Genomic DNA, 57671 nt, shown 5'->3' on the forward strand with positions numbered 1-57671 from the left:
GCATAACCTTATTGAAGGAATTATTCTGGTAACGGTGATCGTTCTTATCTTTATGGCAGACTGGAGAACTACGCTGATTGTTTCCATTATTATTCCCTTATCTCTGCTGTTTGCATTTTTATGTTTAAAATTAGCCGGGATGAGTGCCAATCTACTTTCATTGGGAGCTGTTGACTTTGGAATTATCATTGACGGAGCCGTCGTCATGGTGGAAGGACTCTTTGTAATGCTCGACCATAAAGCCCATAAATATGGAACAGAAAAATTCAATAAACTGGCAAAAGGAGGCTGGATCAAGCAAACCGGAACCGGGTTGGGAAAAGCTATCTTTTTCTCAAAGTTAATTATCATCACTTCTCTGATTCCTATTTTCTCATTCCAGAAAGTGGAAGGAAAGATGTTTTCACCTCTGGCTTTTACTTTAGGATTTGCATTGATAGGTGCATTGATATTTACATTAACCCTTGTTCCCGTTCTTTCTCATATCCTTTTAAATAAGAATGTAAAAGAAAAAAACAATCCTTTTGTCAATTTCTGGGACAGAATTGTGTTAAAGGGCTTTAATATGACCTTCAGGCATAAAAAGACCAGTATGATCGTTGCCATCTCCTTCCTGGCGCTGACCCTGTTCTCAGGTAAGTTTCTTGGAACGGAATTCTTACCTCAATTGAATGAAGGTTCTTTGTGGATTACGGCAGAAATGCCGATGAGCTCATCATTAAAAGAATCCCTTAAAACAGCAGACCTTTTAAAGAAAGATATTATGAGCTTTTCCGAAGTGACTGATGTGCTGGCTCAGACAGGTAGAAGTAATGATGGTACCGATCCCAATGGATTTGGATTTGTACAGTTTGCTGTAAACCTTAAACCCAGAGAAGAATGGAAACGTAAGATCACTTATGAAGAATTAATTAATGAAATTGATAAAAAGCTTCGGAGCTACCAGGGAATTACATTCAACTATTCTCAGCCGATTTCAGATAACGTGGCTGAAGCAGTAGCCGGTTTTAAAGCTGAAAACGGGATTAAAATCTATGGGGACAACTTAGAGACTCTGGATAAGCTGGGAGAAGAAGTTTTATTAAAAATTAAAGATGTAAAAGGGGTAAAAGATCCGGGAATCATTAAAAATATAGGTCAACCGGAAGTAAGTGTTGTTTTAGACCGGGATAAAATGGCTGCGTACGGAGTAATGCCCGCTGATGCACAGGCAGTTCTGGAAATGGCTTTTGGAGGAAAAACAGCTTCCGAAATGTTTGATGGGGAAAGGAAATTTCCGATTCGTCTTCGTTATTCCCAGGAATACAGAAAAGATGAAAATGATATTGCCTCCCTGATGGTACCTACCCAAGATGGGGCAAAAATTCCATTGAAGGAAATCAGTACCATTGTAAAAGATAATGGGGCTGCATTTATTTACAGAGATAATATAAAAAGGTATATAGGTGTGAAGTTTTCAATCAGAGACAGGGATCTGGGGAGTACCATTGCCGATGCTCAGAAAAAAGTGGAAAAAATTGAGCTTCCGGATGGATATTCTATAGGATGGACAGGCCAGTTTGAAAACCAGCAGCGTGCCTCACACAGATTGGCTCAGGTAGTACCCGTGAGTATTTTGATGATCTTCTTTCTGTTATTTATCCTGTTTGGAAATATAAAAGATTCACTTCTTGTATTGGCTAATGTACCTTTTGCACTGATAGGAGGAATTATTGCCTTGCATGTGACGGGAATAAACTTTGGTATTTCTGCAGGAGTAGGGATGATTGCCCTTTTGGGAATCTGTATTCAGAATGGGGTCATTCTTATTACAGAGTTTCATCAGAATGTAAAAGAAGGAATGGATATAGATACGGCTATATTAAGTGGTGTTAAATCCAGAACAAGACCGGTGATTATGACAGCACTTATGGCGTCTATCGGATTAATGCCCGCTGCTTTATCTACGGGAATCGGCTCAGAATCTCAAAAACCCCTGGCAATTGTAATCATTGGGGGGTTAATTACGGCCACTGTCCTTACCCTACTTATTTTCCCTATTATTTTCTGGATTTTCAACAGAACCAAAAAATTACGGTCAATTTAACATTGTTTTTATATAATTTCGCCTCAGGTTTTCCTGAGGCGAAGTCTTTTTTTAGCTTTCTCTTGTATGATTTCAATTAAAATAATTAAATTGGCAAATTAATTATAAACAAATGATAGCTGCAAAAATAATGGGTTCCCCATCTTTACGACATTTGTAGAAAAGTTCTCCTTATTCTCAAAACTTAGGCTTATAAAAGCTTATAATATGTCTTAATTTACAAATGTTAAAACACAATATGAAACACTACAAGAAATCGGTTCTCTTTCTATTTGGATTTTTAATCATCCTGCTGCCTTTGCAGCTGATTTTTAAAATAAATATTGAAGAAACTTATCCATCCTTTAATTTTCCGGGATTTTCTTCATATCCTATAAAAGATGGAAAGTATATTAAATTTACGAAAACAACTTCCCATGTCTTTTTTAAAGACGGGGCTGATAGTATTTTAACCAAAAATGATTATTTGGGAGACCGAATACCAAGAACGATACAGATCACCCTGATCCAAAATTTACTTTTTCCTAAGAAATATCCGGTTTTGGATAGCCGGATAAACAGCTTGCCTCTCTATAAAAAGGAACTTTACCTGTTGAAAAAATCTATTCTTAACCGGAATATTAAAAAAGTAGATTTAAACGAAAGCAAAAAATTCATCGTAGAAAAATTAAGAGAAAGGTTTCCGGATAAAGAAGTAACTGGAATAGAAGTGGTCAATGAAACTAAAGATTTCGATATCACAACAAGAAAAATGAATGATACAGCGATCCGGGATACTGTACTGAGTTTCCGATTTTAAATTAACGATGATGAATAAACTAAAAGAACTTCCCTTTACCAGTTACCATCCAAGCTATGAGTTTCTGGCTTTTTACCGAATATTTTTCTCTATGTTCCTATTATGGACAGGAGTGTCAGATAACAGCTGGATTCATTCTATTCCTAACAGTGCAATGCATCCGCCGATCAGCATACTGTCTTTTATAGATTTCATTCCCTCAGGAACCTTTTTTGTGCTATGCAGATATATAATGTATCTCGGATTGTTGTTGATCATGATAGGCTACAAGCCGAGGATATTTGCCATACTTTATATGGTGATCTATGTATTGACCAGTAATTATGCCTATTCTTTTGGAAAAGTAAATCATGATTTCGTTTATACCCTGCCAATTTTAATCATGGCATTTTCTCCATGGAACAGAACCTACAGTTTTTTTCCGGAACCTGTAAAAGAAACTGATGGACCGGCCAAGTCGTGGCCTCTATTTATGATAAGCCTTATTTTTAGTTTCGGAATGTTTACCGCCGGATTTTCTAAAATTTTAGGAGGATGGCTAAGTATGGATACCCAATATACACAGATCTTTTTTAGCCAGTACAGATATATTATAGGTTGGAATGATTTTCTTTCAGATTTCTATGACGGAATAAATTCTAAGATATTTTGGGAATTTCTGGATTATTTTACTGTCTTTTTTGAAACAGTTTTTATAATAGCCTTTCTTTATCCGAAGTTTTTCAGGTTTATGCTTTTGATAACCGTCTTTTTTCATCTGAATGTACTTCTGATGCTGAATATCTCATTTATGTATTCAATAGGTTTGTATACTCTTTTCATTCCTGCTTATTTGCTTCCTGTAGGTTTTAGAAGTAAAGTGAAAAAAATACTTACCCATATATTTAACCCGAATTATCGATTGATTGCACTTGCACTGATCGTTCTGTATTTATTAATTCTTGGCTTCTTCGATATCAATACCATCGGCTTTATTTGTAATGAATTTTTCTCTTTTATTGCTTTTGGCCAGAATTCTACATCGCTGATCATGATGGGAGGAGCTTTTCTGCTGGCTTTATACTTATTTATACGGTCGTTGAGGAAATTGGATGTCAAATGATAAATACACAGGGATTTAATGATGATTATAGAACAATACTAAAGATTGAAATAACAAATTTTATTCTTTTATATATTGGGTTTCAGGGTTTTTCGGAAAAGGTTTCTTAAAGTTTTTTTCAATTCAGAAAATTGTGTAAATTTGCAGTCTCAATACATTGAAATATAAGGTTTGTACTTCATTGGATTTGAATATTGAAACTTTTTTCAATAAAAAGGTTTTGGTATTTAAAAATTCATTATATTTGCACACCGAAAATTTGAAAAACAATAAATAAATAATTTTACAATCATGGCAAAGGAAACGTTTAATCGTAACAAACCACACTTGAACATTGGTACTATTGGTCACGTTGACCATGGTAAAACAACTCTTACAGCTGCTATTTCTGCTGTATTAGCTAGCAAAGGTCTTGCTGAGAAAAAAGACTTCTCTGCAATTGACTCTGCTCCAGAAGAAAAAGAAAGAGGTATTACTATCAATACTGCTCACATCGAATACGAAACTGAAAAAAGACACTATGCTCACGTTGACTGTCCAGGTCACGCCGACTATGTTAAGAACATGGTAACTGGTGCTGCTCAAATGGATGGGGCTATCGTAGTATGTGCTGCAACTGACGGTCCAATGCCTCAGACTAGAGAACATATCCTACTTTGCCGTCAGGTAAACGTACCAAGAATCGTTGTTTTCATGAACAAAGTTGACATGGTAGATGACCCTGAGTTATTAGAGCTTGTTGAAATGGAACTTAGAGACTTATTGTCTACTTACGAATTCGACGGAGATAACTCTCCAGTAATTCAAGGTTCTGCATTAGGAGCTCTTACAGCAGCTACTGCATCTCCTGCTAACACAGAAGATAAGTGGTTCAAGAGCGTTGAAGAATTGATGGATGCTGTTGATACTTGGATCGAGCAACCACCAAGAGATACTGAAAAGCCATTCTTGATGCCAATCGAAGACGTATTCTCTATTACAGGTAGAGGTACTGTAGCAACTGGTAGAATCGAGGCTGGTGTTATCAACACTGGAGATCCAGTTGATATCGTTGGTATGGGTGATGAGAAATTAACTTCTACTATTACAGGAGTTGAGATGTTCAGAAAGATCCTAGATAGAGGTGAAGCTGGAGATAACGTAGGTCTATTGTTGAGAGGTATTGAAAAAACTGACATCAAGAGAGGTATGGTTATCGCTAAGAAAGATTCAGTTAAGCCACACAAAAAATTCAAGGCTTCTGTTTATATCCTTTCTAAAGAAGAAGGTGGACGTCACACTCCATTCCACAACAAGTACCGTCCTCAGTTCTACGTAAGAACTACTGACGTTACAGGTGAAATCTTCTTACCAGAAGGTGTAGAAATGGTAATGCCAGGAGATAACTTAGAGATCACTGTAGAATTGTTACAGCCAATCGCTCTTAACGTAGGTCTTAGATTTGCGATCAGAGAAGGAGGTAGAACAGTTGGATCTGGTCAGGTTACTGAAATCTTAGATTAATATCTTAAAATAAATAAAGCTTCCGCAAGGAATCTCTTGCGGAGCTTTTTATCTACGGGCATCGTCCAATGGTAGGATACCGGTCTCCAAAACCGTTGATCAGGGTTCGAATCCTTGTGCCCGTGCAAATATAAATTATGAGTTCATTTGTCGATTTTTTAAAAGGTTCTTATAACGAATTCAGACATAAAGTTGAATGGCCAAAATGGGCTGACCTTCAGTCTTCTACTATTGTAGTGACTATTGCGACAGTTATTCTGGCATTGTTTACCTTTGGAGTTGATGAATTGTTTTCAAAAGCAATCAGCAACATCATCGGAATACTAATCAACTTGTTCAATTAATTAAAAGTATTTTCCATAATGAGCGAATTGAAATGGTATGTGCTGAAAGCAATCAGCGGACAGGAAAATAAAGTGAAAAACTATATTGAGACAGAAATCAAACGTTTAGGGTTTGAGCAGTACGTTACTCAAGTGGTTATTCCTATGGAAAAGGTTATTCAAATTAGAAACGGTAAAAAAGTTCCTAAAGAAAGACCTTACTATCCTGGTTACTTAATGATTGAAGCTGAGTTAATGGGAGAGATTCCCCATGTTATCAAAAACATTCCCGGAGTAATATCTTTCTTGAGTTTAACAAAAGGAGGAGATCCAGTTCCAATGAGAAAGTCTGAAGTAAACAGAATGCTTGGAAGAATGGATGAGCTATCAGAATTTGCCAGCGATGTGGAAATTCCATATATCGTAGGAGAGAATGTAAAAGTAATCGATGGCCCTTTCAATGGATTCAACGGTACTGTTGAAAAAATTCTTGAAGATAAAAAGAAAATTGAAGTTTCTGTACTGATCTTCGGTAGAAAAACTCCAATGGAGCTTAGCTATATGCAAGTAGAAAAAGTATAATAATTACTTATATAATATAAAAAAGGCTGCTGTAAAGCGGTCTTTTTTTTGTTTACTCTTGTATCAAGAAATAAATTTCTATTCTGTACTGCTTCCTGGATTTTCTGATTACTTATGTGTACTTAAGTTCGTATTAATATATCCCTATATTATCATTCTTTTGTCAATGTTTCTATAGAGAGCTTTGCCATTATTGGAATGATCACCTTCATACGATAAAGATTACTTTGATTGATGTTATCAATGATTTCATATTCATTATTTTCCCTTATATGGCATACTTATTGTAACCAATCAACCAACTAATCCATAAAACTTTATATTTTTCTTATTTGATACACTGTTCAGCAGAAGTATTAAACTTTTGTGTCTATATCGGAGATCAAAAATTGGGAATTTCAACATGAAGAGGCGACTTCTACAATAAACACACATAATTCAATGATTAAATTAACTTCGATGCTCCTTTTAACGGGTGCTGTCGCGTTTGCAAACGCGCAGGTTGGTATCAATACTGCAACACCGGAAAAGGAACTTACCGTTAACGGGACCATGAAAACATCAGGGATGGTCTTCAAAAAACCAATGGAAAAGCTGGGTGCAGACGAAAACTATACTTTTGTCATCAAATCTCCAGCTCCGGAAAACAAAATTACAGCCTATAATGATTCTTTTGTTCCCAATTCCCCGGCACCCATTAATATTATCCAGTTTAAAATCACATGTGACCCTTCAGATAAAGACTGGGTTAATCAATTTGATACTAAGATCAATTCTAAGAAATTCCTTGTTGTCATTTCTTCTTTTGGATTTACCCAACCTACCAGAACTTATTCTGCAGATTGGTTGACTCCGGTACCTCAGATTTTTGCATATTCTTCGGGAGGAACCTGGAAACTGAAAGCAGATTATCAGGGATTTTCTCCTGATTCATCATTGTCTACAGGAGAATGGACTCTCAATTTATTGGTGTATGACAGATCATATGCTAAGGAATTCAATACTACCCAAGATCTTAAAGCTTCTACTACCGGTGCAGCAGCAGCACCATTAATTCAATAAAAACATAGATAATGAAAAAAATTACCACAATAATCTTTGTAGCTTTTGCCGCTTTGAGTATGAATGCTCAGGTTGGTATCAATACTGCTAATCCTAAAGGAACTTTAGATGTAGAAGGTGAAACATTAGTTGAATCTTATTTGGTAGATACTGAAAATGCAACGGCAAGAGGAAATTATCTTCTTCTTACCCGTTCAAAAGACACTTCACCTGTAGGTAAAGTAAAACTGCTGGATATTACGCTGCGTAACGTAGCACCTGTTAATATGTATAATGTTGTTCTGAAAAATGTGAAACAGGATGAAGTCGTTAACCTGAATACAGGTTTAGATGCCGATAAATATGTTGTTGCCATTACAGGAGCTGTTTTTACGGGTGCCGTATCAGCAGCCAACACTTCTACTAATCCGAAATCTTACGGCTCTTATTCTACAGAAGTAAGCCAGATTGTAAAAGCCGGAAAGAAATTTCACGCAATAAATTTAAGTTTTAAAGGTGCCAGTACTGTTTCTTCGGTTAACGGAACATGGTCTCTTACTCTTAATGTTTTTGAGAAATCATTGGTTAAAGACTGGGGAACTTTCAACGGTTCAGTTTCAGCTTCATCATCACCAGCTTATTCGGGAGTTTCAACTAATACGCCTTTAGGGCTTCAATAAAAGATATGATAAGAAAAATTTATATTACGATTATAATGGGTCTGGGAATATTTTTAAATGCACAGACTGGTAAAGTAGGTATCAAAACAGATAAACCCACGGAAACCCTTGATGTCAACGGGAAAACATATACCAACTCTTTATACCTTAGAAATCCGGGAGAACCTACAATGACAGGAGGTAGTTTTTTGGCGACTTCTGAAAATGCTCTTCAGCTGTATGATCCGAATCTGGAAAGCAGCGGATTATTCAATTATCTAAAACTTACCCTTACAGGAGTATCTGGTACCGGAATTGCAGATTATGACACAAAAATAGATGCTAATAATTTTCTGGTTATCCTTCATAACTATTCATTTAAGCTTAATGATGGAACTACCAATGTAATGCTTGATTATGGTGATAACGGGATCAATGATAATAAGCAGGGCTCACCGGATGTGACAGCATTCAAAAGTAATGGGACATGGCATATAAAAGCGAAGTTTTCAGATAGCAGAATTATTGCAACCAATACTTCCACTCCGTCAAGAACCTACAATAATTTTACGGTAGACCTTTATCTGATGGCTTATAGAAGATTGATCACAAAACAGAATATCACTGATGTGAATGCCAATCTTGGAGGAACAGACGGCTCTACACAAACAATCAGTAAACCATCCGGTTTCTAATTGATAATATTATAGATAAAAAAGACTGCTTATAGCGGTCTTTTTTATTAATACCAGAGCCTAACCTTATACCATCTGAAACAGACTTAAAGAACCTCCTGTGGTTGGGATATAAGACAAGATGGAATAGAGGTGAGATTTTGAAGAGCAATGTAAATGATAAAGATAAAATAAAGAAACAGGTATAAAATTGATCAGAAAATAAAATTTCTTAGCATAACAGATAAGAAAAATGGGTGCCCCATTTTTATTTTAAAATGAATGAATTTGTTTTTGGTTTCCCCAATACAAATTATATCCTGAAGATAGCCTTAAAAAAGTGGAATGAACTGATAATCTGAACTTCTATATATCAATTAATTTCTGAAAACTTTTTAAAAATAGGCAATATCCGTTTGTAGTTTCAAAAATATTTTATACTTTTGCAATCCGAAAAGTAGGTTTATTGTTATGTGAGTGCATAACCTACTGAATAATAAATGCTTCCAAACTCATTAATTATTCAAACTAAAAAAAATTAAAATGGCTAAGAAAGTCTTTAAAATGGTAAAGCTTCAGGTGAAAGGTGGCGCAGCTAACCCTTCTCCACCAGTAGGTCCAGCATTGGGTTCTGCAGGTGTGAACATCATGGAGTTTTGTAAGCAATTTAACGGAAGAACCCAAGACAAGCCAGGGCAAGTTTTACCTGTAGTAATTACAGTATACGAAGACAAATCTTTTGAATTCGTAATTAAAACTCCACCTGCAGCGATCCAGTTAATGGATGCAGCTAAGATCAAAGGAGGTTCCGGTGAACCAAACAGAAACAAAGTAGGTTCTGTATCTTGGGATCAGGTAAAGAAAATCGCTGAAGATAAAATGGCAGATCTTAACTGCTTTACAATGGACTCTGCACTTTCTATGGTAGCTGGTACTGCTAGATCTATGGGATTAAAAGTAACAGGAACTAAACCAGCTAACGCTTAAAACTTATTGAAATGGCAAAATTAACAAAAAAGCAAAAAGAGGCTTTAAGCAAAGTAGAGAAAGGTAGAATCTATAACCTTGAAGAAGGTTCGGCTCTTGTAAAGGAAGTAAACACTACAAAGTTTGATGCTTCTGTAGATATCGCTGTAAGATTGGGTGTAGATCCAAGAAAAGCAAACCAAATGGTAAGAGGTGTAGTATCTCTTCCTCACGGAACTGGTAAAGATGTTAAAGTATTAGCTCTTGTAACACCAGATAAAGAAGCTGAAGCTAAAGAAGCTGGAGCTGATTATGTAGGTCTTGACGAATATTTACAAAAAATAAAAGATGGTTGGACTGATGTTGACGTTATCGTTACTATGCCAGCTGTTATGGGTAAATTAGGTCCATTAGGTAGAGTATTAGGTCCAAGAGGTTTGATGCCTAACCCTAAATCAGGAACTGTAACTATGGAAATTGGTAAAGCAGTAACTGAAGTGAAAGCTGGTAAAATTGATTTCAAAGTAGATAAGTATGGTATTATCCATGCTGGTATTGGTAAAGTATCTTTTGATGCTGCTAAGATCAAAGAAAATGCTCAGGAACTAATCCAAACATTAGTTAAAATGAAGCCTACGGCTGCTAAAGGAACTTATGTGAAAAGCATCTACTTGTCTTCTACAATGAGCCCAGGTATTGCAATTGATACAAAATCTGTTAACTAATATTAAATCCTTAAGACGATGACAAAAGACCAAAAAGTTGTAGCAATACAAGAGATCAAAGACTTGCTTCAGGATGCAAAAGTAGTATACGTAGCAGATCTAGAAGGATTGAACGCTGCTAAGTCTTCAGACTTCAGAAGACAGGCTTTCAAACAAAATATCAAAGTAAAAGTAGTAAAAAATACACTTTTACAAAAAGCAATGGAGCAAATTGACGGGGTAGATTTCTCTGAAATGTTCCCAACATTCAAAGGTAACTCTGCAATCATGATTGCTGATACTGCGAATGCTCCTGCAAAATTAATCCAAGGGTTCAGAAAAAAAGAAGATAAGCCTGCTTTAAAGTCTGCTTACCTTCAGGAAACTTTCTATGTTGGAGACGAAAACTTAACTTCACTTGCTAACATCAAGTCTAGAGAAGAAATGATCGGAGAAATCATCGGATTACTTCAATCTCCAATTCAAAGAGTTGTTTCTGCTCTTCAAAACAAATCTGAAACAGTAGAAGCTAAAGCTGAAGAAGCTGCTCCGGCTGTAGAAGAAACTCCTGCTGAAGCTCCAGATGCTGCTGCAGAAAGCACTGAAGAAACAAGTGCTGAATAATTATACTCAAAAAATTAAATAAATAATCAACAAAAACATTACAACAATGTCAGATTTAAAAAATTTAGCTGAAACGCTAGTAAACTTAACAGTAAAAGACGTAAATGAATTAGCTACTATCCTTAAGGATGAGTACGGAATTGAGCCAGCTGCTGCTGCTGTAGTAGTTGCTGCAGGTGGTGGAGAAGCTGCTGAAGAAAAAACTGAATTCGACGTAATTCTTAAGTCTGCAGGTGCTTCTAAATTAGCTATCGTTAAATTGGTAAAAGATTTAACTGGTGCTGGTCTTAAAGAAGCTAAAGATATCGTAGACGGTGCTCCAGCTGCAATTAAGCAAGGAGTTTCTAAAGACGAAGCTGAAGCTCTTAAGAAGCAATTAGAAGAAGCTGGTGCTGAAGTAGAATTGAAATAATTTCAATTATATTCTAAATATAGAAGCCCGGGCATTTGCCCGGGCTTTTTTTGTTATCTGATAATCATCAGTTTGTCACTTTGTTTACAAGCGTATGGAGGTTTTGTTGACTTAAATTTCATAATATTAATTTATTATTATTAATTTCACATTAATTAACATAATGTATTAATATTATTCTTTAATTATTGTTATTTTTTGTATAATTTTATCATTAAAACATTGTTTTTATTGAAAAAATACTATATTTGCATCAGAAAAAAAACACAACACTATTGGATCGAAATTATTTTCTTTCGTATAGTCATATAGCATTTCTTTTGTTATTATCGACTATCGGAAAACTGAACGCAGGGTTTATTATATCTACCGCGGTAGACAAATCTGAATTGCTGCATTGTACAGGTGTAAATAATACGGATTTACACTCGCATATAATCAATAAAATTTCACAGGAACCGATAAGGGTTACTAATATCCTGCAAGCTGAGAATTGTAAGGGCAATCATCATACTTTACGACATTATCTTCGCCTTCCTAAGGATAACGATTTTATATCTTGTGCCATAAAAGGGTTTGAGATTGTTTCCGTCTGGAAGACAAGGATACAAGAGGTAGAATATTATGGAAGTACGGTGACTGTATTTGAAAAGATTAAAAGGTTTTACATCAACTCTTTTAAGCTGGTCGACGGTTTTAAGTTTATTATTAAGATCCCCGATAAACTGATCCTTCCTTCTCTACGATAATATTTCATAACAATTTTTACGATCCCCATGGGAATTATAAAGCTGTTTCATTTACAATTTTAAATGAGAGAGCTGAAGAAATGCCTTTATATAAAAACGAACACAAAAAAACAACAAAGATCAACAAAGAATGAAAAGCAAATTATTAACACTAGCACTCTTATCGGCAGGATTTTATTTATCTGCCCAAGTAGGGATTAATACAGGTGGGCCTCAAGCTACACTTGATGTGGTGGGTTTTCCATCCAATACCAATAAACTAGATGGTGTCATTGCTCCAAGGCTTACAGGAGCGCAGCTAAGTGCCAAAAATTATACGGCAGCCCAAACCGGGGCTATTGTATATGTCACAGTTGTTGAAGCTGTACCTGCCGGACAGACCGCGGCCGTTGTATCACCTGGTTATTATTATTTCGATGGGACAAAATGGGGGAACTTAGGTGCAGATTGGCGTACCGTTGGAAATGCAGGAACGACGCCTACTACGGCTGGTTTGGGAACAGATATTTCTACAGGAAACTATTTAGGGACAAGTGATGGACAGAATTTGGTATTGGCAACTCAAAAAAATGTCAAAGGAATTCTGGACTTGAATGGAACATTACGTGGTGGAAACTCCAATACTACCACAGGGCCATTTGCCTCTTTTACATGGGGATCCAATAATACGCTGACAAACAGTACTTCGTCCAATATCGCTTTAGGTAAAGATAATACCGTTTCTGCACAAGGGAATTTTCCTGCGGTAGCTATCGGATTAGCGAACACTGCTAATAATGGTGCCAAAATAATAGGGAATACCAATAATGCATCCGGAGCCAATAATTTAGTCTTTGGAAACGGAAATACAGTAACAGGAATTACAGGATTAACACTTGGAAATAATAACACCAATGATGGAGGGATTATTATAGGAGGCGGAAATACAGCAGCAACCAACACTGTTACCATAGGATCAGCAAATAATGCTTCAGGAGGCCAATCGATGGCTATAGGATTTACAGGAAAGGCATTGGCAGGACAATCTGTATATGCTAATAAAGCGCATGCCTTTTTTAATATCGGAAATGCCACCAATGCTATCGTTGGGATTAACATGATTCCTACTGCTGATACAGCTTCCGGTGCGGCTATCCAGTTAAAAGGAATTACCGGTGCTGCTTCATCCTGTACCGCGGCTGAAGAAGGAGCCATCCGCTATAATTCCACAGCAAAAGTACACGAAGGCTGCAATGGAACTGCATGGAAAGCTTTCTATTAATTGAAAAATAAACACAAAATCTTTAAAAAATTAAAAAATGACCAAAAAATTATTAGAGAAATTAGCTGTAATGCTTATGACGCTGGTGCTGTCTGTAGCAGCATTGGCACAGCAAGGCTATGAACCTATCCGAGGGATGGGAGTTGAAGCAAAACCTGTAAACAACTCAGGGATTTGCTTGGCATGTTATAATGGAAGCATGAATCCAGTGGTGGATGCCAGTTTGGATAACAGTGTAAGTATGGGAAATTTCGCTTCTTTACTGAGTGGAAACGGTATATCTGTTAAAAACAAGAATACATCATATCCGGCAGGATATATTACTGGTTTTAATGTAGACCTTGGAACAAGCTTTATTACGATTGATCTTTTAAGCTCGTTAAGAATCAGTACCTATAAAAATGGTGTTGTTCAGGAAACTACTACAAACAGTACACTTTTATCAGTACCTGCATTTGGGGGTAGCAAGAACAGAATATTCTTACACTTTAAAACTTCAAAAGAATTTGATGAAGTAAGATTGTATCAGACAAATGTTCTTTCCGTATTCAGTGCAATGAATGTGTATTATGCATTTGCATTTGATCCGGCTAAGGTACCGACAGATAACAATGGTATTTGTGATGATATTATTGCGGGAAGTGGTGTTGACGGAAATATATCCGGAAGCAGCAGTTTCCTTGCTCCACTTTCTTACGTTCAGAATAAAGAAAATATTGGGGACGGAAATAAAAACTCTTTCGGGAAAATAGTCCTTCCAATAGGATTGTTAGGGTCTTATTCAGTAGGGGTTTTGGATAAAAACCAGGTATACCCTGCGGGAAACAGAACCGGATTTGTAATAGAGCCTGATGATCAGGGTAAGCTGCTGAGTGCTGAGTTTTTGAAAAATATTACTGTAGAAACCTATTTATTTGGCCAGCTTCAGGATTCAAGACAATTATCCGATGGAGGAGGATTGATCAATATCAAAGTATTGGGGTATGGTTCCGGGAAGCAAAAAGTAACACTTACGACCACCAAACCTTTCAATGAGGTTCGACTGAAAATTACTCAGACTGTCGGGTTTAACCTGGGAGCTCTTAAGGTATATTATGCATTCGAAGAACCAATTTCTTGTGAATGTGATGATAAAATTCAAACTAGTGGCTCCGCAATACCTGGAAATCTGGTAACAGGAGGAAGCTGGACATCCGGACCTGGGTTTTTAGGTCTTATTCTGGCTAAAATGACAAGCCCGGAAGCAATTGTAGATACCAATCCTAATAATTATGCAACAGCAACAGTGCCTGCAGCATCTATTTTAAGTATTTTCTCAGCATTTGCAACGGTAAGCAGTAATGCAATGCTTCCTGCTAATACAATGGCCGGATTTACGGTAGAAAAAGCAGGAAATCTTTTGGGGGTAAGTGTACTTGAAAATATTACAGTAACCCTATATAACGGAAATACAGTAACCAATACTTTTACAAGTTCAGGAAGTCTTATCAGTGGAAACTTCTTCACGACAAACTCCAATAAGTTCTATGTAGGAGGTAAGGCTACAAAACCTTTCAACCGTATGAAGATTACCTTTAATAGCGGAACGGCTGTCCGTATTCCTCAGAGCTATTATATCTATAATGCTTTTGCGAGTAAAGATGATGATAATGACGGAGTTCCAAACTGCTTTGATAGATGTCCGGGAGGAGATGACAGTATAGATAATAACGGTAATGGTATTCCTGATTGTGCAGAAGGATGTACAGTGGTTAATGATAAGTCTCCAACATTGGATACGGATGGTGACGGTATTGTTGATGCATGTGATTTTGATTCTGACAATGATGGTATTCCTGACTCAATGGAAGATTTTGATGCTAACGGTAAGTTTGAAGACGATGATATGGAAGGTGATATTTTAATTACTTCTATATTGGGAGACAGTGTTCCGAATTATCGTGATTTGGATTCTGACAATGACGGCGTGTTGGATTTATTTGAATCAGGTATTCCAACATCAGTAATCAATCAGATTGATGCAGATCATAATGGGGTTATTGATAGTGGTGTTGCAGTAGGAAACAATGGTCTGGCAGATGTATTGGAAACGTATCCAGATTCAGGAACTTTAAAATATCCTATTCAGAATACGGATGGAGATGGTTTACCTGACTTCCTGGACCTGACTTCCAATGGTTCGGATCTTGACCTGTATAAGATTGGAAAAGGAAATCTTGATACTATGGGTGGTGGATTCATTTCTACAATTGATGACAAAGACAGAGATGGTATCCAGGCTGTTGTAGATACAGACCTTGTGAAGAGAGGAGCTCCAGATTCTCCACTTTCGCCATATGCTTCACTGTTGAAAAATGCATCGATGAAGACTGCAAAAATTACCGGGGCTTCAGATGTAACAGAAGTTGCCAATGATGTTAAAATATACCCTAACCCGGTAAAAGCTGGAGAAAATCTTTCGATCACAACTGCAGAAGACGGCGTTTATACTTTATACTCTGCACAAGGGCAGGTAGTTAAGTCAGATAAATTGAATCTTCGTACAGGTATTGATACCTCTTCATTACCTATGGGAATTTATATTATTAAGATAGAAACTAAATCAACGGTAAAATCTTATAAGGTTATTGTGAAATAATTATAAGAAATCTTAGTGTTTATGGAGGCTGCTCAGAAATGGGCAGCTTTTTTATTTTAATGTCCTCAAAATGAGGCGTATTATTTGTAATTGTGGATAACTTTTTGTATCTTTGCCCCTCTTTTGGCGCTAAAAATTGTTTGTAAATTTATAAAATACTAAAAATCAACTCTTTCAATGTAAATCATGAAAGGGATTTCGTATTTGTAGATACTGCGGTAATACTGCCTCAAAAGTAATAAAAATATTTTGCATTACGCTGTGAAAAGATATACCAGCGTTGCAGTTAGGAATAAGACTGTAAGAATAAAGAAAAAAGAATAAAGACTATTTCTAATAGCGCCAAACATTTGAAGTCTTTGATCTTTTCTCTGTTTCTCCCTTCTATTCCTGATATTTTTTAATAAATCAAAATATTTTTTAACCCTTTCTTAAAAGTTTTATGAGTAAAACAAAATCAACAACTCAAGGAAATCCGAGAATTAATTTCTCATCAGCGAAAGGAAAAATCATCACTCCAGACTTCTTGGACATCCAAATCGAGTCTTTCAGAGAATTTTTCCAGCTTGATACACTTCCTGAAGCCAGAAAGACAGAAGCTCTTTACAAGACCTTCCAAGAGAATTTTCCAATTACCGATTCTAGAAATCAATTCGTATTGGAATTCCTTGACTATCTGGTAGATTCTCCACGTTATTCAATTGATGAGTGTGTGGAAAGAGGTCTGACGTATTCAGTGCCTCTAAAAGCAAGACTTAAATTATATTGTACTGACCCGGAACACGAAGATTTCCAAACGGTGGTTCAGGATGTATATTTAGGTCCGGTTCCTTATATGACGCCTAGTGGATCTTTCATCATCAATGGTGCTGAGAGAGTTATTGTTACGCAGCTTCACCGTTCACCTGGTGTATTCTTCGGACAGACTTACCACGCGAATGGAACCAAACTATACTATTCAAGAATTATTCCTTTCAAAGGATCTTGGATGGAATTTACAACAGATATCAACAGCGTAATGTACGCGTATATCGACCGTAAGAAAAAGTTACCATTAACAACTTTATTAAGAGCTATCGGTTACGAATCTGATAAGGATATCCTTCAGATCTTCGACCTTGCTGAAGAAGTGAAAGTTTCTAAAGCTGCCCTTAAAAAAGTGGAAGGGAGAACATTGGCTGCGAGAGTATTGAACACTTGGTTCGAAGATTTCGTAGACGAAGATACAGGTGAGGTAGTTTCTATTGAAAGAAACGAAATCATCTTGGATAGAGAAACGATTCTTGAAAAAGAACATTTAGATCTTATCCTGGATGCTGGTGTGAAATCTATTTTGATCCACAAAGAAAACAGCAATGAATTCTCTATCATCCAGAATACATTACAGAAAGACCCTACTAACTCTGAGAAAGAAGCAGTAGAGTACATCTATCGTCAGTTAAGAAATGCAGATCCACCAGATGAGGAAACAGCAAGAGGAATTATTGAAAAATTATTCTTCTCTGAGCAGAGATACTCTCTTGGTGAAGTAGGACGTTACAGATTGAATAAAAAATTAAGTCTAAACATCCCAACTACAACTGAAGTTCTTACAAAAGAAGATATCATTGCGATTGTAAGACACTTAATTGAGTTAGTAAACTCAAAAACGGATGTTGATGATATTGACCACTTATCAAACAGAAGAATTAAAACTGTTGGTGAGCAGTTAGCAGGACAGTTCGGTGTAGGTCTTTCAAGAATTGCAAGAACAATTAAGGAAAGAATGAACGTTAGAGATAACGAAATCTTTACTCCACTTGATCTTGTAAATGCTAAGACATTAACATCAGTAATCAACTCGTTCTTTGGTACCAACCAGCTTTCTCAGTTCATGGACCAAACCAACCCTCTATCAGAGATCACTCACAAGAGAAGATTATCTGCACTAGGGCCTGGTGGTTTATCAAGAGAAAGAGCAGGTTTCGAGGTTCGTGACGTTCACCATACACACTACGGAAGAATTTGTCCGATTGAAACTCCGGAAGGACCAAACATCGGTTTGATTTCATCTTTAGGTATTTATGCGAAAATCAACAGACTAGGTTTCATCGAAACTCCATATAGAAAAGTAGAAGACAGTAAGATTAATCTTAATGCAGATCCTATTTATCTTAATGCTGAGGACGAAGAAGATAAAGTAATTGCTCAGGCAAACGTTGAATTGAACGATAGCGGAGAATTCTTAACAGACAGAATTATTGCCAGACTGGATGGTGACTACCCTGTAGTTGAGCCAGCTCAGGTAAATCTTATCGACGTTGCACCAAACCAGATCTCTGGTATTTCCGCTTCATTGATTCCATTCCTGGAGCATGATGATGCGAACCGTGCGTTGATGGGATCCAACATGATGCGTCAGGCAGTTCCTCTATTGAAGCCACAAGCTCCAATCGTAGGTACAGGTCTGGAACAACAAGTTGCGAAAGATTCAAGAATTTTGATCAATGCAGAAGGTACAGGTACTGTAGAGTATGTGGATGCTGACAAGATCACTATTAAATACGAAAGAAGTGAAGACGAAGATTTAGTACAATTTGAGTCTGCTACTAAAACATACAACCTTACTAAGTTTAGAAAAACTAACCAGAGTACAACTATTACCCTAAGACCAAACGTAAGAGTAGGTGATGTAGTGGAAAAAGGACAGGTACTTTGTGACGGTTATGCTACTGAAAAAGGAGAATTAGCTCTTGGTAGAAACTTAGTGGTAGCGTTCATGCCTTGGAAAGGATACAACTTTGAGGATGCAATTGTAATCAACGAAAAAGTTGTACGTGAAGACTGGTTTACTTCAATCCACGTAGATGAATATTCTCTTGAAGTTCGTGATACCAAATTAGGTATGGAAGAGCTTACAGCAGATATTCCAAACGTTTCTGAAGAAGCTACTAAAGATCTTGACGAGAACGGTATGATCAGAATCGGTGCTGAAGTGAAGCCTGGAGATATCATGATTGGTAAAATTACTCCAAAAGGTGAATCTGATCCGACTCCTGAAGAAAAACTTCTTAGAGCAATCTTTGGTGATAAAGCTGGTGATGTAAAAGATGCATCATTAAAAGCTGACTCTTCATTAAGAGGGGTGGTGATCAACAAGAAATTGTTCTCAAGAAACATTAAAGACAAAAAGAAAAGAACTGAAGAAAAACTTAAACTTGAAGAGATTGAAAACACTTACAAGGCTAAGTTTGACGAGTTGAGAAATACTTTAATTGAAAAATTAAATACACTGGTAAGCGGTAAAACTTCTCAAGGGGTACAAAATGACCTTGACGAAGAAATCATCGGTAAAGGTGTGAAATTCACTCACAAATTATTGACTTCAGTTGAAGATTATGTAAACGTTAGCGGTTCAGACTGGACAGTAGACGCTGATAAAAATGAATTGATCAAACAATTGATTCACAATTACAAAATCAAATTTAACGACATTCAGGGAGTTAAAAACCGTGAGAAATTTGCTATTTCAATCGGAGATGAGCTTCCAGCAGGGATCATGAAATTGGCTAAAGTTTACATCGCTAAGAAACGTAAACTGAATGTAGGGGATAAAATGGCAGGACGTCACGGTAACAAAGGTATCGTTTCAAGAATCGTTCGTGAAGAAGATATGCCATTCCTTGAAGACGGAACACCAGTAGATATCGTATTGAATCCACTAGGGGTACCTTCTCGTATGAACATCGGTCAGATCTATGAAACAGTTCTTGGATGGGCAGGTCAGAAATTAGGAATGAAGTTCGCTACACCAATCTTTGATGGAGCAACTCTTGACCAGATTACTGAATATACAGAAAAGGCAGGTCTTCCTAAATTTGGTAACACTCACCTTTATGATGGTGGTACCGGAGAAAGATTTACTCAGCCGGCTACTGTAGGTATTATCTACATGCTGAAACTAGGACACATGGTTGATGATAAGATGCACGCACGTTCTATTGGTCCTTACTCATTGATTACTCAGCAGCCGTTAGGAGGTAAAGCTCAGTTCGGTGGACAGAGATTTGGAGAGATGGAGGTTTGGGCTCTTGAAGCATTCGGAGCATCAAATATTCTAAGAGAAATCTTAACTGTGAAGTCGGATGACGTGATTGGTAGAGCAAAAACTTATGAAGCAATTGCAAAAGGTGAATCTATGCCTGAACCAGGTATCCCGGAATCATTTAACGTATTACTTCACGAGTTACAAGGTCTTGGATTAGACGTAAGATTGGAAGAGTAAGATATCAGATATCAGACACTGGTTGTCAGATTATGCGACTCTAAAAATTTTATAATCCTTGAATTTGGAATGATGATTTCGTCTGAAATCTGAACTCTGAAATCTAAAATCTAAAAAAATTATGTCAAATAAAAATAAAACAAGTAGATTTAATAAAATAACCATTGGTTTAGCTTCACCAGAGTCTATTTTACAGGACTCAAGAGGAGAGGTTTTAAAACCAGAAACTATTAACTACAGAACTCACAAACCTGAAAGAGACGGATTATTCTGTGAGAAAATCTTTGGTCCTGTAAAGGATTACGAATGTGCTTGTGGTAAATATAAGAGAATTCGTTACAAAGGGATCGTTTGTGACCGTTGTGGTGTAGAAGTTACCGAGAAAAAAGTAAGAAGAGAAAGAATCGGACATATCGGTTTGGTTGTTCCTATTGCTCACATCTGGTACTTCCGTTCATTACCAAACAAAATCGGATACCTTCTTGGAATCCCTTCTAAGAAATTAGATATGATCATCTACTACGAAAGATATGTAGTGATCCAACAGGGTATTGCCAAAAAATTAGATGGTTCTGATTTTGAAAATATGGAATTCTTAACAGAAGAAGAGTACCTTGACATTATGGAAACTCTTCCTGTAGAAAACCAGTATCTTGATGATTCTGATCCGAACAAATTCATCGCCAGAATGGGTGCTGAAGCTGTGGAAGATCTATTAAAGAGAATTGATCTTGATGCATTATCTTTTGACTTAAGACACAAAGCTCATAACGAAGGTTCTAAGCAAAGAAGAACTGAAGCACTGAAAAGATTGAACGTTGTAGAAGCATTGAGAGGTGCCAATACAAGAATGATCAACAGACCAGAGTGGATGATTATGCGTGTGCTGCCTGTTATACCACCAGAACTAAGACCATTAGTTCCATTGGATGGAGGACGTTTCGCTACTTCTGACCTTAATGACCTTTATAGAAGAGTTATTATCAGAAATAACCGTTTGAAGAGATTATTGGAGATTAAAGCTCCTGAAGTAATCTTGAGAAACGAGAAGCGTATGCTTCAGGAATCTGTAGATTCATTATTCGATAACACAAGAAAATCTTCTGCAGTAAAATCTGAATCAAACAGACCATTGAAATCACTTTCTGATTCATTGAAAGGTAAGCAAGGTCGTTTCCGTCAGAACTTACTAGGGAAAAGGGTTGACTACTCTGCGCGTTCGGTAATTGTTGTAGGTCCAAACTTACAGCTTCACGAATGTGGTATTCCTAAAGATATGGCAGCTGAACTTTACAAACCGTTTATCATCAGAAAACTGATCGAGAGAGGAATTGTAAAAACTGTGAAATCTGCAAAGAGAATTATCGACAGAAAAGAGCCTGTAGTATATGATATCCTTGAAAACGTGATGAAAGGTCACCCTGTTCTACTGAACAGAGCACCTACGCTTCACAGACTGGGGATTCAGGCTTTCCAACCTAAGATGATCGAAGGTAAGGCAATCCAGCTACACCCGTTAGTAACAACAGCATTCAACGCCGATTTCGATGGTGACCAGATGGCGGTACACTTACCGTTAGGACCAGAAGCGATCCTTGAAGCGCAGTTATTAATGTTAGGTTCTCAGAATATCTTGAACCCTGCAAACGGTTCTCCAATTACAGTACCTTCTCAGGACATGGTTCTTGGTCTTTATTTCATGACTAAAGAATTGAGTTCTACAGAAGATATGAAAGTAAAAGGTGAAGGTCTTGCATTCTATTCTCCTGAGGAAGCAGAAATTGCTTATGCTGAAGGTAGAGTTTCTTTAAATGCTAAGGTAAGATGTAGACTACCTGTTAAAGAAGACGGAGTAATAGTAACAAGATTGATCGAAACTTCTGTAGGTAGAATTTTATTCAACCAGATTGTACCTAAACAATCAGGATATATCAATGAACTTCTTACTAAGAAATCATTGAGAAACGTTATTGGTAAGATCCTTGCCGATACGGATTTCCCTACTACTGTGAAGTTCCTTGATGCAATGAAAGACTTAGGGTATTCAAATGCATTCAAAGGAGGTCTATCGTTCTCTCTTGGAGATATCGTAGTACCTGTAGAGAAAAAGCAGATGATTGCTACTTCAATTGAAACTGTAGACGAAATTAGAGCTAACTATAACATGGGTCTAATTACCGATACAGAACGTTATAACCAGGTAATTGACGTTTGGACTAACACCAACGCTGGATTAACTGAAATGATCATGAGCAGAATGAAAACCGACCAAGGTGGTTTCAACTCTGTGTATATGATGCTTGACTCTGGGGCGAGGGGTTCTAAAGAACAGATCCGTCAGTTATCAGGGATGAGAGGTTTGATGGCGAAACCGCAAAAAGCTGGTTCTACCGGTGCGGAGATCATCGAAAACCCGATCCTTGCAAACTTTAAGGAAGGTCTTTCGATCTTAGAGTACTTTATCTCTACTCACGGTGCTCGTAAGGGTCTTGCGGATACCGCTCTTAAGACAGCCGATGCTGGTTACCTAACGAGAAGATTGGTAGACGTTGCACAGGACGTTATCGTTACAGAAGATGACTGTGGAACACTTAGAGGAACAGAAGTTACTGCACTTAAGAAAAATGACGAGATCGTTGAAAGAATCTCTGAAAGAATCTTAGGTAGAGTATCTCTTCATAATATCTATGACCCTGAAACTGACGAGCTTATTGCTAGTGCAGATCAGGTAATCATTGAAGAATTGGCAAAAAGAATTGAAGAAGCTGGATTAGAAGCTGTTGAGGTTCGTTCGCCATTAACTTGTGAAGCTAAGAAAGGGATCTGTGCGAAATGTTACGGTAGAAACTTAGCAACAGGTAAAGTGATCCATATGGGTGAAGCGGTAGGTGTAATTGCAGCACAATCAATTGGGGAACCAGGTACTCAGCTTACGTTGAGAACCTTCCACCAAGGGGGTACTGCAGGAAACGTATCAGAAAACCCATCTATTGTAGCTAGAAGAGATGGTATCGTTGAAATGGATGATGTAAGAACAATTACTTCTGAAGATGAAAACGGTAATACAGCTGAGGTAGTAGTTTCCCGTTCAACGGAATTCAGATTAGTTGCTGCGGAGTCTAAAACTCCATTAATGATAGCTAACGTACCTTACGGATCTATATTATCTGTAAAACCAGGTGATAAAGTGAAGAAAGGAGATACCATCTGTAGATGGGATCCGTATAACGCGGTTATCATTGCTGAAACTTCTGGTAAGGTAGAATATGAAGATATTATCCAGGGTATTTCATTCCAGCTTGAAATTGACGAACAAACAGGATTCGAAGAGAAAGTAATCTCTGAATCTAGAAATAAGAAAGCCGTACCTACCTTGAAGGTGGTAGATTCTAAAGGAGTTGAGCAAAGAGCATACAACTTACCGGTAGGAGCCCACTTAATGGTAAATGATGGTGAAAAAATTAAGGCTGGTAAGGTCTTAATCAAAATCCCAAGAAAATCTGCAAAAGCAGGGGATATCACCGGAGGTCTTCCAAGAGTTACCGAATTATTCGAAGCAAGAAACCCTTCAAACCCAGCGGTTGTTACTGAAATCGACGGGGTAGTTTCTTACGGAAAAATTAAGAGAGGTAACCGAGAATTGATTGTAGAAGCTAAAACTGGAGAAAGAAAGATTTACCTGGTAAAACTTTCTAACCAGATCTTGGTTCAGGAGAATGACTTCGTAAGAGCTGGTTCTCCACTATCTGACGGTTCTATCACACCGGATGATATCTTAAGAATCAAGGGCCCAACTGCGGTTCAGGAATACTTAGTAAATGAGATTCAGGAAGTTTACCGTCTTCAGGGGGTAAAAATTGATGATAAGCACTTTGAAATTATCGTAAGACAGATGATGACAAAAGTATCTATCGTGGATGGAGGTGATACTCAATTCCTTGAAGGAGCTCTGGAACATAAGTATGACTTCTTGGAAGAGAACAACAGAGTATTTGGTCTTAAAGTAGTAGTAGAGGCTGGTGATTCTAAAGAATTCAGACCAGGTCAGATGATTACTGCAAGAGAATTAAGAGATGAAAACTCTAAGCTAAGACGTGAAGATCAAAACTTGGTAGAAGTAAGAGAAGCACTTCCTGCTACAGCAACGCCTGTATTGCAAGGTATCACAAGAGCGGCTCTTCAGACTAAGTCATTCATGTCTGCAGCATCATTCCAGGAAACAACGAAGGTTCTAAATGAAGCGGCTGTTGCTGGAAAAATTGATGCCCTTAGTGGTCTTAAAGAAAATGTAATTGTAGGGCACAGAATCCCTGCAGGTACAGGTCTTAAAGAATATCAGAATGTTATTGTAGGTTCTAAGAAAGAATTCGAAGACCTTAACTAAAATTAATGATTTGAAATTTGAGGTTTGGATTTATTTTTATATTTTCACAATCTCAAATTTCGAATTTAAAAAACATAATTTATAACAATGGACAACAATCAAAATCCACAAGACGGAAACATCAACATCGAATTAAACGAAATGGTAGCTGCTGGTATCTATGCTAATTTAGCTTTAGTAAACCACTCTCCATCTGAGTTCGTAGTAGATTTCATCCAATTAATGCCGGGGGTACAGCAAGCTAAAGTAAGATCAAGAGTAATTCTTGCTCCACTTCACGCTAAGAGAGTTTTAAACGCTCTTCAACAGAACATCGCTAACTATGAGCAGCAGTTCGGAGAAATCAAAGAAGTTGAGCCTTTCGTATTAGGAGGAAACAACGTTCAAGCGTAAGATTTCTTTTACAATAAATACATGCCCCAATGAAAATTGGGGCATTTTTTATGTTATATATTACGGTTAAAAATACGTCCTACTATTTATAACACAACTTTAATGATACCAAATCATCATAACAATGATCCAATTTTATATATTTGAATATTACATTTTGATAAAATTGATATGACAGATAATGTGTTTATTCTAGATAAATTTGGTTTTCTTGGAAAAGTTTTTTTAAGTGAACTCCAACAGCATGCTGTTATTGTTGATATAAAAGCAAAAACAGAAATCATAAGAGAAGGCCAGAAAAATAAATATGTACCCTTTCTGATAAAAGGTTCTATTAAAGTTTTCACTCTTAATGACGGTAGAGAACTTATCTATTATTTTATTAAGCCTAGTGACAGCTGCCTGATGACTTTCTCTTCTATTTTTACAGATTATGTAAGCCGAGTATTTGCCGTAGCTGAAGAAGAATCTGAAGCCTTATTGATTCCTGTTTCTGTGATGCATGAGTGGCTGATCAGGTTTCCAGAGATCAATAAATTATTTTATCGTGAGTATGACAGACGTTTTTCGGAAGTCATGAATATGGTCAACGATGCTGTTTTTCATAGACTGGACAAAAGGGTACTGAATTATATTAAACAGCAGATTACCAGTACCGGAAGAAATCCTTTAAAAATTACCCATCGTGAAATTGCAAGCAGTCTTGGTACTTCAAGAGAAGTGGTAAGCAGAGTGTTAAAAAAAATAGAGAGTGACGGAGAGATCCTGCAGACGAAAGAAGGGATCAAAGTTGCTGTAAATGAAAATGTTAGACTAATCTAATTTATAATGTTTCAAAAGTTTTTGTTATATGATTGATAAAAACAATGTCTTTGGTGACTTTTATCACATAATTTTGAATTGAGAACTTGATAAGTTTGTCATATGATAATTTAATTCAAATTGTATATGACAAAAGCTCTCTTATTTTTGTCAGTATTTTCATCAGGTTTTGCCTTTGCACAGGAAGATCTGTTGAAAGATATTGATACTATTAAAACCGATACGGAATTTTCACAACCTGCTTTCAAAGCATTACAGATTGTTACAGGACAATCTACAAAGCTTGCCGCCAAAAAAGAATGGTACATTATTGTAGCCCATAGATTTGGTGATGTAAGCACAGGATTTAAAAACTTTTTTGGACTGGATAACGCCTCCACAAAATTAGGCGTGATTTATGGTATCAGCGATGCTATCTCTGTGAGTTTGTCAAGGGAAACAAATATGAAAACCTTTGAAGGTGCTGCCAAGTACAGGCTGATAAGACAGAATGATGATTTTCCGGTAGATATTGTTGGGTATAATGTGATGGGTGTAAATACGGATCTTAGTAAGGACAACTATCCGTTTCTTAAATTCAACGACAGACTTTCTTATCTTACCCAGGCTTTAATTTCAAGACGATTTAACGATAAACTTTCACTGCAACTTACCCCTTCATATGTTCATAAGAATCTGTATGAGCCTAAAAATGAAGATAAAAACCAATTTTTAGCAGGGTTAGGAGGACGCTATAAAATTTCAAAGAGAGTTTCTGTAAATGCAGAATATTTTGTGAATTTTGACAATCACAGTTTCTATAAAAACCCTCTTTCTTTAGGAGTGGATATAGAAACCGGGGGACATGTGTTCCAGCTTTTATTTTCGAACTCCCAGATTAATTCAGATATAGGATATCTTACCAATGCATCAGGTGAATGGGGGAAAGGACATATTTTCTTTGGGTTTAATCTTTATAGAGTTTTTTAATATGAGAAAGTTAACATACCTCGTGCTCCTTTCATCAATAGGAATACTGAACTCCTGCGATAGCAGAACCTATGAAGAGATTTCAGATAATACCCCTATTACACTGCCAGTAAAATACACTGCCGATGTAAAACCGATTATAGACAACAATTGTATCGGCTGTCACTCTGCAGGTAGTTTTAAACCTTTAGTGACCTACGATCAGGCAAAGAATAATATAGATGGAATCCTGGACCGGATCCAAAGACCAAACGGTGACCCTGAAAAAATGCCTAAAGGAGGATCCCTGTCGGCAACACAAATTAATATTTTCATCAAATGGAAAGCTGATGGATTAACTGAAAATTAAAAAATTTGATATGAAAAAAATAATATTAATCAGCGCATCACTACTTTTTACCGGGTATGCTTCAGCACAGAAATACAGCTCTAAAACGGGTAAGGTAACTTTTGAAGCTTCAGTACCGTTATTTGAAGATGTATATGCCCAGGATGATAATAATCTGGTAGTCTTCAATAGTGACACTGGAGAAATAGCATCGGTTTCAGCAGTTAAAAACTTTCATTTTAAAACAAAATTAATGGAAGAGCATTTTAATGAAAGCTATGCAGAAACAGCAAAGTATCCAAAGACTACTTTCAAAGGGAAAATTATCAGTTTTGATAAAACAAAACTGACGGCCAGCCCCCAGAAATATACAATCCAGGGAAGCCTTAATTTTCACGGAGTAGATAAAGCGATAGCTTCTACAGCCACTGTATATGCTAAAGACGGTAAAATTTATATGCAGGGAAATTTTATTGCAAGACCTGCAGATTATAAAGTGACAATTCCAAAGATGGTCACTAAAAAAATTGCAGAAAGCATCAATGTTGAATATAACTATATATTGATAAAACAATGAGAAATCTGATTTTATTATTAATGGTCTTCTTGGGCTCATTAGTATTTGCTCAGGAAAAAGCAAAGTCAATATTTGATATTGCGAGAAGTGGAACTGTCACTGAGGTACAGGAGATTATGAAGCAAAACCCGGATGTGATTAATCAAACCAATGAAAGCGGATTTTCACCACTTATTTTGGCCTGTTACAGAGGAAATGTAGAGGTGGCTAAATTTCTGATTGATCATGTAAAAGATGTGAATTATAAAAGTGACGAAGGGACAGCTTTATCGGGACTTTCGGTAAAATATAATAAAGATCTCGTAGAGCGTTTATTGAAGAAAAATGCTGATCCCAATATAGCTGATACTACAGGGTATACACCATTATTCTGGGCTGTGAAATTTGGAAACAAAGAATTGGTAGAGCTGCTGTTGAAGTACAACGCAGATAAAACAAAAAAAGATTCAATGGGAATGACCCCTTTTGAATATGCATTAAAAACAGATAAAAAAGACATTATTAACCTCTTAAAAAATTGATATGAAAAAACTTTTACTCACAGTAAGTATGGCTCTTGCCAATTTCGCATGGGCCCAGTTTTCATCTGGAACGGTAACCCTTCCGGCTACGGCCATGACGGTGAAATTAGACACTACGCCTACAGGAGCGACAATTACAGTGACAGGAGACAGCAGTTCAATGCTTGGAATTGGCTTTGGAAGTGTAGGAATGGCAGCGGGTTCCGATGGATTTATCTATAATTCCTCTTCCAACAGAGATTATACATTTCCTGGTCCTATGATGCCGCCGACAATTGACTCGTCACAGGATTGGACTCAAACTTCTAATACAGTATCAGGAAGCATAAGAACTGTGGTTGCTACAAGATCCCTATCTGGAAGTGCAGAAGATTTTGCCATTGCTAATGCCGCAGGGGCAATCAATATCTTCTATGCAAGAAAAACAGGTACAGGGATAGGGTATCATGATGCAGGAAGAGGGTATGCAACTTTAACAATGACGGCAAGCAACTTATCAACCAGCGAAGCTGCTGCTGAATCTAAGAAAGTAAGTCTTTATCCCAATCCTGCTAAAGAAACAATTAGTTTTAAAAACTTTGACCGTATCAAATCTATTGATATTTATGAAGCGGCAGGAAGAAAGATAAAATCTGTACAACCGAATAAAGAAACCATTAGCATTGAAGATCTGAAGTCGGGAATTTATTATTTTGAAATTCTATTGAAAGACGGAAGCATGTCTTATGAAAAACTGATTAAAGAGTAATTCAAAAAAAACACATCTACATATTATCAATAATACCTCTGATTTTTCGGAGGTATTATTCTATATGGAAATGATGAATTTTTTAATCTTTTTCAGGATGTTTAGATAAATGTGTAAAGAATAATAAAGAATTAACGAATAATTGTTTTTAAAGTGCATGATATTTTTATTTTTTTATCCTATTTTTAGGGCGTAAAAAAACTAATAACTTACAATGAAAACACGCACCACTTTTAAATTTGGGCAGATATTGCTATTTGCTTTTGGCGCCTTATTACTCTCTTTTCAGTATTCCTGTAAAGATGACCTAACTGAAATGCATAATGAAGCGGCTTTAGAGCAGAGTAACACTAACGCTTATGCCCGTTCATTTTCCGGGGATTCCATCGTTTTGAAAAATCCTTATTCTGTTGAAATCATGAAGACAGCTCTTGAACAGCTAAGAGCTAAAAACCCCAAACAAACTGCTGGATTTGAAGTACGCCCTTCACATCTTTACCTTAAATTCAATCCTAAAAATGAGGATGAGGTAGGGTTGCTGAAGCAGGATTCTACCATCCATTACTTCGATTACAGATTGGATGCTGAATATGCAGAAGGATTCCTTGAAAACAGAGCTCCGGACAGAGACTCTATTCCAGTTTATTATACTGCAGTTCCGGTAGGAAAAGTCCTTCCTGCAGTTGAACATGAAGTTCTGAGCGAATTGTATATCCCAGAGCAGGATCCTTATTTTTCCGATATTGATGATATAGAACGCTATGAAGTTACTGGAAAGTTAGCCAGTAAAACGGATCTGTTTAATAACCTTTTATACTTAGCCTATGAGCTTACAGGGAATGAAGAAGATCTCCTTACCGATGATTCTACCCCACAGGCAAAATGGATCTTTGGGAAAAAATGGTATCCAAGTGGAAGAATTCAGGTCAAAGATGATATTTTAGATGTAGTACCGGTAACCGGAGCTCAGGTATTGATGAGGCAGTGGTTTACTGTAGCCCGGGGAATCACAGACGGAAATGGATATTTCTCCACTTCCTCTGTACGTGGAAAAGCAAAATATGTTATCCAATGGGAAAGATATAACTATAGTGTGAGAAACGGATCTATTTTCCAGGCAGAAATGAAAGGGCCCAATGTGAAACAGCAGGCATGGTATCCTGTTATTGATGGAGGAGAAGATGAGTATCACGCTCTGATACACCAGGCAGCACATGATTTCTATTATGGATATAGATTTGGACTGACTTCTCCACCTATGAATAATCATATCTATAATTTTGGAAGACAGAGCCAGATCAAGATTGCAGCCCGCAAGACAGCTCCGTGGGGAGTACCTTCTTCTTATTCTCACATCAGAAGTGAACTTACTTTTGGTTTATCAGCCCAGATCCATATTAAAGCTTATGGAAGATTGTCTGATATGGTGTACGGAACAACCATTCATGAATTGAGCCATGCACTGCATTCCATTATAGACAGATCGGCGTATAATGACATTTGCCAGGATTCATTCCTGTCTTTCAATTCTGCAGTTAAAAACCGAAACCGAAGACTGCTTGAAAGCTGGCCAACTACTGTGGAAACTTTAATGACATTGGAAAGGTATAAAAGAATAAGAGGATATGCCGTTTATAGATCTACCGGTTCCAATAACTTCCAGAACCGTACCATCAGTGCCGAAAATCATTATACTTCAGGTGGATATGATATGATTGACGGGCATAATCAGAATGGTATGTATGGAGTAGGATATCCTGCCGACAGAGTGACCGGATATACGGCTTCACAGCTGGAACAGGCTCTTAAAGGGTCGAGAAACTGGTATCAGTGGAGAGATAAAATAAAGAATAACTATTCTAATCCTACCAGTATATATCTGGATGAACTTTTTGCCAACTGGCCGGATTAATCACATTATAAATATTTTCAATAATACCTCTGATTTTTCAGAGGTATTATTATTTTATTTGGTAGCTTAAAATCTTAAAAGGCTTAATTTTAAAGGGATTGGTTGATTTTTTATATATTTGTGTATAGCCAGACTCCCATGAAAATTACCTTTGAAAAATACAATCCTTTCTGGAAAAAACAATTTGAAACAATTAAAAATGAGTTGAAGGACAGTATTGGTTTTTTGAATCCACAAATTGAACATATCGGGAGTACATCCGTGGAAAACTTATCTGCAAAACCTGTGATAGACATTATGATTGGAGTGAAAAATGAAGAGGAGCTGGATAAGATTCCTCCGTTATTGCGGGGACAGGATTATGTTTATTATCAGAAGTATAACGAGGAAATGCCATACCGTCGTTTCTTTATTAAGCTTATAGATCAGCCTCAGAATCTAGGATTTCCGGAAATAATTAATGCTGGAGATGAAATTCCTGAAGGAATTCACGATCATAAGCTTCGTACTGCCCATATTCATGCAATTCCCACTTCCTCTGAACATTGGCTTCGCCATATCGCGTTTCGGGATTACTTGCGGACCCATCCTGAAGTGAAAGATGAATATCAGCAACTAAAAGAATATTTGAGTGAAAAAGAATGGCATGACGGGAATGATTATAATGAAGGAAAAGATCCATTTATCAAGAGAGAAGAACGAAAGGCTGTTGAGTGGTATTTGGAACACCGAAAATAAAGAATTAATGCAATGAAAAAAGACTTAAAAGAAATCGCAGGCCAATTGGCAAAAACCAAGAGACTGAATGATTTTATAGAATATGGAGGAGTTGCCGCAGCTATTGAAACTACCAACGGAAATGTATATACCGGAATCAGTATAGATACAGCCTGTTCTATGGGATTTTGTGCGGAACACAGTGCTGTGGCTGAAATGCTGAAAAATGGAGAGCATAAGATCAAAGCCGTAGTAGCAGTAGGAAATGATGGCAATGCCGTGCCACCCTGTGGACGCTGCAGGGAATTGATGAGCCAGCTATCCAAAGAAAACCTCAATGCTGTGATAGAAGTGAAAAACGGAATATTTGTAACCTTAAAAGAATTAATGCCTTAGGACTGGAAAGAAAATGGTAATAATTATCATATCATAAAATCAGAAGTAACAACTAAGGAAGTAATGCTAATCATCTTGGAATTGTATATTTTAAAATGCCTTTCTTGACAAATAAGTTAACAAAAAGAGGATGTCCGAAAAAGTCGGATCACCCTCTTTATGAAGATTGATGTTTTTTTTATTGTATTTGTTGGTTTAGTTGAGACGTTGCGCAGTCATATAGAAATAATAATTATTGGCATCTCTTGTCGCATGCCAAGTGCAGTTATACCATTCTCCATTATTAAAAGTGACCATAACGTTTACATATTCTCCCCGACCTGTACCGGTTGAAAAATTATCATCACCATCTATCCTGTAACTGTAAAATCCTGGTGCTATTACTGTGTTTACCCCATCGGTATTTGCATCGTTAGTAGAAAGTGAGGATGTGTTGTAAGCTATAGGGCTGGAAGAAGTATTGAAGAATTTAGGAGAAGTATTTCCAGAAAGTAGTGCACTTGCCATAAAATCCATTCTTAGTCCGTTGATCTCAATAAACTTTGCTTGATCAACAGATGATGCCAATTTGAAAGCACCTTGTCGCGTATTGGTGGTTGTATTTGTTACTAACTTTCCATTCATCATATTTGTAGGGGGAGTAGCTGCTGAAAGAAATGCTGTAGCATTTACAACTACTCTGGCGGATTTTATTTCCCCAACAGTAAAAGCTGAGCTGTTATTTCCAATAGAAGCACTACAATTGAAGCCTAAGAAGCTTAATGGAACAGTAATCGTACTGGGAGAACTGAAATTGGGGATTCCTGTCACTGAGTAGGTAATAGAACCGTTTCCATTATTTAAGGTTCCTGCATTCAAGGTGAAGGTAAGTCCGTTTTGAGTAAATGGGGAGCCTGAAGGATAACTTCCTCCATTTCCTCCTGAATAAGGAACGGTAATGGTTCCTGTATAAGGAGTTCCCGAAGTGAATGTAACCGGAAATGCAATTGCATTACTGCAATTTAAACCTGTAATGGTTGGGTTTATGGTCGAGGTATTATTTAAAGATCTCCATTCTGTTCCATTCCAGTATACGAAACCTTTAAAGGTCAATGCTGCTGTTCCTGTGTTGAAAACCATTAGTCCGGTTGCAGGGCTGGCTATTGTCACCTGATCTGTAGCACTTGTCAAGGCAACTCTGGGGATTAAAATTCCTTTATTGGTAGCTGTTATATCTACAATAGCTGATATATCAGGTGCACTTGTCCCGATCCCAACGGCACCATTGTCCTTAGCCACAAAATCTGTTCCTGCAGCTCTAGTTGTTGATCCGTTTGACAGGGTTCCCAGTTTAACCATTGTATTAGCAGGGTCATTGATCCACGCATCATTAGTGGAGTCTCCTCCGAAGCTGGTCCACGCATTGTTGTTCCAATAGTAGAATCCTTTGGTAAAGGCTCCTGAGTCTGCAATAAGATATACTAATTGTCCGTTTACCGAACCATTAGCTACAAGATCATTGACACGGGGTACCAATACTCCATCTTTGGAGGTTACTGCTCCAAGATGATTTTTACCTCTGATATCTAGGGTTGATTCAGGGGTAGCTGTATTTATCCCTACCTGTGCTAAAATTTTTGTTGAAAACGATAATGCTATTACCGCAGTTAATAAAGCGTTTTTCTTCATTTGTTGTTTGTGTTTATATAAATAAATTTTTCTATTTCGTCAGTGTCTTTTTGCTTATTTCGGATGAAATACAAATTTGTTAATTATTGAGCTTGTAACTTTTCTTATATTCTATAATCTTTTCCATTACTAACCAAGTAAAATATTTGACTCATCAGTTTTTAAGGTAGCTGAAAAAATAAGCTTCCTAATTATTAAGCGTGAATTTATATTCCTGTAAATCAATTATTTATTTTGATTATTGGGAATTTGATTGATTAGTAATAATTTTTTTAGTATTCTTTCTAATCAGAATATAATTTGTGATTAAGGGAGGGAATTACCTTTGCTCAGGTAGTTAAAAAGATATTTATTTAGCTTATTGATCCCAATACAGTATTCATTTCTTTAGAATATAATACTTTAAACTCTTCTTTTAGAATATTTTCTGTCAATCAAAACCGTTTTTATTGTATCCAGGAATTTTCGTACATATTTTTTGATATCTATTTATTATAGTATGTTTTAGTGATGTTTTATTTCATCACTAATCATTTTTTTTAATATTTTTTTATTATTGGAAATATTTTCTTTTATTGGTAACTCATTGTTATTGATATAAATAGTGATTTACTTTATATTTTGATATTTCTACTGCAAAATTATAGTATTTTTACAATCAGATAAACTGAGCGTAAGTCTATTCTAAGAATTGACTTATTTTTATGTAAGGTGTTTATTTGCAGTGTTTTATGTAATTCAAAAATAAAAAATGGTTATGTTTGAAATTTAAAAAATGTTTTTTACTATGAAAATGGAAGAGCTTAAGTATCGTTTTATAGATCAATATGTCATTTTAATGTACATTATAGTCTTAGTAGAGATTATAATTAAATTTTTAACGTACAATAATATGTCAGAAGTTTTATATCTAATAGTGGGGCTGGTATTTTTGTCTTTTGGTTATATAATTATGAGAAGGAGATGCACTGCAGACAGAATGATACTGGTATATATTATTATAACACCTTTGTATCTTTTTAATATCATGCTTGGGTATTGGAAAAGTACAATTTCTAGTTTTGTGTGGTTATTTCCATTGCCACTTATTACTTATATCTTTTTTTCAAAGAAAGGAGTTCTATTATACTCACTATATTTAGTTGTTATTATTTTTGCCTGTTTTTTAATCAATATTTATTTTGGTTCTCATTTGAAAAAATATAGTCCTCAAGTTGGAGAGAATAAACAGCATATTGTTAGAGATTTAAGTATTTATATCTCTAATTTGGCTCTCATTATATTATTGCTGACCTATCAAACTAGGTTCAATAAACTTAAATTTTCTACAGAAGCTAGATTACAGGAATTACCTCATGATCTTGACCTCAAAACGGATAAAATAGTTGTAGCGGATAAAATAGTGGAAAAGAATGATATTGATGAAGAAATGATGGAACGTCTGGAGCTGAGTATGAATGAAGGATTATTTAAGAATCAGAACCTAAACATATCAATGGTAAGTGTCCGTCTGGGGGTGGGGTATATGCACCTTTCCAGAATCATTCGATATAAGGGATATGCTAATTTTAACAGTTATTTGAACACATTTAGAATTAACTATGTGAAAAAATTGATTGATGAAGCTGATTTGCAGAAGGTAACCCTTATGTATATTTATACAGAAGCAGGGTTTTCCAGTCAGGTTACTTTCAATCGTGTATTTAAACAGATAGAAGGAATTACTCCCAGTGAATATATTAGCCAAGTGATAAAAAAAAGTTAGGAGAAGTATAAAATTTTTATTTTTACTTGAGGCTGAACATATCATTTACATAATGAAGGGGCTTCTTCGGATTGTTTTTAATTAAGATATTAACTTTTTTAATATTCCGTAAGGTAGTTTAAAATTTACCATATCAGATATGTTTAATAATAGAAAAATAAGGAGATGTTGTTTACAACAATTCTAAAAAATGTGTTTAATGATTTTTTAACCCCATTAAACTTTCATCCAAGGTTTTGACGCAGTAACTTTGCTGAAATTTTTAAAACAATGAAGCGAGGAATACATTTTTTACTGTTGTTTATTTCCTTTACGGTTTTTGCCCAGCAGGCCACTATTGATACAGCCCAGATAACTGTTCCGGGTCGGCAAAATACGATAGAGGCTCAGTCAAAACCTTATGTGATTATGATCTCAACGGATGGTTTTCGATATGATTATGCTAAAAAATACAATGCTGAAAATCTCCTGAAACTCTCTAATAATGGGGTACAGGCAAAGGCGATGATTCCAAGCTATCCGAGTATTACATTTCCTAACCATTGGAGCCTGATCACCGGACTTTATCCTTCTCACCATGGGTTAATAGATAATTTTTTCTACGATTATAAGAGAAAAGAAACTTATGCCATGAGCAATAAGAAAAATGCAGAAGATGGAAGCTGGTATGGCGGAACTCCAATGTGGGGATTAGCCGAAAAACGGGGGATCGTATCTGCTTCTTTAATGTGGGTAGGTTCTGCCAGCGATGCAGGAGGAATGAGACCCAGCTATTATTATCCTTATCATGAGAAATTTACACCTTCTGAAAAAGTAGAGAAAGTAGTAAACTGGCTCAAGTTACCCGAAGATAAAAGACCTCATTTTATTTCATTATATTTTCCGGAAGTAGACGGAAGCGGACATCATTACGGACCCGATACGAAAGAAACCGAAAATGCAGTTCATTTAATTGATCATGCCATTGGTGATCTGGTTCAGAAAGTAAATGATTTGGGCTTAAAAAATGTCAATTTTATTTTTGTTTCCGATCATGGAATGATCAAAGTGGATGGTGGGGCTCCGCTGGAAATTCCAGCTGTACTTTTTGATAAAAACAGGTTCGATTTTTATAATTCCCAGACCTTATTGAGAGTATATGTTAAAAATCCCGCTGAGGTCAAGTCGGTTTATAAAGAACTGAAGGCTCATAAAACAGAAGACTACGAAGTTTACCTGGATAAAAAGCTTCCCAAATATCTCCATTTTGCAACAAGAGATGATCAGTACAATAGAATAGGGCAGATTCTTCTGATCCCGAAAGCACCCAAAATATTCCTTGAGAAAGGAAAGAAAACATCGGTAGGAAAGCATGGTTACAATCCTAGGGTTGTTCCTGAAATGAAAGCAACATTCTATGCCTGGGGGCCTGAATTTAAAAATAATTTAGTAGTAGATGAGTTTGCCAATATCAATGTTTATCCTGTAGTCGCTGAAATTCTAGGATTAAAAATTGACCAGCCTATTGATGGAAAGCTGAAAGTCTTGAAAGAAATATTGAAGGAGAAAAAATAATTGAATCACAATGATTACTTCAAAACCCGTATCGGCGCACCTTTGGTGCGCCGATACGGGTTGATATCCAAATGAATTAAAACTTGGATGAAAATTCTTTGGCAAAATCCTCCAGCTTTGTATTTCCTGTAACAGGGGATCCATGATCAATGAAATCCTTCTGTACAACACCTTTTCGTATTCCTCTTCCCATTTCAGTATACAGTTCAGCCATATCCTGGGGAAGTCCGGCCTGTAACATTCCGTTGAAAGAATCTTCATCTGAAAATTCTACCCATGGCAGTTCAGGTTTTTCTATGGCAGCTCCCAAGACTTTGGCAAAATCAGAAGCCTTTCTTTTATCACTTACAATATAACGTATGGTATTACCATTTCCTTCTTTTACAAGCTCTTCTGCTGCTGCTTTAGCAATATCGTTAGGATGTACCAGCGGAACTTCAATATTTTCAGGATAATTACCTCCAATAATTCCTGCATTCTGAATCAAGGGAATATCATTGAAAAAATTAGTATAAAAATACCCGGCTCTTAAAAATGTAAATGAAGTATTTTCTACCTCGTGATATAGTTTTTCAATCTGATGAAGCCCTTTGATAGGTCCGTTCTCTACAGGAGATTCTGCCCCTACACTGCTGAGCATAACAGCTCTTTTTACATGGGCTTTTTTTAATGCTTCGGCATAATTTTTTCCTGCATGAACAGTATGGTCAACGATATTATTTTCGCTGATAGCAGGTGGGGTCATGACGAAAACGGCATCGGCTCCCTCAAATGTTTTGGTAAGGAAATCCGTGTCTGTAATAGATCCGATAGCAGGAAAGGCTCCCAATGATTCTATATTTTGTTTTCTGTCTTCGTTACTGCTGATTACTGTAACGTTATGTCCTTCATTGACTAATTGCTGTGTTAAAGGCTTAGCTACATTTCCTAATGATCCTGTGATGATGATTTTCATATGTAAATTTTTTTATTGTTTTTTAATAGCTATATGTAATCGCTGAATATTAATTAGTCTTGAATAAACTAATCAGGTGTTAGCGATTTTGTAATAAATATTTTTTTATTTCTGAATACAAAGTTATATTTGTACTTACTTTTATACAAGTACTTACCCTAAAGTATGTAAAAATGACAGCAATTAAAGAAAGTTCAACCATTCAGGAGAATAAAAAAGTACTGCAGGATTGTCCTGTAATGTATGTCATGGAAAGAATCGGGGGATTCTGGAAACCTATTATCCTGTTTAACCTTTCCACAGGAGAGAAAAGATACAGCGAGCTGAAAAAAGCAATTCCCGCGGTCACAGAGAAAATGCTGATTCAGCATTTAAAACAGCTGGAAGCAGATGGGCTGGTCATCAGAACTGCAAGACCTGTTGTACCCCCTCATGTTACCTATAAACTAAGTGAAGCCGGGCATGGGCTAGGTACGGTGATTGATGCTATGGCAGAATGGGCATTCCAGGATATGGATGGGAAGTATAAATGAGAATATAATGTATAATGTATAATGTATAATGTATTAGTGATAATCAACCTGTTGTCGTTGGTACAAAGGATATAAAGATTCAATAGGAACGGGCTTTAGCCCGTTTTGGTTTGTATAAAATTCCATTGGCTTTAGCCAAAACCTATAAAAAATGAACAAAAAAGGCTCTTCAATCTGAAGAGCCTTTTCATGTTGTATAGTCAATTACAGAGATTGCATGTCAATCACAAAACGATATCTGACATCGCTCTTCAGCGTTATTTAGCAAGCTTTATCAATAAAGATATTTATTCTTGATAATCTACTGTCATTTGTACAACGGATATAAAGATTCAATAGGAACGGGCTTTAGCCCGTTTTGGTTTGTATAAAATTCCATTGGCTTTAGCCAAAACCTATAAAAAATAAACAGAAAAGGCTCTTCAATCTGAAGAGCCTTTTCATGTTGTATAGTCAATTACAGAGATTGCATGTCAATCACAAAACGATATCTGACATCACTCTTCAGCATTCTTTCATAAGCTTCATTAATTTCCTGCATCTTGATCATTTCAATTTCCGATACAATATTGTGCTCTCCACAGAAATCCAGCATTTCCTGAGTTTCTGCAATACCCCCGATTACAGAACCTGCTACAGATTTTCTTCCCAAAATCATAGGAACAGTATTCAGAATAGGCTCTAAACCTCCCAGATATCCTACAAGTACATGAGTTCCGCTGATATTTAAAGTAGTCACATAAGGATTCACATCATGTACATAAGGAACGGTATCAATAATCACATCGAATTTTCCTTTTACAGAATCCATTTGGGCTTCATCTGTAGAAATAATAACGTGGTCAGCTCCCAGTTGTTTGGCATCTTCGGTCTTTCCCGGAGTTCTTGAAAATAAAGTCACTTCAGCCCCTAATCCTTTAGCAAGTTTAATTGCCATATGGCCTAAACCTCCTAAGCCTACCACTGCTACCTTAGAATTTGGACCTACGTTCCAGTGTCTTAAAGGTGACCAGGTGGTAATCCCGGCACATAGAAGTGGTGCTACAGCAGCAAGGTCAAGGTTTTCAGGTACTTTTAATACGTGATCAGAATTAACCACCACTTTCTGAGAATATCCACCGAAAGTATGACCTCCCAAGTGCTTGTCATGGCCATTGTAAGTTCCTGTGAATCCATTCAAACAATACTGTTCAAGATCATGCTGGCAGCTTTCACAGTGGCCACATGAATCCACAATACATCCTACACCTGCCAGATCCCCCACTTTAAACTTGGAGACTTCGCTTCCTACCTTTGTAATTTTTCCTACGATCTCGTGTCCCGGAACGGCAGGGTAGATCGTTCCTCCCCAGTCGTTTCTTGCCGTATGAAGGTCAGAGTGGCATACTCCGCAATATAGAATTTCAATTTCTACATCGGTAGCGGTAATTTCTCTTCTTTCAATATTCATTTCTTTCAGATCTGCTGTGGTAGACTCCGTACCAAAGGCTTTTACTGTAAATGTGTTCATTTGATTAATTAATTTAAGTTAATAAGTTAAGTTTTATAAATTGTTATATTCGTCGTCTGTTACAGGTTCCAGCCATTCTACAATCCCATTTTGGGTATTGACATTAATGGCGATATGTGTCAATTCACTGTCAGGTGCTGCTCCATGCCAGTGGATCACATGTGGAGGGATGTTGACTACATCTCCCGGATGTAAAACCTGGGCAGGTTTTCCTTTTTCCTGGTAAAAACCTTTTCCTGAAGTTACGATTAAAATCTGTCCACCTCCATGAGAATGCCAGTTATTTCTGCACCCGGGTTCAAAAGTGACATTTCCAATCTGGCAGTTCAGTACATCTTCATTCGGTTTTAAAAGATGAACCCAAGCTGTTCCTCCAAAAAAATAATCGGAAGGAGCTTTTTCTCCTTTCGGAAAAATGTTTGTATTAAAAGTTTCCATAACGATACAAAAGTCGAAACTTTCAGATAAACAAGACTTATACAGATTACCGAATTACTTACCAATTTTACAGACTCAGTATCTGTTCTACAAGAAAGTAGTAATTTTGAATAAGATTTAAATTTATTCAATGGAAAATCAGAAGGTTGATAAAATAAAAAGTGTTTCAGATTATAATAAAATGGTGAATCACGAGACTTTACATCCACTGGTAAGTGTGGTTGATTTTTCAAAATCTGATCCCATTTGTCAGTATAAGAGAACCTATGCATTTTATACCGTTTTTCTTAAAGATGTTATTTGTGGTGATATGTATTATGGGAAACACAGCTATGACTATCAGGAAGGAACGTTGGTTTTCATTGCTCCTGGCCAGGTAAGTGGAGTTACCAATGACGGTAAACCTATTCAGCCGGGAGGATATGCGCTCTTGTTTCATCCGGATTTGATTAAAGGAACCAATCTTGGAAAACATATAAAAGATTATACTTTCTTCTCTTATGATGTGCATGAAGCCCTGCACCTTTCCGAAAAAGAAAGGGAAATCATACTGGAATGTTTTAAAAATATCAAACTTGAGCTGGAACAGTCTATTGATAAACACAGCAAGTCACTCATTGTTAATAATATTGAGCTGTTTTTAAATTACTGCATGCGTTTTTATGACCGTCAGTTTATTACCAGAGATCATATTAACCAGGGGGTGATCGGAAAATTTGAAGATCTCGTAGATGGATATTTAAAATCTGATAATCCTAAAAATATAGGTTTTCCAATGGTGAACTACTTTGCAGAAAAACTCAATCTCTCAGCCAATTATTTTGGAGACCTTATCAAAAAGGAATTGGGTGTTTCAGCACAGGAATTTATCCATAACAAATTGATTGATGTAGCCAAAGAACAAATCATGGATCAGGAGAAATCGATCAGTGAAATTTCCTATAATCTGGGTTTCAAATATCCACAGCACTTTACCCGGTTATTTAAAACCAAAGTAGGAATTTCTCCCAGTGAATATAAACTTCTGAACTGATTTTCAAAACAGCTGTAACACCTATTATGGGGTGGGAATATCATTGTAAAGCAACGCTCAATACCATAAGTATTCTTCTCAATAGTTTGCATGATAGTTTGTTAAGCTTAGTTTTTTTAAAAAAAATGTGATTTTTCCGGTTCAATAATTTTCAATAATTTTTTATTTTTCATAACTTTAAAGTAAAAAGTTTTCAGTGTTAAAATGAAATCACAACCGAATAGAACCCATGTTTTTGAAACCCGTTTTGGAAAAATTATTGCATTAAAACAAAACGGTATTATCAAGGCTAAAAGTATTCGTTATGCCCACTCCGAAAGATTTCAATTACCTGTTCCGGTAGAATCTTCAATATCAGATATTATTCCTCCTGATAAAACTCCCGTTTGTCCACAGACATTAAGTCCGCTGGTGGAAAAAATGATTGGAGTGACAGCTGTTGAAACTTTCGAGGCCGACGAATCTACCCAATATCTTTCTGTGATCCGCCCCGAAAATACTGTTGAAAATGAAAAACTTCCTGTAGTTGCCTGGATTCATGGGGGTTCTCATGAAATTGGCTGTGGTGATATGGATACTGCTGATCCCGCAGAATGGGTAAAGGAACAGCATATCATTGTGGTAAATGTTTCATATCGTCTGGGAATCTTTGGCTTTTTAGGAGGAGATGAAAATAGACGTCCGAATCTTGGCCTGTTTGATATCATTGAAGCATTAAAATGGATCCAAACTCATATTGCTTATTTTGGAGGTGATCCTGAAAACATTACTCTTCTGGGGCAGTCTTCAGGTGGTGATGCGATAGCCCATCTGATGATTTCAGAAGGAACAGATGGCTTATTTCACCGGGTAATTATGCACAGTGCTCCTTTGGGGCTACGTCATAAAAGACATAAAATGTCCGCTGAATTCCTGAAGAAAACAGAAATACTGAAAGATGAAACCGATGTTTTGAAGATGGTGGAGGAGTACAGGAAATGGGTTCCTTCCGTATTGAAGTATGGTTTGAAAGCTGCCATGCCGTTTGGAACACAATATGGATTCCCGCCCCTGTGCAGAGAAGAAGACGCTGAAACGAAATGGAAAGAAAATGCCGCGAAGTATGATGTTTTGATTGGTTTGAATAATGATGAGACAGCATTTTATCTTAAAACCTCAGAATCTTTAGGTTCCTTTTTCAGGAAGGGCATAGGATTGAAAATAATGAATAAAACAGTTAGGAAAACCACTGAGTTCATCTATGGCCACCCGGCAAAGTTATTTGCGGATAATTATGCAAAAGCAGGAGGAAATGTTTATTTGTTCAGAATTCATTCCTTGTTGAAAGAAAATTATTTGGGAGCACCACACTGTATTGATCTGCCATTAATTTTCGGAAATGAACCAGCGTGGAAACCTTCAGGGTTGCTAAAAGATATTCCTTGGGCGTATATTCATGAAAACGGAAAAAAATTAAGAGCGCTATGGGCAGAATTTGCCCGTACCGGGAAAATATCTGATACTGCCGAAAGACCTGAAATTCTGGAACTCCGAAAGATGTAGCTATTTATCAATCTTTCAAAATCTCTACTCTTAACAAATGTTCCAACTGAAGACATAAATATTCCCCTTCCCTGGAGGAGTGATGAGAATTCAAAGAATTTTTGACAGGTTGGTCAACTGTATCTTAATTTTTTTCTGTGAATTATATATACTAAAACACGTGATTGGTATTTATTATTCATTTATAATTGTTATTTTTAATGTATATTTAATAAATAAACCATAAAAAATAGTAATTATGAAAACAAACAAAGATTTCAAAGTAAGAAAGCTTAAACGTGATGAACTGAAAAGTTTAAAAGCTGGAGATTTAAATTGGGGTAAAGTATGCTGTACTTCCACCGAAGACGGGCAATGCTGTGAATGGGCCACAGATGTTTGGAATTGTAGATACATTTATTGTTAATACCGCCTCTTGATAAAATACAAGGCATACCTGGTTATCGGATCGGATATGCCTTTTTATTTTTCCTGGAAATTGAATCTTATTCTGGAATCCATACACTTACATTGCCTGCCGGAACGGGAAAATCTCCCCAGCCGTTTTCATCAATCAGTACTGTATCTTCAGATCTTTTCAGCAGATCATTAAACTTTTTTCCGGCATACTGTTTTCCTATTTCCATAGGCTTGTTATAGGCTTCCTTATTACTTAGAACAACAGCACATCCCGGATGCTGATCGTCTCCTTCGCGGATCCACCCGAGACAGTTGGCATCTTCGAAATAATCCCGTTGATCACCATATGCATAATTTTTTCTTGCAGTAAGAAGTTCTTCGATGCCATCCACTTTAGGCATGAAAATTTCCTGATCATTCCCGGATCCATCTTTATCGATATAGTGAGCGCCATACAAATCAGGATAAAATATGCAGGGATATCCGTCTTTCCGCAATAAGATCAAAGCATAGGCAATAGGTTTAAACCAGGGTTCTACCGGAGCCTCCAGGTCTTGTAAAGGTTGGGTGTCATGATTGGCAACCAGACTTACGGCATGTAGAGGATCTGCCTGGGTAAGTGTTTCATCAAAAATTCTCCGGAGATCATAAGAATCTCCTTCTTTTGAAGCATTATGAAAATTGTTCTGCAGGGAGCTATCAAAAAGGCTCATGCAGCCTTCCGTTACTTCAATATATTTCTGAAGGAGATGAAGATATCCCGGAGCCCAGTATTCACCTACAGCAAAGATATTTTTTCCTGAATTGGAACGGAGCAAAGTAATCCATTCTTTGTAAAAATCAAAAGAAATATGCTTTAAGGCATCCAGCCTCACTCCATCAAAATCGGTCTGATCAAAATACCATTTAGCCCAATCATTAAGCTCTTCCCGCACAAAAGGATTTCGATGCTCAATGTCATTATACATGAGGTAATCATAATTTCCTTTCTCATCATCTATCATTTCTTCCCAGTCATTTCCATATTCAGACTGTATTTTAAAAATATGGGATTCCATACCTTCAGCATAATCCACTCCGCTGAAACACGTGAAATTCCACTCAAAATCAGAATATTTTTTTCCTCTTCCGGGAAATGTAAATTTGGTATAAGATTCTATTTCAATAATATCAGAAATGATTTTCTCTCTGTTGTTTTCATCTACTTTTACCGCTTTAAATTTTTCAAGCTCGTCACCTCCGGCTTTATGTCCCAGAACAATATCTACAATGATTTCTATATTGTGATTTTTGAGTGCTTTAATGGCCTTTATGTATTCATCTTTGGTACCATATTTTGTAGAGACCGTTCCTTTTTGGTCAAATTCTCCAAGATCATAAAGATCATAGGCATCATATCCCGCAGAATAACCGCCATTGGTTCCTTTGTAGGCAGGGGGAAACCATACAGAAGTGATTCCTAGTTTTTCTAAATATCCGGCCTGTTTTTCTGCTTCTTTCCACAATTTTCCATCGCCTTCAGAATACCAGTGGAAAAACTGAATCATTGTTGGGTTCATATATTTGAAGATTTGGTAGATACAAGGTAACGAAAAAATATGATCTATTCATTTTCGAATTCTTCAAACGGGATCTTTAGTTGAACGGAAACCAGCTTTTTTTCCTCCGTATTGAGCTGGGAGAGGGAAAGCCCCAGTAAACGGACTGCTTTATCATAAGGACGAAGTTCCCAAAGTTTTTTTCCAACACTGAAATACTGCTCCGGAGAATTGAAATAATTTTCCCGGGTAATACTTCTTGTAAAAAGAGAAAAGTCTTTGTATTTAATTTTTAATGTAAGGGTTCTTCCAAGAATATTATTTTTCTGCAAACGCTGATGAAGTTCCTCTCCGAGACTTTCCAATTTTTCATTGATCTGCTGTTCATCAAAAAGATCTTCAAAAAAAGTTCTTTCTACAGCTACACTTTTCTGAATGCGATGAGGTTTTACCTCTGAAGTATGGATACCCCGTACCACATTGTAATAATGGGCACCTGACTTTCCAAAAAGCCTTACCAGGTCTTCCAGCGATCTTTTCTTTAAATCTTTGCCTTTGTAAATTCCTAAACTAAACATTTTGTTGGCTGTAACCTTTCCTACGCCGTAAAATTTTTCAACAGGTAATTCCTCAAGGAAACTTTCTACTTTATCAGGATGAATGGTTTTTTGCCCATTAGGTTTATTGATATCAGAAGCTACCTTTGCCAGAAATTTATTGACTGAGATTCCCGCAGAAGCGGTTAGTCCGGTTTCCTGAAATATTTTCTGACGAATCTCCCGGGCTATCAGATTGGCAGAATCCATCCCTTTTTTATTTTCAGTGACATCCAGATAGGCCTCATCCAAAGATAAAGGTTCTACCAGATCTGTATATTCATGGAAAATTTCCCGGATTTTTTTTGAAATTTCTTTATACCGGGCAAAACGTGGTGGCACAAAGATAAGATCAGGGCATTTTTCCTTTGCCGTCTTGCTGGGCATTGCCGAACGAACTCCGAATTTTCTGGCTTCATAGCTGGCTGCAGCCACAACCCCTCTATGCTGGCCTCCTACAGCAATGGCTTTGCCTTTCAGTGTAGGATTGTCATGCTGCTCTACAGAAGCATAGAATGCATCCATATCCACATGAATAATTTTACGAAGCGGCAAAGAAAAATCCATATCACAAAGATATGGATTCATTTATTTATGGTAAATTATTTATAGAAAGGAAGCTGAAGTCTTTCAGTTACGATTTCAGTCTCATAGTAAGTAACAGGGGCTCAAAACCAGCTTTTTCATACGCTTTGACAGCAGATTCATTTTCAGCATATACATCGAGCCTTACTTCCGTAATCCCTCTGGATGTTGACCAGCTAACCAGTTCATCCGTAATTATTTTATTGATTCCTTTTCCTCTGTATTCAGGTTTTACATACATAAACCCCAGGTAAGCATAGCTTTTAAAATTATTATAGTCTTTTTCTGATGTTTTGATGAGAGCGTAACCTGATGCCACAATTTCATCATCGTCTTCCACAACAATTAAAGTAGCGTCCGGTGACTTTATGAATTCATTAAGGTCGTAATAATGAATCTCACCATCAATTAATGTACTGTTAAAAGGTCGTTCTGCGAAAACTATTCCCTGTTCAAATTCTAATAAAATCTCTAAATCCTTTTCTGTAGCTTCTCTTGTAATCATGGTATAAATGGTTGAATATTTTAATACATAGTGTATCAAAAATCTTTTATTTTCTAAACTTTTGAGGGTAAAAAAGAATGATAATTATTGTAAAAGATGATTGATGGTCTGCTGAATTTCCGGGTCTTCCGGAGAGATCGCATAATATTTTGCGATGGACGATTTCTGATCAATAACCATATATCGTGGAATCCAGTTAAGGTCCACATAATTATTGAAATCATTTTTCCACCCTGAAGCAAACCAATAATTGTTTTTGTCTTTCATATTGAATCTGACAAGACTTTTATCAAAACCTTCTTTTGATCTTTCTAATGATAAGAATACAAAATCTACGTTCGGATTATTTTTTTCTAAGACCTCGGCTTTTGGAAGTGCTTGTAAACAGTCTCTGCACCATCCTGCCCAAAAGTCAATGACTAAAACTTTTCCTTTATGCTGATCAAGAATCTGCTGAACCGTGATGCTTTTTCCTTCTTCATCTTCCAGTTTCTGCTGTAACGCTTCTTTGGAAAATCCTGTTTTAAGGGCTGTAGGTACTTTTTGTGAATAACTTAATCCAAAAATACCTACCATAAAAATTACTAACAACTTTCTCATTTCTGACAATTTCATTTATACAAATCTAATCAATGAAATGCAATTGATAATTGATTTTTCATGAATTAGGAAAAATTTATAATATTGATAATTTCTATGGATTTCAAACATACAGGCCGGAGTTATGGATCATCCGATCAAATCTTTGATGGTTACTGATACGTTTTAATTAAGCCTTTCACAACAGCAATTACATTAGGCATTGCTGTATTGGCTGCATTCAGTACTTCTTCGTGAGAAACGGAAAGGGCAATGTCAGGTCCGCCAAGATCTGTAATGACAGACATACAGAATACATCCATCCCCATGTGTCTGGCAACAATAACTTCGGGTACAGTACTCATTCCTACCATATCACCGCCAATAGCCTTAATCATACCGTATTCGGCCGGGGTTTCAAAAGTTGGCCCCTGCAGGGCTACATATATCCCCTGATGGATCTTAATATTATTTTCAGAAGCAGCCTGCTCAGCCACCCTGATCATTTCTTTATTGTAAGGCTCGCTCATATCTACAAAACGTGGCCCAAGCTCATCTATATTTTTACCCCGAAGCGGATGTTCGGGCATCATATTGATATGATCTTTTAAAATAACAATATCTGCAACACTGTAAGCAGGGTTTACCCCACCACAGGCATTGGAAAGGATAAGATTTTGAATTCCCAACAAATGAAAAACCCTGATCGGGAAAGTTACTGTTTCCATAGAATGCCCTTCATAATAATGAAAACGGCCACTCATCATCAGTACTTTCTTTCCTTCCAGTATTCCATAGATCAGCTTTCCGGTATGTCCTGCTACCGTAGTTTGTGGGAAATTTGGGATGTCTTTATACTCTAAAACATGGATGGGCTCTACTTCATTCTGTAGTTTTCCCAGTCCTGAACCTAAAACAACCGCAAAGTCAGGGGTATCCTGAATGATATTTTTGATGAAATCTGCGGTCTCCTTAATATTTTTTAACATAATCCAAGATGATTTGATCGAATTCCTCCTTTTTATCAATAAGAACATTGATAGGCCAGTAGTAAACAATATCTCTAAGGTAGTCAAAAGTTTTCAGACGTACATAATCTTTCTCTGTGGTTAATATCAGTTTATATTCCCCTAATTTTTTGTACTCTGCAACGATTTTTTTTATATCATCGTCTGTAAAGTTATGGTGATCTCTGAATTTTAGATGTTTTACTCTTTTTGAGAATTTTGCAAGGTGCTCCAGCAGTGGTTTAGGATTGGCAATTCCCGTAATCAGTAAGATATCATAATAGTTCAGGTTATTGTCAGGAAGCATTTTCTCTTTTCCGTATACATTTTCGTCGTACCCGATGGATGAGAAGAATACTTTCTGATTATAAGAAGGTCTGATTCTTGAGATATAATAGCGTTTTGTTTCTTCAGTAAGTTCGTCAGGACATTTGCTGACCATAATGATATCTGCTCTTCTAACTCCTGCTCTGGATTCTCTCAGGTCTCCGGCAGGAAGAAGGTAGTCCTTAAAATAAGGATCATTAAAGTCTGTCATCAGAATATTAAACCCGGCTTTGATAGCCCTGTGCTGTAAGGCATCATCCAATACCAGTACATTAAGGTCCATATCTTCGATCACTTTTTTGGCTCCGGGAACTCTTTCTTCTGAAACAGCAATGACAAAACGGTTTTTGAAACGTTCAAAAAGCTGCATTGCTTCATCGCCCACCATCTTATAATTACTTTCATAATTGGTGACCTCATATCCTTTGGTCAGTCTTCCGTAACCTCTGGAGAGGACTCCCGTTCTGTAGTGTTTGGATAAAAACTGGGCAAGATACATCACCATCGGCGACTTTCCACTTCCGCCCACGGAGAGATTCCCGACATTGATTATCGGAGTCTTGAATTTTGTCGACTTAAAAATCCCTAAATCATACATTGTGTTTCGGATACCCGTTACCAAATGATAACCGAGGGAAAAAGGATAAAGGTACCATCTTTTCATACGATTGCAAAAATAGGAATTTTCATAAGGATTGTTGTCATATTCTCAAAGACTTTTCAACAAATATTTCGTTAAATTAAAGTATTTTTGCGGAGTTATTATACTACATTGAGATACTTTATTGAATTTTCTTACAACGGAAAGAATTATTTCGGCTACCAGATACAGCCGGATGCTATTTCTGTACAAGAAGAACTGGAAAAAGCACTTTCCACCATTTTAAGGGAAGAAATTAAAACTACGGGGGCCGGAAGAACAGATACGGGAGTTCATGCCAAAAAAATATTTGCCCATTTTGATACGGAACAGGAACTGAATGATCAGTTTCCAAGGAGACTGAACGGTTTTCTTCCTCCTGATATTTCTATTAAAAAGATTTTCCAGGTGAAGGATGATTTTCATGCCCGTTTTGATGCTACCTACAGAACCTATGAATATTATATTTCTTTGGAAAAAAATCCATTCACTCAGGAATCCGCCTGGCAGCACTGGAAAAGATCATTGGATATCGATAAAATGAATGAGGCTTGTAAGATTTTATTTGAATATGAGGATTTTACGAGTTTCGCAAAATTAAAAACAGATAACAAAACCAATATCTGCAAAATGTATAAAGCGGAATGGGAGCAGGTAGGATCAGAACTGAAATTTACGGTTTCTGCCAATCGTTTTCTAAGAAATATGGTTCGGGCTATTGTAGGAACTATGGTAGAAATTGGGGTAGGAAAACTGAAACCTGAAGATCTTCGTAAGGTTATTGAAGATAAAAACCGTAATGCGGCAGGCACATCAGCACCGGCTCATGGTCTGTATTTGGTAGATGTAGGCTACGAATTTTAAATAAAAAAACTAAAAAACAAAATAACCATGTTATCAATTTTTATACTTATTGGTGCTTATCGGTATTATGCACAATTAGCCGAGAGATTTGGAAAAACCAAATGGCATTTCGGCCTTTTAGCGATAGGAATTTATTTGGGAAGCCAGATTGTTTTAGGAGTGGCATATGGGGTTTATAAAGGACTTACAGATCCTGCTGCTTTGGAAGATGTAAACTATACTGGTTTTTCTTTGGTCAATATGATTGGCTGGGTGATTTCTATTGCTGCAGTATGGGGTATTTATCAGCTTCTTGAGAAGAAATTCATGAAAGAAAATCTTCAAAAACCTTCAATTGAAATAGAAAAAATAGGGGAGGTATCTGAAAGTCAGCAAAACTAGGGAGCTATACAAAAGGCTGTGATCCATAAAAAAACAGACGAAAGATATTCATACTGTAAATGATAGGTATCTGAAATTTTCTATTAGGATTTGTAAAAGTTCTGAAGCCAGTCCAATTATAAAGTCTTATTTTTGCATAGAATTTTATTTTAATTCTTTTCTTCTATTCGTACAATGAAAAAACAAGATACCTGGGGAATTATAAAAAGATTGTTCTTTATTGGAATGAAATTTCGTTCTTGGTTCATTCTTACCTTAATAATTTCTGTCATACTTTCAATTGTTTCTACTTACAGGCCATATCTTACCATGGAAGTGGTGGATAATGATATTACAAAATTGCAGGATAAAGCTGTAATGATGAAGCATATCTACATTTTGGTGGGATTGGTATTCGCAGAAACTGTTTTAAACTTCTTCTTAGTTTATTTTTCAAATTTTATCTCACAAAATGTAATTCGGGATATCAGGGAAAGGCTATATGCCAAGCTGATCTATTTCAGAACTTCATTTTTTGATAAAACACCTATCGGACAGTTGGTGACCCGTGCTGTAGGGGATGTTGAAACGATTGCAACGGTATATACAGACGGTTTCCTGATGGTTTTCGGAGATATTCTGAGGATTGTCTTTGTATTGATCATGATGTTCAGCACTAATGTGCATTTAAGTTATATCACTTTGGCTATTTTACCTTTAATGGTTATCATTACAAGGTTTTTCCAGAAAAGACTTAAAAAAGCATTTGGAGATGAAAGAAACTGGACTGCAAATCAAAACTCTTTTGTTCAGGAAAGATTGGCCGGAATGCCCATTATACAGGTATTCAACAGACAGGAATCTGAATTTAAAAAATTCGATAGTATTAATATTACCCTGAAAGAAGCATTGTTGAGAACGGTTTTTATCTTCTCATTATTCTTTCCGGTTGTAGAGCTTATTTCTTCTCTTTTTATAGGATTTATCCTATTTTACGGAGGGTATATTACGATCAGTGCGGGGGTTGTTATTGCCTTTATTCAATATATTTCAATGCTGATCCGTCCGTTAAGACAGATCGCGGACCGTTTTAATAATATCCAGAGAGGTATTGTAGGAGCGGAAAGAGTATTGGGGCTGATGGATGAGGAAAACTCAATGCCTAATAACGGGACTGTAAAAAAAGATCATTTCGCCGGTAAAATTGAATTTCATGATGTACGTTTTGCTTATGATGAGAAACAGGAAGTCCTTAAGGGTATTGACTTTAAAGTAAATCCTGGAGAGACAGTAGCTATTGTAGGGGCGACGGGAGCTGGAAAATCTACGATTATCAGCCTGATCACAAGATTGTATGATATCAATTCAGGAAAGATACTTATTGATGATGTAGACCTTAAAGATTATGAGCTTTATAATTTAAGAAGTCATATTGGAGTTGTACTGCAGGATGTCTTCCTTTTCCATGGAAGTATTTTTGAAAACCTTGCCTTTGGTGATGACAGTATTACACTGGATAAAATAAAAGAAGGAGCAAAAGAAATTGAAGTTGATCAGTTTATAGAGCAGCTGCCTGGCGGATATGATTATGTAGTAAGCGAGAGAGGTTCCTCTATTTCTTTAGGGCAGAGACAATTATTATCTTTCCTTAGAGCTTATTTATCAGATCCTAAAATTCTGATTCTCGATGAAGCAACATCTTCCATTGACCATGAAAGTGAAAAGCTTATCCAGAAGGCTACAGAAAAAATTACAAAAAACAGAACGTCAATCATTATAGCACACAGACTTTCCACTATTGAAAAGGCAGATAAGATTATTGTCATGGAGCATGGTAAAATTGTGGAAGAAGGAACACATCTTGATCTGTTGGATAAAAACGGATATTATGCTACGCTTTACAAAGCCCAGCTGCGTCATGAGGTAGAAGCGGAGTCATAAACCCAGTACAAAGTATAATTGCTGTTTTTAAAACTAATATAAAGTAAGGCCCGAGAAAATCTTTGATTTTCTCGGGCCTTACTCATAAATAGAACAATGTGTTTTTAAAGCTTTTTAAAACTACAGAAAACAAAATTCTGAAGGGTATTAAAAGGAGTGATATGATCTTCCGTGATGCATTTTATTTTTTCAAATCCGGATTTGAATGTTTCGGCCAGAGATTCTTCATCATATTGCCGGATATCCAGCCCGCTGCATTGAGTAGGTCCATTTTTAGAAAAGGTTCCAAGGATCAGGAATCCTGTTATATTTTTTTCTGCAATATCCCGATATTTTGAAATCTGCTCCGGAGTTGTCAGAAAGTGAAAGGCAGCCCTGTCATGCCAGATATCATACGTTTCTGTAGGTTCAAATGATGTAATATCAGCAGCAATCCATTTCACTTTATTGGCCGCATCTCCCAGCCTGTGCTTTGCCTTTTCCAATGCCCTGGCAGAAATGTCGAGCACTGTAATATTTGTGTATCCTTCTTTGAGGAGAAAGTCTACAAGATTACTGTCTCCACCACCTACATCAATAATGCTGGCTTCTTTTCCCAATCCCCCCGAATGAATGAAATCAAGGGAAGTCTGTGGTTTTTCCTGTGTCCAGCTTACCTGATCAGGATTTTTTGTTTCATATACCTTCTCCCAGTGGATTTTATTTTCTGAAAAACTCATAAGTCCTGTAGTTGATTATTGATTTCTTCAAATTTATTAATTAATCCATTAAGTTTTGCCTCTTGTTTTTTTATCGTTTTAGGCCTTATATAAAACCAGTTGAATCCTATCCATACTATCATAAGGGTGTATGCCAGTAGAGCGTAAAGGGATGTCATCTGTAAAGTATATTCATACATATAAAGACAGATTCCCAGAAACAGCATGATAAAATATACATTCAGCATGGTTGTCTGTATAAATTTCTGTTTATTTTTCACAGAATACAGACTCTGCAGGTACTGGCTGTTGGATTGAGTATTGTCAATGGTATAAAAAATCATAAACATTTTATTATAAACCAATAAGAAGATGACCATGGCCAAAATAACAAGTATAATTCCTGCTTTTGTAGTCATAAGCTGAGGCTGAAATTGATACCAGATGAAGGCAATACCTATGGAAGTTACAATCAATAAAACATTCATGATGATGATCTTCCGAAGGTTTTCATTCTTAAACTTTTTCAATTTGCCAAGAAGTTCTTCCAGATTAGGTTTATTGGAGGTTTGCTGTTTCCATATATTTTTGAAATCTATATTAGTATCCATTTTCTTTAAACTTTTGAGTTAATTTTTCTTTTATCCGGTGAATCTTTACCCTGATATTGGATTCTGAAAGTCCAATGATATGAGCAATCTCAGCCTGCTTTACTTCTTCCAGTTCCAGGGAAATAATGATACGGTCCGTTTCAGGAAGTTCTGAGATAAACTGATAAAGCAATTGTATCTGAGGCTCCAGCGACTCCTGTTTTTTCTCTTCCAGATTAATGGGCAGGTCTGCTTTGGCAAATCTTTTTTCTTTTTCCATCTGACGCAAGCAATTATTGGAGGCAATCCTGAAAATCCATGTTCCTACACTGGATTCATTTCTGAATTTCGGAAGCTGCTGCCATACTATAATAAAGGTTTCCTGAGCCAGATCCTGAGCAGAATCGGTATCATTGACATATCCCATACACAAACGGAATATTTTCTGCCAGTACAGTTCATATATTTCTTCAAATACCATTATTTCGTAGACAAGAAGTTGTTCAGCTGATTAAAATACCATTCTTTATCATCATACATAATAAAGTGTAATCCCTTGGAAGCATATTGCATATTGGCATTTTTCAGATTTTTATATTGGGCTTCGATAGCCGGTTTAAAATTGACAAAATAAGATTCCAGCAGGATAAGAGAAGGGCAGTGTATATTTTTTATTGTTTCTCTGAGATCTGTATTGGAGAAATCACAGTATATACTGGCAAATGTTTTTCTGTCTGATTTCATACTCCAGTTGATTACGGTTTCCTGCATAGAAGTATCTGCCATTAGGCGAGGGATGGATTGGGTCTGCATTTGGCGGAATTGTTCATCTGTCATGGCGGTTAATTTATTAACGGTTGCTGAACAGTCATTATTTTCTTTAGATGTAAAATTGGGATTGGATAGGGTAGCCAGACAAGGCAGCGTATCTACAATAATAATTTTACCCGGAAGCTCAGGATAGTCAGCGGCGATAGCCAAAGCCAAAGCTCCTCCCATACTGTGTCCGATGATAATAGGTTTTTCAATATTTGTATCCTTTATAAAGGCTGCAATTTCTTTTTCCCAATTTTTAAAACTGGCATCAGTTTCTGGCTTTATCCCTGCAAATCCTGCCATGGTTAAAGTATAGCACGTATAATTTTTTTCAAATTTTGCTGTAGTTTCATTCCAAACATCTCCTGAAGAGGCAAAACCTGGAATAAAAATTAAAGACTGTTTACCCTTTCCTGTTTTCTTAACTTCAAATGAATATGATTTTTCCTGACCAAATATATTGCATAATGCTGCAAAAAATAACATGATGATAAGAAGGAATGTGAATTTTTTCATGGTTTCTAAGGTTTTAAGGTTTATTTGTCTTTTAGAGACGAACCTTTTGAAAATGTTACAATATTTTTTAATTATTTTTTTTAAAAAGTATTTTTTGCTGTGAAGCCTTTCCTGGAGCGAAACCTGAAAAAAAAAATCTAGGTTCTCGATTTTAAAATCCAGAGATTTTCTCTTCATTGAGAATCTTTTTCCACGGATATATGTATTCTATTATTTTTTTGCTCTTTTTTAGATTATAGAAATAAATATATCTTTTGTGTTTTTGTTGAATAAAATAAAAAAATAATGACCTGAAGGTGTTTATATTGATAAAAATTACTAAATTTATTAAATATTTAAGACGATGCCTTGCATGTCATAGGGGTATCACGTAAAACTGGAATTTTTAATTAAAACCCAAAACATATAAATGAGTAGTAGTATCCAAGATGAATTTAAAGTCTTTAAAGACGAACTGAAAAAACTTAATATTGAAGTTCAGAAAGTAGTAAAAGTAGGAAACGGAAGCATGGATTTCCATGAAGTTTTCTACAAATCGCCAAGATATGAAGAGGTGAAAAGTGTGTATGTCCAGCGACACAATCTGGACAGTATGATAGAAAAATTCAAACAAGCTTACCATTAAAAATATAACCGGCGCCTCAGATTTCTGAGGCGCCGGTTTCTTTATGCTGATTCTATTAATCTTTATCCAGTGTTGAGTTTTCTTTGGTGTCTTTCATCCTTGAGTAGACTACCAGGGAGAAAAAGATACATGCTGTGATATACCAATAAAAATAATCTTCACTCCCCACTTTTTTAAACCAAAGAGCAATATACTCTGCTGTTCCCCCAAAAATGGCCACTGTAAGAGCATAAGGAAGACCTACTCCAAGAGCCCGGATTTCGGAAGGAAAAAGCTCAGCTTTCACTACAGCATTGATAGAAGTATAGCCGCTTACAATAATTAATGCCGCCATGATCAGAAAGAATGCTCCCCATATAGAGGTAGTGGTGCTAAGTGCGGTAAGAAGAGGAACGGTACATAACGTTCCCAAAATACCAAAGCCCAGAAGAAGAGGGCGTCTTCCAATTCTATCTGATAATGCTCCAAATACCGGCTGTAGACAAGCAAATATGAATAATGAAATAAATGAGACTAAGGTAGACTCTTCTTTGGTAAGATGAACCGTATTAACCAAAAACTTCTGCATATAAGTCGTATAGGTGTAGAAAGCCAGGGTTCCGCCCAGGGTAAGCCCTACCACCGTAAGAAGTGCCTGCGGGTGCTTCAAAAGTTCGCTCACAGTACCTTTTTTCTTTTCACTGACTTCCTTTTTGTTTTCAAAAGCTTCAGTTTCATGGAGATTGGCCCTCAGGTATAATGCAATAACGGAAAGCAAAGCCCCTATCACGAAAGGAATTCTCCAGCCCCAGTCTTCCAGCTGTGCTTCTGTAAGCAGTAGTTTTTGCAAGATAAGCTGAATTCCCAAGGCAATAAGCTGTCCTCCGATTAAGGTTACATACTGAAAGCTTGAGTAAAACCCTCTTCTGTCCTGAGCTGCCATTTCGCTGAGATACGTGGCGGAAACTCCATATTCACCTCCCACACTCAATCCCTGAAGAAGTCTTGCCAGAAGCAGTAATAAGGGGGCCAGAATTCCTATGGATTTATAGGTTGGAGTAAGGGCAATAAGCAGTGATCCAAAAGACATCAGTAATACCGAAAGTGTCATCGCTTTTTTTCGTCCTATTTTATCAGCTATGCTTCCAAACAGCCATCCTCCAATGGGTCGCATCAGAAACCCGACAGCGAATATCCCTGCTGTATTCATCAACTGTGCATTGAGATCAGAATCCGGAAAAAATGAATGCGAAAAATAGATGGCAAAGGCTGCATAAGCATACCAATCGTACCATTCTACAAGATTTCCGATAGAGCCGCCTACAATGGCTTTAATCCTTTGGCTGGTGGTAATTTGTGATGTATTCATATTTTTTATTTGCCCAAAAATCCCGATATAATGAGTGCCAATATACAACTTTCAGGAAAAATTAAACCGCCCTGAAAAAAGAACGGTTTATATCTTCTATTTTGTTGTTTTTTAAAACCTGTACCCCAAAGAAAGACCGCTTCTGAAACCTGCCCATGGGCCATCAACTTTTATTTTTGCACCATTGGCATTGGTTTCTACGGTATAATCCACGATTGGAATATCCAGCTTTTCTATTTCTTTTTTTAGCTGTGCCTGCATATCGGGAGTCAACACAAAGTCGCTGGACATGGAGAAGTCCCCTTTTCCACTTCCATAGTGAGCCCCGGCAATCCAGAGATCAAGTACCAGATTTTGACTTTTAGTAAGGAAAAACTGTACTCCAACCATGAGGCCGCCACTGTTTCCATTGGTTTTTCCCTGCCCTTTAAGTGGAATCTGATATGTATTTCCATCAGGACCTTTATAATCGTAATAAAAATCAAAGGTATTGGATGAAACATCAGAGTACCGGTAATACGGAGCAATATAAAATCCTTTTCCATATCCCTGTCCGATATAAAATCGGGGTTCTATTGTAAAGTT

Annotated in this window: 54 protein-coding genes and 1 tRNA gene (2 of these 55 only partly in view); 39 read left to right on the top strand and 16 right to left on the bottom strand. The window is 36.6% G+C overall.

What is annotated here, in order from left to right; all coding sequences use genetic code 11:
* From DRF57_RS01020 to DRF57_RS01160, 29 genes are all read left to right on the top strand, one after another.
* Window positions 1-2086, top strand: the 3' portion of a protein-coding gene (locus DRF57_RS01020; RefSeq protein WP_084085686.1) for an efflux RND transporter permease subunit. The gene continues 1013 nt to the left of window position 1, outside the view; 2086 of the gene's 3099 nt are visible here — the last part of the coding sequence; the start codon falls outside the window, past its left edge; its stop codon occupies window positions 2084-2086.
* A gap of 238 nt (window positions 2087-2324) precedes the next feature.
* Window positions 2325-2885, top strand: coding sequence for a hypothetical protein (locus DRF57_RS01025; protein ID WP_115916395.1), 561 nt, complete (start codon window positions 2325-2327; stop codon window positions 2883-2885).
* Window positions 2886-2895: 10 nt separating this feature from the next.
* Window positions 2896-3987, top strand: a complete 1092-nt coding sequence (locus DRF57_RS01030) for an HTTM domain-containing protein (RefSeq protein WP_157969865.1) — start codon at window positions 2896-2898, stop codon at window positions 3985-3987.
* Between the two features lie 291 nt (window positions 3988-4278).
* Window positions 4279-5490 (top strand): elongation factor Tu, encoded by a 1212-nt coding sequence (gene tuf / locus DRF57_RS01035; RefSeq protein ID WP_034687396.1) that lies wholly within the window; start codon window positions 4279-4281, stop codon window positions 5488-5490.
* 54 nt (window positions 5491-5544) lie between these two features.
* Window positions 5545-5615 (top strand) — tRNA-Trp (locus DRF57_RS01040).
* A 12-nt stretch (window positions 5616-5627) separates the two neighbouring features.
* The gene (gene secE, locus DRF57_RS01045; protein WP_047493559.1) at window positions 5628-5834 is read left to right on the top strand and encodes a preprotein translocase subunit SecE; all 207 of its coding nucleotides are present in this window, start codon (window positions 5628-5630) and stop codon (window positions 5832-5834) included.
* An 18-nt stretch (window positions 5835-5852) separates the two neighbouring features.
* Complete coding sequence (gene nusG / locus DRF57_RS01050) at window positions 5853-6395, top strand: transcription termination/antitermination protein NusG (protein WP_039369546.1); 543 nt, start codon at window positions 5853-5855, stop codon at window positions 6393-6395.
* Window positions 6396-6836: 441 nt separating this feature from the next.
* On the top strand, window positions 6837-7457 hold the full coding sequence (locus DRF57_RS01055; protein WP_115916399.1) for a hypothetical protein: 621 nt from the start codon (window positions 6837-6839) through the stop codon (window positions 7455-7457).
* 11 nt (window positions 7458-7468) lie between these two features.
* On the top strand, window positions 7469-8116 hold the full coding sequence (locus tag DRF57_RS01060) for a hypothetical protein (RefSeq protein ID WP_115916401.1): 648 nt from the start codon (window positions 7469-7471) through the stop codon (window positions 8114-8116).
* 5 nt (window positions 8117-8121) lie between these two features.
* Window positions 8122-8790, top strand: coding sequence for a hypothetical protein (locus DRF57_RS01065; protein ID WP_084085676.1), 669 nt, complete (start codon window positions 8122-8124; stop codon window positions 8788-8790).
* 522 nt (window positions 8791-9312) lie between these two features.
* A complete protein-coding gene (gene rplK, locus DRF57_RS01070; RefSeq protein ID WP_047493571.1) occupies window positions 9313-9756 on the top strand; it encodes a 50S ribosomal protein L11 in 444 nt (147 codons plus the stop codon).
* Between the two features lie 11 nt (window positions 9757-9767).
* Complete coding sequence (rplA, locus tag DRF57_RS01075) at window positions 9768-10460, top strand: 50S ribosomal protein L1 (protein WP_047493574.1); 693 nt, start codon at window positions 9768-9770, stop codon at window positions 10458-10460.
* 18 nt (window positions 10461-10478) lie between these two features.
* Window positions 10479-11063 carry a 50S ribosomal protein L10 gene (gene rplJ, locus DRF57_RS01080; protein WP_115916404.1) on the top strand — a complete coding sequence of 195 codons (585 nt, stop codon included), beginning with the start codon at window positions 10479-10481 and terminating at the stop codon, window positions 11061-11063.
* A 46-nt stretch (window positions 11064-11109) separates the two neighbouring features.
* A complete protein-coding gene (gene rplL, locus DRF57_RS01085) occupies window positions 11110-11475 on the top strand; it encodes a 50S ribosomal protein L7/L12 (protein WP_047493581.1) in 366 nt (121 codons plus the stop codon).
* Window positions 11476-11795: 320 nt separating this feature from the next.
* Window positions 11796-12224, top strand: coding sequence for a hypothetical protein (locus tag DRF57_RS01090; RefSeq protein ID WP_123863265.1), 429 nt, complete (start codon window positions 11796-11798; stop codon window positions 12222-12224).
* 130 nt (window positions 12225-12354) lie between these two features.
* Window positions 12355-13485 (top strand): hypothetical protein, encoded by a 1131-nt coding sequence (locus DRF57_RS01095; protein WP_115916408.1) that lies wholly within the window; start codon window positions 12355-12357, stop codon window positions 13483-13485.
* A 37-nt stretch (window positions 13486-13522) separates the two neighbouring features.
* Window positions 13523-16123 (top strand): T9SS type A sorting domain-containing protein, encoded by a 2601-nt coding sequence (locus DRF57_RS01100; RefSeq protein ID WP_115916410.1) that lies wholly within the window; start codon window positions 13523-13525, stop codon window positions 16121-16123.
* Window positions 16124-16565: 442 nt separating this feature from the next.
* On the top strand, window positions 16566-20387 hold the full coding sequence (rpoB, locus tag DRF57_RS01105) for a DNA-directed RNA polymerase subunit beta (protein WP_047493594.1): 3822 nt from the start codon (window positions 16566-16568) through the stop codon (window positions 20385-20387).
* A gap of 121 nt (window positions 20388-20508) precedes the next feature.
* Window positions 20509-24771, top strand: coding sequence for a DNA-directed RNA polymerase subunit beta' (gene rpoC / locus DRF57_RS01110; protein ID WP_047493597.1), 4263 nt, complete (start codon window positions 20509-20511; stop codon window positions 24769-24771).
* Between the two features lie 87 nt (window positions 24772-24858).
* A complete protein-coding gene (locus DRF57_RS01115) occupies window positions 24859-25164 on the top strand; it encodes a DUF3467 domain-containing protein (RefSeq protein WP_002976436.1) in 306 nt (101 codons plus the stop codon).
* 171 nt (window positions 25165-25335) lie between these two features.
* Window positions 25336-25986: a Crp/Fnr family transcriptional regulator gene (locus DRF57_RS01120; RefSeq protein ID WP_115916412.1), complete on the top strand. Its 651-nt coding sequence runs from the start codon at window positions 25336-25338 to the stop codon at window positions 25984-25986.
* Between the two features lie 126 nt (window positions 25987-26112).
* The gene (locus DRF57_RS01125; RefSeq protein ID WP_047493602.1) at window positions 26113-26955 is read left to right on the top strand and encodes a DUF5777 family beta-barrel protein; all 843 of its coding nucleotides are present in this window, start codon (window positions 26113-26115) and stop codon (window positions 26953-26955) included.
* Window position 26956: 1 nt separating this feature from the next.
* Window positions 26957-27304, top strand: a complete 348-nt coding sequence (locus DRF57_RS01130; RefSeq protein ID WP_228406087.1) for a hypothetical protein — start codon at window positions 26957-26959, stop codon at window positions 27302-27304.
* Between the two features lie 10 nt (window positions 27305-27314).
* Window positions 27315-27860 carry a YceI family protein gene (locus tag DRF57_RS01135; protein WP_047493610.1) on the top strand — a complete coding sequence of 182 codons (546 nt, stop codon included), beginning with the start codon at window positions 27315-27317 and terminating at the stop codon, window positions 27858-27860.
* Entirely contained in the window at window positions 27857-28381 is a 525-nt protein-coding gene (locus DRF57_RS01140) for an ankyrin repeat domain-containing protein (protein WP_115916414.1), read from the top strand. The genes DRF57_RS01135 and DRF57_RS01140 overlap by 4 nt, the downstream gene beginning before the upstream one ends.
* Window position 28382: 1 nt before the next feature.
* On the top strand, window positions 28383-29129 hold the full coding sequence (locus DRF57_RS01145) for a T9SS type A sorting domain-containing protein (protein ID WP_115916416.1): 747 nt from the start codon (window positions 28383-28385) through the stop codon (window positions 29127-29129).
* A gap of 214 nt (window positions 29130-29343) precedes the next feature.
* Window positions 29344-31041: a hypothetical protein gene (locus DRF57_RS01150; RefSeq protein ID WP_115916418.1), complete on the top strand. Its 1698-nt coding sequence runs from the start codon at window positions 29344-29346 to the stop codon at window positions 31039-31041.
* A 138-nt stretch (window positions 31042-31179) separates the two neighbouring features.
* Window positions 31180-31779, top strand: a complete 600-nt coding sequence (locus DRF57_RS01155) for a GrpB family protein (RefSeq protein WP_115916420.1) — start codon at window positions 31180-31182, stop codon at window positions 31777-31779.
* 12 nt (window positions 31780-31791) lie between these two features.
* Window positions 31792-32154 (top strand): cytidine deaminase family protein, encoded by a 363-nt coding sequence (locus tag DRF57_RS01160; RefSeq protein ID WP_115916422.1) that lies wholly within the window; start codon window positions 31792-31794, stop codon window positions 32152-32154.
* A gap of 195 nt (window positions 32155-32349) precedes the next feature.
* Here the strand turns inward: DRF57_RS01160 and DRF57_RS01165 are convergent, their stop codons facing one another.
* Window positions 32350-33822, bottom strand: a complete 1473-nt coding sequence (locus DRF57_RS01165; protein ID WP_052188733.1) for a hypothetical protein — start codon at window positions 33820-33822, stop codon at window positions 32350-32352.
* Window positions 33823-34609: 787 nt separating this feature from the next.
* On the opposite strand from DRF57_RS01165, the gene DRF57_RS01170 reads away from it, so the two are divergent.
* Both DRF57_RS01170 and DRF57_RS01175 read left to right on the top strand, forming a co-directional pair.
* Window positions 34610-35587 carry a helix-turn-helix domain-containing protein gene (locus DRF57_RS01170; protein ID WP_047493627.1) on the top strand — a complete coding sequence of 326 codons (978 nt, stop codon included), beginning with the start codon at window positions 34610-34612 and terminating at the stop codon, window positions 35585-35587.
* 270 nt (window positions 35588-35857) lie between these two features.
* Window positions 35858-37141 (top strand): alkaline phosphatase family protein, encoded by a 1284-nt coding sequence (locus DRF57_RS01175; protein WP_115916424.1) that lies wholly within the window; start codon window positions 35858-35860, stop codon window positions 37139-37141.
* 76 nt (window positions 37142-37217) lie between these two features.
* Here the strand turns inward: DRF57_RS01175 and DRF57_RS01180 are convergent, their stop codons facing one another.
* Window positions 37218-38096, bottom strand: coding sequence for an NAD(P)H-binding protein (locus tag DRF57_RS01180; protein WP_115916426.1), 879 nt, complete (start codon window positions 38094-38096; stop codon window positions 37218-37220).
* 173 nt (window positions 38097-38269) lie between these two features.
* Between DRF57_RS01180 and DRF57_RS01185 the strand changes: the two genes are divergently transcribed.
* Entirely contained in the window at window positions 38270-38629 is a 360-nt protein-coding gene (locus DRF57_RS01185) for a winged helix-turn-helix transcriptional regulator (protein ID WP_115916428.1), read from the top strand.
* 457 nt (window positions 38630-39086) lie between these two features.
* Here the strand turns inward: DRF57_RS01185 and DRF57_RS01190 are convergent, their stop codons facing one another.
* Together DRF57_RS01190 and DRF57_RS01195 are read right to left on the bottom strand one after the other, a co-directional pair.
* On the bottom strand, window positions 39087-40139 hold the full coding sequence (locus DRF57_RS01190; protein WP_084085652.1) for an NAD(P)-dependent alcohol dehydrogenase: 1053 nt from the start codon (window positions 40137-40139) through the stop codon (window positions 39087-39089).
* A 33-nt stretch (window positions 40140-40172) separates the two neighbouring features.
* Window positions 40173-40577, bottom strand: a complete 405-nt coding sequence (locus DRF57_RS01195; RefSeq protein ID WP_084085651.1) for a cupin domain-containing protein — start codon at window positions 40575-40577, stop codon at window positions 40173-40175.
* Window positions 40578-40707: 130 nt separating this feature from the next.
* On the opposite strand from DRF57_RS01195, the gene DRF57_RS01200 reads away from it, so the two are divergent.
* The 3 genes from DRF57_RS01200 to DRF57_RS23555 all read left to right on the top strand — a co-directional run bounded on the left by DRF57_RS01200 (window position 40708) and on the right by DRF57_RS23555 (window position 43558).
* Window positions 40708-41610, top strand: coding sequence for a helix-turn-helix domain-containing protein (locus tag DRF57_RS01200; RefSeq protein ID WP_047494167.1), 903 nt, complete (start codon window positions 40708-40710; stop codon window positions 41608-41610).
* A 204-nt stretch (window positions 41611-41814) separates the two neighbouring features.
* Window positions 41815-43152 carry a carboxylesterase family protein gene (locus tag DRF57_RS01205; protein ID WP_115916430.1) on the top strand — a complete coding sequence of 446 codons (1338 nt, stop codon included), beginning with the start codon at window positions 41815-41817 and terminating at the stop codon, window positions 43150-43152.
* Window positions 43153-43390: 238 nt separating this feature from the next.
* A complete protein-coding gene (locus DRF57_RS23555) occupies window positions 43391-43558 on the top strand; it encodes a hypothetical protein (RefSeq protein WP_156126114.1) in 168 nt (55 codons plus the stop codon).
* 79 nt (window positions 43559-43637) lie between these two features.
* Here DRF57_RS23555 and DRF57_RS01210 read toward each other — a convergent pair whose 3' ends face one another.
* The 6 genes from DRF57_RS01210 to lpxK all read right to left on the bottom strand — a co-directional run bounded on the left by DRF57_RS01210 (window position 43638) and on the right by lpxK (window position 49352).
* The gene (locus DRF57_RS01210; RefSeq protein WP_115916432.1) at window positions 43638-45110 is read right to left on the bottom strand and encodes an alpha-amylase; all 1473 of its coding nucleotides are present in this window, start codon (window positions 45108-45110) and stop codon (window positions 43638-43640) included.
* A gap of 44 nt (window positions 45111-45154) precedes the next feature.
* Complete coding sequence (gene dinB / locus DRF57_RS01215; protein WP_047494158.1) at window positions 45155-46252, bottom strand: DNA polymerase IV; 1098 nt, start codon at window positions 46250-46252, stop codon at window positions 45155-45157.
* 67 nt (window positions 46253-46319) lie between these two features.
* A complete protein-coding gene (locus DRF57_RS01220; RefSeq protein WP_115916434.1) occupies window positions 46320-46775 on the bottom strand; it encodes a GNAT family N-acetyltransferase in 456 nt (151 codons plus the stop codon).
* 84 nt (window positions 46776-46859) lie between these two features.
* Complete coding sequence (locus tag DRF57_RS01225) at window positions 46860-47375, bottom strand: TlpA family protein disulfide reductase (protein ID WP_047494190.1); 516 nt, start codon at window positions 47373-47375, stop codon at window positions 46860-46862.
* A 152-nt stretch (window positions 47376-47527) separates the two neighbouring features.
* Entirely contained in the window at window positions 47528-48343 is an 816-nt protein-coding gene (locus DRF57_RS01230; RefSeq protein WP_047494152.1) for a purine-nucleoside phosphorylase, read from the bottom strand.
* Window positions 48327-49352: a tetraacyldisaccharide 4'-kinase gene (gene lpxK, locus DRF57_RS01235; RefSeq protein ID WP_047494149.1), complete on the bottom strand. Its 1026-nt coding sequence runs from the start codon at window positions 49350-49352 to the stop codon at window positions 48327-48329. The genes DRF57_RS01230 and lpxK overlap by 17 nt, the downstream gene beginning before the upstream one ends.
* An 87-nt stretch (window positions 49353-49439) precedes the next feature.
* Here lpxK and truA point away from each other — a divergent pair, with 87 nt between their 5' ends.
* The 3 genes from truA to DRF57_RS01250 all read left to right on the top strand — a co-directional run bounded on the left by truA (window position 49440) and on the right by DRF57_RS01250 (window position 52493).
* Complete coding sequence (gene truA, locus DRF57_RS01240; protein ID WP_228450383.1) at window positions 49440-50192, top strand: tRNA pseudouridine(38-40) synthase TruA; 753 nt, start codon at window positions 49440-49442, stop codon at window positions 50190-50192.
* A 27-nt stretch (window positions 50193-50219) separates the two neighbouring features.
* Window positions 50220-50573 (top strand): hypothetical protein, encoded by a 354-nt coding sequence (locus DRF57_RS01245; protein ID WP_084085645.1) that lies wholly within the window; start codon window positions 50220-50222, stop codon window positions 50571-50573.
* Window positions 50574-50747: 174 nt separating this feature from the next.
* On the top strand, window positions 50748-52493 hold the full coding sequence (locus DRF57_RS01250; protein ID WP_115916438.1) for an ABC transporter ATP-binding protein: 1746 nt from the start codon (window positions 50748-50750) through the stop codon (window positions 52491-52493).
* Between the two features lie 104 nt (window positions 52494-52597).
* Here the strand turns inward: DRF57_RS01250 and DRF57_RS01255 are convergent, their stop codons facing one another.
* From DRF57_RS01255 to DRF57_RS01270, 4 genes are read right to left on the bottom strand one after another with little or no spacing between them, the layout of a single operon-like run.
* A complete protein-coding gene (locus DRF57_RS01255) occupies window positions 52598-53212 on the bottom strand; it encodes a class I SAM-dependent methyltransferase (protein ID WP_115916440.1) in 615 nt (204 codons plus the stop codon).
* On the bottom strand, window positions 53209-53802 hold the full coding sequence (locus DRF57_RS01260) for a hypothetical protein (protein ID WP_115916443.1): 594 nt from the start codon (window positions 53800-53802) through the stop codon (window positions 53209-53211). Before DRF57_RS01260 ends, DRF57_RS01255 begins: the two co-directional genes overlap by 4 nt.
* Window positions 53792-54262, bottom strand: coding sequence for an RNA polymerase sigma factor (locus tag DRF57_RS01265; RefSeq protein ID WP_115916445.1), 471 nt, complete (start codon window positions 54260-54262; stop codon window positions 53792-53794). Before DRF57_RS01265 ends, DRF57_RS01260 begins: the two co-directional genes overlap by 11 nt.
* A complete protein-coding gene (locus tag DRF57_RS01270; protein WP_115916573.1) occupies window positions 54262-55113 on the bottom strand; it encodes an alpha/beta fold hydrolase in 852 nt (283 codons plus the stop codon). The genes DRF57_RS01265 and DRF57_RS01270 overlap by 1 nt, the downstream gene beginning before the upstream one ends.
* Window positions 55114-55522: 409 nt before the next feature.
* Here DRF57_RS01270 and DRF57_RS01275 point away from each other — a divergent pair, with 409 nt between their 5' ends.
* Entirely contained in the window at window positions 55523-55738 is a 216-nt protein-coding gene (locus DRF57_RS01275) for a hypothetical protein (RefSeq protein WP_047494121.1), read from the top strand.
* A gap of 55 nt (window positions 55739-55793) precedes the next feature.
* Here the strand turns inward: DRF57_RS01275 and DRF57_RS01280 are convergent, their stop codons facing one another.
* Both DRF57_RS01280 and DRF57_RS01285 read right to left on the bottom strand, forming a co-directional pair.
* Window positions 55794-57086, bottom strand: a complete 1293-nt coding sequence (locus tag DRF57_RS01280; protein WP_115916447.1) for an MFS transporter — start codon at window positions 57084-57086, stop codon at window positions 55794-55796.
* 111 nt (window positions 57087-57197) lie between these two features.
* Window positions 57198-57671, bottom strand: the 3' portion of a protein-coding gene (locus tag DRF57_RS01285; RefSeq protein WP_228450384.1) for a DUF3575 domain-containing protein. 279 nt of this gene lie beyond the right edge of the window; the window shows 474 of its 753 coding nt (coding positions 280-753); its start codon lies beyond the right edge, outside the window; it ends in the stop codon at window positions 57198-57200.

Origin of the sequence: Chryseobacterium rhizosphaerae (genome assembly GCF_003385455.1) — a bacterium.
GTDB lineage: Bacteria > Bacteroidota > Bacteroidia > Flavobacteriales > Weeksellaceae > Chryseobacterium > Chryseobacterium rhizosphaerae.

Bases quoted from the DNA above. Each gene is read 5' to 3' on its own strand.
- DRF57_RS01160 (WP_115916422.1), top strand. From the start codon at position 31,792: ATGAAAAAAGACTTAAAAGAAATCGCAGGCCAATTGGCAAAAACCAAG.
- DRF57_RS01225 (WP_047494190.1), bottom strand. From the start codon at position 47,375: ATGAGAAAGTTGTTAGTAATTTTTATGGTAGGTATTTTTGGATTAAGT.
- DRF57_RS01060 (WP_115916401.1), top strand. From the start codon at position 7,469: ATGAAAAAAATTACCACAATAATCTTTGTAGCTTTTGCCGCTTTGAGT.
- DRF57_RS01025 (WP_115916395.1), top strand. From the start codon at position 2,325: ATGAAACACTACAAGAAATCGGTTCTCTTTCTATTTGGATTTTTAATC.
- DRF57_RS01275 (WP_047494121.1), top strand. From the start codon at position 55,523: ATGAGTAGTAGTATCCAAGATGAATTTAAAGTCTTTAAAGACGAACTG.
- dinB (WP_047494158.1), bottom strand. From the start codon at position 46,252: ATGGATTTTTCTTTGCCGCTTCGTAAAATTATTCATGTGGATATGGAT.
- DRF57_RS01255 (WP_115916440.1), bottom strand. From the start codon at position 53,212: ATGAGTTTTTCAGAAAATAAAATCCACTGGGAGAAGGTATATGAAACA.
- DRF57_RS01245 (WP_084085645.1), top strand. From the start codon at position 50,220: ATGTTATCAATTTTTATACTTATTGGTGCTTATCGGTATTATGCACAA.
- DRF57_RS01250 (WP_115916438.1), top strand. From the start codon at position 50,748: ATGAAAAAACAAGATACCTGGGGAATTATAAAAAGATTGTTCTTTATT.
- DRF57_RS01280 (WP_115916447.1), bottom strand. From the start codon at position 57,086: ATGAATACATCACAAATTACCACCAGCCAAAGGATTAAAGCCATTGTA.
- lpxK (WP_047494149.1), bottom strand. From the start codon at position 49,352: ATGAAAAGATGGTACCTTTATCCTTTTTCCCTCGGTTATCATTTGGTA.
- DRF57_RS01165 (WP_052188733.1), bottom strand. From the start codon at position 33,822: ATGAAGAAAAACGCTTTATTAACTGCGGTAATAGCATTATCGTTTTCA.
- DRF57_RS01055 (WP_115916399.1), top strand. From the start codon at position 6,837: ATGATTAAATTAACTTCGATGCTCCTTTTAACGGGTGCTGTCGCGTTT.
- DRF57_RS01210 (WP_115916432.1), bottom strand. From the start codon at position 45,110: ATGAACCCAACAATGATTCAGTTTTTCCACTGGTATTCTGAAGGCGAT.
- rplJ (WP_115916404.1), top strand. From the start codon at position 10,479: ATGACAAAAGACCAAAAAGTTGTAGCAATACAAGAGATCAAAGACTTG.
- DRF57_RS01065 (WP_084085676.1), top strand. From the start codon at position 8,122: ATGATAAGAAAAATTTATATTACGATTATAATGGGTCTGGGAATATTT.
- DRF57_RS01170 (WP_047493627.1), top strand. From the start codon at position 34,610: ATGAAAATGGAAGAGCTTAAGTATCGTTTTATAGATCAATATGTCATT.
- rplA (WP_047493574.1), top strand. From the start codon at position 9,768: ATGGCAAAATTAACAAAAAAGCAAAAAGAGGCTTTAAGCAAAGTAGAG.
- DRF57_RS01135 (WP_047493610.1), top strand. From the start codon at position 27,315: ATGAAAAAAATAATATTAATCAGCGCATCACTACTTTTTACCGGGTAT.
- DRF57_RS01125 (WP_047493602.1), top strand. From the start codon at position 26,113: ATGACAAAAGCTCTCTTATTTTTGTCAGTATTTTCATCAGGTTTTGCC.
- DRF57_RS01200 (WP_047494167.1), top strand. From the start codon at position 40,708: ATGGAAAATCAGAAGGTTGATAAAATAAAAAGTGTTTCAGATTATAAT.
- DRF57_RS01190 (WP_084085652.1), bottom strand. From the start codon at position 40,139: ATGAACACATTTACAGTAAAAGCCTTTGGTACGGAGTCTACCACAGCA.
- DRF57_RS01150 (WP_115916418.1), top strand. From the start codon at position 29,344: ATGAAAACACGCACCACTTTTAAATTTGGGCAGATATTGCTATTTGCT.
- DRF57_RS01265 (WP_115916445.1), bottom strand. From the start codon at position 54,262: ATGGTATTTGAAGAAATATATGAACTGTACTGGCAGAAAATATTCCGT.
- rpoC (WP_047493597.1), top strand. From the start codon at position 20,509: ATGTCAAATAAAAATAAAACAAGTAGATTTAATAAAATAACCATTGGT.
- DRF57_RS01180 (WP_115916426.1), bottom strand. From the start codon at position 38,096: ATGAAAATCATCATCACAGGATCATTAGGAAATGTAGCTAAGCCTTTA.
- rpoB (WP_047493594.1), top strand. From the start codon at position 16,566: ATGAGTAAAACAAAATCAACAACTCAAGGAAATCCGAGAATTAATTTC.
- rplL (WP_047493581.1), top strand. From the start codon at position 11,110: ATGTCAGATTTAAAAAATTTAGCTGAAACGCTAGTAAACTTAACAGTA.
- DRF57_RS01260 (WP_115916443.1), bottom strand. From the start codon at position 53,802: ATGGATACTAATATAGATTTCAAAAATATATGGAAACAGCAAACCTCC.
- secE (WP_047493559.1), top strand. From the start codon at position 5,628: ATGAGTTCATTTGTCGATTTTTTAAAAGGTTCTTATAACGAATTCAGA.
- DRF57_RS01100 (WP_115916410.1), top strand. From the start codon at position 13,523: ATGACCAAAAAATTATTAGAGAAATTAGCTGTAATGCTTATGACGCTG.
- DRF57_RS01175 (WP_115916424.1), top strand. From the start codon at position 35,858: ATGAAGCGAGGAATACATTTTTTACTGTTGTTTATTTCCTTTACGGTT.
- rplK (WP_047493571.1), top strand. From the start codon at position 9,313: ATGGCTAAGAAAGTCTTTAAAATGGTAAAGCTTCAGGTGAAAGGTGGC.
- DRF57_RS01115 (WP_002976436.1), top strand. From the start codon at position 24,859: ATGGACAACAATCAAAATCCACAAGACGGAAACATCAACATCGAATTA.
- DRF57_RS01270 (WP_115916573.1), bottom strand. From the start codon at position 55,113: ATGAAAAAATTCACATTCCTTCTTATCATCATGTTATTTTTTGCAGCA.
- DRF57_RS01095 (WP_115916408.1), top strand. From the start codon at position 12,355: ATGAAAAGCAAATTATTAACACTAGCACTCTTATCGGCAGGATTTTAT.
- DRF57_RS01130 (WP_228406087.1), top strand. From the start codon at position 26,957: ATGAGAAAGTTAACATACCTCGTGCTCCTTTCATCAATAGGAATACTG.
- tuf (WP_034687396.1), top strand. From the start codon at position 4,279: ATGGCAAAGGAAACGTTTAATCGTAACAAACCACACTTGAACATTGGT.
- DRF57_RS01195 (WP_084085651.1), bottom strand. From the start codon at position 40,577: ATGGAAACTTTTAATACAAACATTTTTCCGAAAGGAGAAAAAGCTCCT.
- DRF57_RS01185 (WP_115916428.1), top strand. From the start codon at position 38,270: ATGACAGCAATTAAAGAAAGTTCAACCATTCAGGAGAATAAAAAAGTA.
- DRF57_RS01205 (WP_115916430.1), top strand. From the start codon at position 41,815: ATGAAATCACAACCGAATAGAACCCATGTTTTTGAAACCCGTTTTGGA.
- DRF57_RS01140 (WP_115916414.1), top strand. From the start codon at position 27,857: ATGAGAAATCTGATTTTATTATTAATGGTCTTCTTGGGCTCATTAGTA.
- DRF57_RS01120 (WP_115916412.1), top strand. From the start codon at position 25,336: ATGACAGATAATGTGTTTATTCTAGATAAATTTGGTTTTCTTGGAAAA.
- DRF57_RS01155 (WP_115916420.1), top strand. From the start codon at position 31,180: ATGAAAATTACCTTTGAAAAATACAATCCTTTCTGGAAAAAACAATTT.
- DRF57_RS01145 (WP_115916416.1), top strand. From the start codon at position 28,383: ATGAAAAAACTTTTACTCACAGTAAGTATGGCTCTTGCCAATTTCGCA.
- DRF57_RS01030 (WP_157969865.1), top strand. From the start codon at position 2,896: ATGAATAAACTAAAAGAACTTCCCTTTACCAGTTACCATCCAAGCTAT.
- DRF57_RS23555 (WP_156126114.1), top strand. From the start codon at position 43,391: ATGAAAACAAACAAAGATTTCAAAGTAAGAAAGCTTAAACGTGATGAA.
- DRF57_RS01220 (WP_115916434.1), bottom strand. From the start codon at position 46,775: ATGATTACAAGAGAAGCTACAGAAAAGGATTTAGAGATTTTATTAGAA.
- nusG (WP_039369546.1), top strand. From the start codon at position 5,853: ATGAGCGAATTGAAATGGTATGTGCTGAAAGCAATCAGCGGACAGGAA.
- DRF57_RS01230 (WP_047494152.1), bottom strand. From the start codon at position 48,343: ATGTTAAAAAATATTAAGGAGACCGCAGATTTCATCAAAAATATCATT.